Origin of the sequence: Lachnoanaerobaculum sp. Marseille-Q4761 (assembly GCF_017565785.1) — a bacterium.
Taxonomy (GTDB): Bacteria; Bacillota; Clostridia; order Lachnospirales; family Lachnospiraceae; genus Lachnoanaerobaculum.
The window spans coordinates 57,672-115,342 of record NZ_JAGEKB010000004.1 but is presented as its reverse complement, the minus strand read 5'-3'; the positions used below and the strand labels follow the sequence as shown (position 1 = coordinate 115,342).

The following is a 57,671-nucleotide window of genomic DNA, read 5'->3' as shown; positions in this document are numbered from 1 at the left end:
TTGACATATTATGCCTTGGGAAATGGTTCATATAAGTTGGTAAGGGAGTAATATGTACGGAATAGAAATTTTAGTAGATGAACATAAAAATATTGTAGAGTTTTGTAAGAGTATGAAATCAATGTGCTGCTCTATTATAGAGGGTGAAGATGCTGATGCAAATCTTGTAAGGGAATGTGTGTCTTTCGGTAAGACCTATGCCGATCATCTTCATCATGGTAAGGAAGAAAAGATACTTTTTAAAATAATGCTTGAAAAGTTGGGACCGGTTGCGGATAAACTTATCAGAAACGGTATGCTTGTAGAGCATGACCTTGGAAGACTGCATATGAATGAGCTATTGGAAGCTGCCGACAGATATGAGAAGGATCCTTCCACAGCAAATAAGCTTGATATTATAACAAATGCATCAGGCTATGCTACACTTTTAAACAGACATATAGGAAAAGAAGATGAGGTAGTATATACATTTGCCGAGAGAGCACTTTCTGCCGAGGATAAGGAGAGAGTGGATGTGGAAACAAAGGAATTTGACAATGATCCTGAGAATAAAGCAAATGTAGCTAAATACCTTGAGTGGTTTGAGGGATTCAGAAGAAAATATCCTGCAAGATAAAAAATATTAATAGAATTACTTATGGAATTAAGAAAAGCAATTAATCATTATTTTAGTGAGAAATGTTTTTCTTAATTCTTTTTTATTATTAAGAAGATAGAGGAATATTTACAAATATTTAGTTCTAAAATTTAATTATTTATACTATTTGTTAAGTTGGAATATTTAAATATCATTTATATTTTGCAATGTGGAAAAGAAAATTTTAAATAATAGGAAATGAATGAGGTAGGAGATGTTTAGGAGGTTAGAATGACATGATAAAAACATGAAATACGATATAAAATGCTAAAATAATAATATAATAGAATTTAAAAACAATTAAAAACGAAAATAATGTTTTTAATATTGACTAGTAACCGGATAGATGATATTATATCTATATGTTGAAGTAAGGTGGTTGATATGATGAGATTATTGAAAATTGTTGTAGATGGTTTGATGCTATTTAAAGAAAAAATAGATATTGATTTTTATGCAGAACAAAGGGTATCCGGCGATAATAATGAGATGGTTTCACCATGTTTTGGGAGCATTTACACCAATAATGTTATGTCTATTGTAGGTATCAATGCTTCAGGAAAAACGTCTTTATTAAAGGTAATTTCTTTTGTTATTGAATTCATTAACGGTGAGTCAATTAATAATATCGTTAATAAGGATATCTTGAAGGAAACAGATAAAGTAATTATTGAAGCTTATTTTTATGACACTAATAATGGAGTATGTAAGCTTGAATCAGAAATAATAAGGGTTTGGGATAATGAAATTGATAGCAGATATGTAGTCAGAGCTGAACACTTGTGGATAAAGAAAATATCAAAAGTAAAATCAAAGAAAGATCTATTAGTTTTTAAAGATGACCAAATCGTTAGAATAAGAGATAACAAAGCAGAGTTCTTAAAGGATGATACAAGCATTGTTTTGTCACTTAATAAGAATAAAAGTTTTTATTTAAAAGATTTAATAGGGCATACAAATGTTAATTTATTGAGAATGATAGGTAATTTTCCACATGAACTCATTTCTTTTCTTGACCCAAGTATTGAGAATATTTCATTTGATAGAAAAACCGGAGAATCTAAACTGAAATTTTATAATAGAGAAGAGATTATGGTAGCTAATCCCATGCTTTTTGAACAGTACCTGTCATCAGGAACAATCAAGGGTATTAATATTTTTATAAATGCAATGATGGTATTTGAAGAAGGTGGATACCTGATTGTTGACGAACTTGAAAATCATTTTAATAGAGAAATTGTTGCAACCCTTGTAAGGTTCTTTATGAATAAGAATGTTAATAAAAATGGTGCTACACTTATTTTTTCAACGCATTACTCTGAACTACTGGATGAATTTGAACGTAATGATGGTATTTTTATAATAAGAAATAGAGATGGTATTTCTGTGCAGAAACTTAGTGAAATACTTACAAGAAATGATATTAAGAAGAGTGAAGCATTTAAGAGTGATTTCCTTGGAGGGACTGTTCCGGCGTATGAGGCTTATATGGAGTTGAAAAAAGTAATTATTTCAAGTAAAGTAGAGGAGGAGTAGTTCGGATTGGTGAATGATAAAATAATAGCATGTATATGTGAAGGAAGTGCTGAAAGTGCTATTGTTAATAAGTTAATGGATGAAGGAAAACTTGTTTTCTCGAGGGATGATTTGCTGGATAATGAAGTTATAAGATGTAGAAGTGCCGGTAAGTTTCAGGAAAAATACTTGGGAAAAGGTTTTACGAAAAAGATAACTGTTTATCGTATTTTGGATTCACGCCGAGAAGATTTCAAGCTAAATAAGGCATATAAATCTAAAATTGATGTAATAAATATTATCACTGCTCCCGAAATAGAAATGCTTGTGATAATAAATGAAGGGAAATATTTGCAATACAGTAAAGTAAAAAGCAAGACTAAACCCAGTGAATTTTGCAAAAATACTCTTAAATTTTCAAAAGTAAAGTCTACCGAGTTTATTACCGATTATTTTTCAAATGTTGATGATTTGATTAATGCGATTTTTGAGTATAAAAGATTGTCAAATATTCCTAGTGGTGAGAAATGTTTAGCAGATCTGCTTGTGAAAAAAGAAGGTTGAAATATACCTTCTTTAATTTTGGACAAATTATTTAAACATTTAAAATCGTAGAAAATTGTTTGCCTTATTAAAATATAGGAGAAAAAGTATCGCTAATACTACTTTCAGCAAATTCCGCTATGAATTATTATCCTAAAATTAATTTTGAAAAAGCGGACAATGCATTTATAATTAAAATAAAATCATAATGGAGAAAGGATGGGCTTACAAATGGTATATTGTTTATATAAAACACAATGATTTAACTCAAAGCGCCAAATATTTTAAACCTGGAACTAAGGGAGCTGAACTTGTTGCGGATTTAAATGTGGTCTCGGATAATATATTTATTAAAAACAAAGGAAATGCACTAACATCGGAGGATTTTAAATCTTTCATTGATAAAAACGAAATTACCGAATTTTATATTACAGGAGCGGATTCATGAAGGGAGAGTATTTATTTATGTTTTCAATATTAGGGGCGGTATTATTTGGAGTTATAGCAATTATGACAGTTCTTGTTGCCTGCGGTTTACCTTTAGGTGAATTTACAATGGGTGGACAATATAAAATCTTACCAAAGAAACTTAGAGTTGTTGCAGTCGTTTCAGTGGCTATCCAAATTTTTGCAATGATAATTATTTTGCAAGCCGGAGGCTTTATTTCCTTGTTGTTGCCTTTTAAGGTTACTAAATATATTTGTTTCTTTTTTGCCGCTTACCTATCTCTTAATACTATTATGAATATGATTTCAAAAAGTAGGAAAGAAAAATATGTTATGACTCCGATTTCGCTTATAGCCGGGATATGCTTTTGGGTAACGGCATTTCAGATGTAGTATGCAAAATGAGGATAATCTATAATTTTTAAAATAATGTGGTTTAGAGTTGTTAGAATATAAGCCAAGAATGAAATTATGACTGTGTTTTAAAGAAAGAAGGAAAAATATGATAACTTACGAGATTGCAAGAAACTATGATATAGAAAAAATAATTGAAGTATTTGAAAGCTCGGGTATAATAAGACCTACAAAAGAAAAAGAGCGTATAAGGTCTATGTTTGAAAATGCAAATCTTATCTACTTTGCTTACAATAATGGGGAACTTATAGGACTTGCAAGATGTGTTACAGACTTCAGCTACTGCTGTTATCTTTCAGATTTGGCAGTAAAAAAAGAGTATCAAAAACAAGGTGTTGGAAAAAAACTCATAGAAAAGGTGAGAGAGCATATAGGAGAAAAAGTATCGCTAATACTACTTGCAGCAAATTCCGCTATGAATTATTATCCTAAAATAGATTTTGAAAAAGCAGATAATGCGTTTATAATTAAAAGAAAATCATAACAGGAACAAGTATAGTCCGGTTAAATGAAGAATTTGAGGGAATTGAAGATGGGAATTAGAATTGAGAAAGGAATCAATAAAAATAATATTGAACTTTTATGTAGTTGGTCCAATGAACTGAGTTCTGTGTTTCAGGAGCAATGGATGGGTACACAAGTTTCATATCCGTTGACCTATGAAAAAATTGAAAAATTGGAAAATAAATTTTCTATCTTCAATGAAGAAGAGTTCATCGGAATGATACAAGAGGTGCGAATCAAAGAAGATAATATTCATATAGGTAGATTTGTATTAAATCCTCAAAAAACAGGATTGGGTTTTGGAACAGAGGCATTGAAAGAATTTATAGATTTTATTTTTAAAGATAAAAATATTAGAAGTATTTCTTTAACTGTTTTTGATTTTAATAAAAATGCAAAGCAGCTTTATGATAAGCTTGGATTTGTGGTTGACGAAGTGATTGAAACTCCAAAATTGAAATATATTATGAAAAAATACAGATAAATCTGAGTTTATCGTACCAAAAGGAAGTATAAAAATTGTTATATTTTACTACTGCGATTCATTGTCCCATATGGGAGACACGAGCCGATGATTCTCGTAGTGATTTTTTGAGGCGGATAAAACCGCTAGTGTAGGAGGATCATGAAAAGAGTATTGAGGATGATGCCATCAATCTATCGAGAGATTTTTGAAATTGCAGGACGCAATCCGGACGACTATATTCCTATGTCCAAATTGAACCCGATGTATCATGTTTATTTTAATTCGTCACCTTTAAGATTCTATTCACTTTCCAACGATTTAGAAGAACTGTATAATATGAACCCATTATTAGTGATAAAAGTTTGATAGATATTTAAGTGTTTATATATTTTTAAAAGAGGTGTGGATATGAGATATAAAGATATAAGAAAAGAATGTGAAGAGTTATGGGCAAAAAATAAATATTATGTACTAAGCAAATCTCATAAAGCATATCTGGAGATAAGGACGTATTTGAGGGAAAAAGAACCGGATGTTTTATGGGTAAATAAAAAAATACAGGAAGCAAGAGATATGAAGGATAGTAAAAAAGATTTTAGTAATGCCGTTCTTCATATATGGGGATATTTCAAAAAAGAAGCAAGCACAATGGAAAAGCGGATATTATTTGATATATTAAATGAATATATGAAAGGGGAAAATAACAGGGAAGTTGTAATTGATTACCTTAATACTTTACTGAAAAAATACCCCAATGAATATTTAGAGAAATCCACTTTCTTAACAGGAGAATAATATGAGACTATGGCATGAAGAACTTATCCGCTTATTACCAAAAAATCAGCTTCTTGGACAACATAGGGAATGTTGTGCTCTAAGGGGCAACGGATGGAAAAAGAAACATAAAACTGTGGACTATGTGTTTTCATATTCCCCCTATCATTTATTCATATATCATGCATTGGTTATGGACGAAATGGAGAAAAGAGGATATAATGTTTCTGCGGAATGGAAGGATAAAAATTATAGAGGAAAAACAGCAGAAAAGTATGATAATCTTAAAGAGGAAATTATAGACCCCCCGATTTATAAGGAGCATAATAGTGAATATCTGGCTGAATGTATAGAAAATTTAGAAAAGAAAGGTATACATTTAAAAGTATAGTTGTTTAGAGGAGATGATTAGTTGAAATATTATAAAAAAATAAGACTTGCAAACAATATGCTTTGTATTATAAGAAATGCTACAATTGACGATGCTAAAAGAGTACTTGAGAATACAAAGATTATCCGTGAGGAAACAGACTTCCTTCTTTCTTATCCGGATGAAATAAATTTTAGTGTTGAGGAAGAAGAGGAATTACTTGACGATAAAGAAAACAGCCCCTGTGAGATACAAATTTGTGCACTTGTTGATGATAGAATTATCGGTTTAGCCAAAATTTCTGCGGTTGGCTCAAAAGACAAGGTAAAGCATCGTGCAGAGTTCGGGATAAGTATTGAAAAAGCATATTATGGAAAAGGTATAGGCACTGCATTAACAAAGGCATGTATTGATTGTGCAAAAACTGCCGGATATCGACAATTGGAACTTGAGGTGGTTGCCGAAAATAAAAATGCGATTACACTTTATAAAAAATTTGGATTTGTGGAAAGTGGTCGTAATCCAAGAGGCTTTTGTTCTCGTTATACCGGATGGCAGGAACTTATATCTATGCTGTTAGAATTAGATTGAAAATATTTTGTACTATAGATAAGTGACAGCTTAGATTGACATAGTAATGCTTTTTTTCAGGAGGAAATTAAAGCAAGGACTTATCTCTGATTGTTACAGTTTTAAAGAATAACTTAGGAGAACGCTCATGTGATATTTTTGAATTTGAGGCAGGGTTATTGTAAGAGAATATGAATTTATAATTTTTGGAGATAATTTGAATGAATGATAAAGTAAAAGATTTTTGGATTAAATTTTGTAATGAAAAGAAATTACCGACAGATATAAAATATCAGGCATGGAGTTTCGGCAATACAAAAGAGATGGCTGATGAATTGGCAGAATTGGTTAATTGTAATATTAAGACGGCTACGACTTCAGCATTTGAACTATGTGAAGCAGGTGATGATATACCGGAGGTTGGAGAGTATAATATTATTCTAGGCGGTTCTAAAGAGCCGGTATGTATTATACAAACAAAAGTAGTGTATATAATGCCTTATAATTTAATTACACCGGAACATGCATGGCATGAAGGTGAAGGCGATAGGAGCTATAAGTATTGGAGAGAGGTTCATGACAGATTCTTTGTGGAAGAATATAAATCGGTAGGGAAAAAATTCTATGAACAGGCTCCAATGCTATGTGAAGTATTTGAAAAGATTTATTAGATAACTATAAAAAGAGGATGTCGCCCTGCGACATCCTCAAAATTTTTATCTGCTCTGTGTCCAAACACCGCTGCCGTCTACATAGTAGCGATTGTTATCAACCCACTGATTTGTAAGCATCTTACCAAGATTGCTGTTGTTCTCTGTGCTGAGCCAATACCACTTACCTGAATATGGGCTCTTAAGCCAACCGGTTACCATATAACCTCTGTTATCAAAATAGTACCAGTTACCGTTTATCTGCTGCCAGTTATTTGTTGTATATGTTCTGTCAGCATTGATATACCACCAGCCTACATTGTCCTTTAACCAAGCACCTGTGCCTGAACCTGAACCGCTTGGTGAACCGCCTGAACCTGTCTGACCGCCTAAGTTTGCCAAAACATCTTCATCTACATCAAATTCATCAGATTCTGTCCATTTACCCTTAGAACCGTTGCTTGCTATAGCACGAATCTTTACAGTATAGTTACCCTTACCGTTCTCACGAATCTTGCTACGGAAATCATAGCTTGTAGCTGTAGTTGAGATAGTGTCCTTGATTACATTGTTACGATAAAGCTTTACTTCATATTGCTTTGCATAACTTGCACCGTCCCATGTAATAATAGGACTGTCATCATCGCCCCAAGAGATATCACTTACTTCAAGACCGCCCTCGTCACCTGAACTGGTCTTTGGAAGAGTTACTGTGATAGACATATTACCGCTGCTTGATGAAACTTTGGTAATAGTAGCACCCTTGCCGGTCTTATCCTCAAGTGTAACATTACCTGCCGGTGTTCCCTTAAAAGTAAAATCACTATCAGGTTTTACCTTTAATGTAACCTTAGGCTTTTTGCCGTAATCGGTGTTTGTAACAGATGAGACTGTAACACCGTCAACACCTGTGCTATCACTGTCTACATCAATATTACTTGTACTCATATTAGGTGCAAGATCATAATTTATACTGATCTTTACATTCTGTACAACTGTCTTTGTGTTCTTCGCAAAAGCTATACCAGCCATTCCAAGTATCATGGAAGCTGTTAAAACTACGGAAGCCATTTTCTTTAAATGTTTTCGTATCATTAGTTCCTCCATTCCGCAGGTCTCCCTGCTGAAAAAAATTATTTTGTATTTGTTATGCTTATATTCTAAAATACTTTTCAAATAAAATATAGTCCTTTAGACTTAAGTTTATCTTACTATATTGTAACTAATTTTGAATTTCCGTGAAAATAAAGGAATAAAAATTGAAGAATAACAGAATATTATTTTGAGTAATATTTTGTACTGTTTTTTATAAGAATTATGTAATTATTATAGATATAGTACAAGAAAATTTGTGCGAATTTATGGAGGCATAAAACATACTCTACTACAAAATAAATGCCTATTCTTTAAAATAAGCTACTTGATTTATTTTACAAAATGAGGTATAACTATAAATATAGTTAGGTTAACCTAACTAAATAAATTAAATTACCTTTTATCAGGGGGAGAGATTATGTTTAAAAAAAGATTAAGTATACTTATGGCAGCCATGGGTGTGGCATTTTCACTTGTTGCATGTTCAGGAGCTAAAACTGCCGATACAAAGAGTGCCGATACAAGCAGTGAAGAAACCAAGGCTGTGGAGGAAACTACAAAATCCGAGGCAAAGTCTGAAAGTACAGATAAAAAGAATGTGGTGGTAACTACTTCATTTTTGCAGGATATGGTGGAACAGCTCGCAGGAGATACTGTAAATGTGGAACTTATAATACCTGCCGGAGAGGATCCGCATCTTTATGTGGCAAAGCCTGAGGATTATACAAAGTTAAGTTCTGCGGATCTTACTCTTTATCATGGTCTGCATTTTGAGGGCAAGATAGTGGATGCACTGGAAGCCGGAGGAGAGTCGGTAAGCAGGGATTTTCCTAAAGATCGTATAGGTACAATGGATGAAGACGGAGAGATTATCACCGATCCTCATTTTTGGTTTGATATAGATTTGTACAAAATGGCAGTGGAGGCTGCAGGTACATCTCTTGAAAATCTAAATCCCGAATACAAAGATAAATATGAGGAGAATAAGGTCAAATACCTGGATGAGCTTACAAAGCTTGATGAGTATGTAAAGGAAAATATATCTTCCATACCTAAGGAGAGCAGATATCTTATAACACCTCATGATGCCTTTAATTATTTTTCAAGGGCATATGATATAGAGGTTAAGGCTCCTCAGGGTGTGAGCACAGAGTCGGAGGTGGCAAATCAGGATATACAAGAGACTATTGATTTTATAGTGGAGCATAAGATCAAGGCGATATTTGCCGAGTCTACCACAGATCCTGCGCGTATGGAAAAGCTGAAAGAGGGCGCGGCAGCCAAGGGAGCGGATGTAAAGATAGTAAGCGGTGAAGGAAATGAATTATTCTCAGATTCATTGGCTCCAAAGGGGCAGGATGGAGATACATATATTGATATGTATAAGCATAATGTAAAGCTTATTACCGAGAATTTAAAATAGTAATTAAAGTAGACTTAAATAGACTTTTAACGGTTCAGGTATGCAGGCATGATATTTAAAATTTACATACGATTTGTAATTTCTGTAAGCTTGCAGAATGTTACAGGCTGTATTTCTGCACACCTGAACCATAGTTTATTACCGTTACATCGCAGATGCAAAATGGAGATAATATGGAAAAAGTATTGATACATGTGGAAGATTTTACAATGGCATATACCGATATTCCTGTAATATGGGATATGGACCTGGATATATATGAGGGAAGTATTACCGCCATAATAGGACCTAACGGTGCCGGAAAATCTACTCTTATGAAGGGGATACTCGGGCTTATGAAGCCTATTTCCGGTAAGGTAAGTATTATGGGTAAGTCTTATAAGGAGGTATACAAGCAGATTGCTTATATACCACAGACCACCACAGTAAATTGGAATTTTCCCACTACAGTTATTGATGTGGTGACTATGGGAAGATATGCAAGTCTTGGCCCTTTTAAAAGGGTAAACTCGTCTGAAAAGGAAAAAGCTTTAGAAGCATTAAAAAAAATGAAGATGGAGGAATTTGCAAACAGGCAGATTTCCGAACTCTCAGGGGGGCAGAAACAAAGGGTATTCATAGCAAGGGCGATTGCTCAGAATGCCCTTATTTACTTTATGGATGAACCTTTGGCAGGAGTTGATAAAAAAACCGAGAATATAATTATAGAAACCATGAGGGAGTTTAAAAGAGAGGGAAGGACAATAATTGCCGTACACCATGACTTAAACACCCTATGTGAGTACTTTGACCATGTGGTAATGGTCAATAAACAACTTATAGCAAGCGGAAAGACCGTGGAAACCTTTACAAATGAAAATATAGCGGCAACATATGGGGAGTAGACTATGAATATAAGTATGATTACACAGTACTCATTTATTGTGGTTGCAATAGGAACAATGCTGCTTGCCATGGCAACCGGGATAGTTGGAACCATAAGTATATTAAAGGGGCAAAGTTTGATTGGAGATGCGGTAGGTCATGCATCATTGCCGGGAATTATTCTGGCTTTTATGATATCCGGCAGGAAAAGTTCAATTATTTTAATGCTTGGGGCAATAGCCGCAGGAGTAATCGCCTTTATTCTTATACAGATTATTGCTGAAGGTTCAAAGATAGAGGCGGATACTGCAATGGCGGTTATTTTATCCGCAATGTTCGGACTTGGAATGGTATTAAAGAGTCATATTCAGGGAAACCCGAAGTATCAGGGGGCATCACAATCCGGACTTGCAAGTTATATATTCGGGCAGGCGGCATATATACTAAGGGAAGACGTTTATATAATATTGACGGTGTCTATTATATCGCTGGTTTTATTTGTGATTTTTTACAAGGAAATAAAGGTATATGTATTTGACACGGTATATGCCTATACGATAGGAATAAATTCAAGGCTTATATCACTTCTTATAATGATAATCACTATGATACTTATAGCAGCCGGTCTAAAGGCGGTGGGAGCTATTTTAATAAGCAGTATGCTTATAACTCCGGCGGTTACCGGCTTACAGTGGAGTAAAAGTTATGAGAAGGTGCTGTTTATAGCAGCCTTTACGGGAGCTGTGTCGGCATTTCTTGGAACATTTATAAGCAGTGCGGTAAAGGGATTTTCTACAGGACCAAGCATTATACTTATCATGTCAATCATTGCACTTTTATCGGTGCTGTTTGCTCCGAGGGGTATTGTAAGAATGATTTTAAATATAAGAAGGATGAGGGGTGGAAAATGATCGAATCTTTATATATACTTATAATAACCTCTCTTGCCTGTGCCGTTTTGGGCGTATTTTTGGTACTTAGGAGACTTTCTATGGTATCGGATGCCATTTCACATTCGGTGCTGCTTGGAATAGTAATAGGATATTTTGTTACAAAGGATATAGGCAGTGTTTTTTTAATAATAGGTGCAAGTCTTTTCGGTGTTCTGACAACGTTTTGTATAGAGCTTCTTATAAAAAGTAAAAGGGTTACCGAGGATGCTTCAGTTGGAATAATTTTCCCGTTATTTTTTTCGGTAGCGGTTATACTTATTACAAGATATGCAAGAAATGTACATCTTGACACTGAGGTGGTTTTAATAGGTGAGATTATACTTGCTCCGCTTCATAGGATAAATTTTTTAGGACTCAGCCTTCCGAAGACTTTGGTACAGATGAGCATTGTGCTTTTGATAAATACAGCATTTATAACCGTGTTTTTCAGAAAATTAAAAATCAGCTCATTTGATCCGGTGTATGCGACTGTTGCAGGAATTGCAGGAGCAGTTTTACATTACAGCTTTATGGCATTGGTATCATTTACCGCCGTATCCGCATTTGAATCTGTGGGAGCAATACTTGCAATTGCATTTTTTATATCACCGGCTGCAAGTGCCTATCTGATATCAAAGGATTTAAAAATAACAATACTTCTGGCATGTGTATATGCGGTTTTTAATTCATTTATAGGATATTTTCTTGCAGTAAAATTTAATGTATCCATGTCAGGAATGTGTGCAGTGGTTTCAGGTATAACCTTTTTGATAACCATGACGGTGTATCCGGGAGGGATATTTACAAGAATAATTAGGTATATAAATAATCGAAACCGTTTCAGCAGGGAACTTTTGATTTTACATATAGACAATCATTCAGGTAAGCAGGAAGCGCTTGGAGAGCTTGGCTACAGCACTATAAGGCAGCATATCGGCTGGTCCGACAGAAAACTGAAATATTTTTTGGACAGGCTTATAAAAAAGGGCTATGTTTACAGGGCAAAAGAAAGGGGGGTATACAGTCTAACAGAAACGGGAAAGAAATTAAGTGATGAGATAAAGCTTCATTACGGACTTATGGCAGGGGAAAATGATATGGCTAAGATAGACACCGGTAGAGATGATTATATATTGGCGATTTATGAGCTTATTGAAAAGCAGGAAAATGCAACAAATAAAAAGATTGCGGACATTTTGGGCATTAAGGCCGCATCTGTAAGCGAGATGTTAAAAAAGCTTGTTGAGGAAGGTGATGTATACACCGAAAATAAAAGTATTTGTTTAACCGAAAGCGGAAAAAAAAGAGCCAGGGCATTACTTACCAAGCATAGACTATGGGAGCTGTTTTTGGTGGAGTATCTGGGATATTCATGGAAAAATGTACATGAGGATGCCAAGGCATTGGAATATGTCACTTCAAACGGGTTGAAGGACAGATTGAATGAATTTTTAAATAAGCCCAAACATTGTCCGCATGGAAATGAAATATATGAGAATCATCCGGATGTGGATAAGCTGAAAAAACTTTCTGAACTTTCAAAAGGAGCAAAGTGCAGGCTTCATAAGGTTGAGGATGACAGGGATTTACTTGAATATCTTGTAGAAAAGAAGATAAATTTGGGGGATGAGTTTATTATAAAGGATATTGATAATTTTGACGATTCGGTGCTTGTAAGCTCTGAAAGAGAAGATAAGCATATTGCGGGAAAGGCTGCAGTAAGGATGATGGTGGAGATTATTTTGTAAGACCACAAACAATGTATTGGCAAAATATGCTTCCGGAAGTTCAAGAGAACCTATTGGAATTTCAGAATATACAAGAGAAAATCTTACATGTGTTAAAGATTTTCACATAAGAAAAAGGCGTTGCAGCTTTGCTGCAGCGCCTTAAAGTTTATAAATATTTTAAAGTATCAGTCTACCTTTGGTCCGGCAGCTACTAAAGCCTTACCTGCCTCGTTTGTCTCATACTTCTTAAAGTTCTTTGCAAATCTTGAAGCAAGATCCTTTGCCTTGATTTCCCAATCTGCAACATTTGCATATGTATCTCTAGGATCAAGAATCTTTGTATCCACACCTTCAAGCTCTGTAGGAATCTCAAAATCAAAGTAAGGAAGCTTCTTTGTAGGAGCATTCTTTATAGCACCGCTAAGGATTCCGTCGATAATACCACGGGTATCCTTGATGGAGATTCTCTTACCTGTACCATTCCATCCTGTGTTTACAAGATAAGCCTTTGAACCGTTCTTTTCCATTCTCTTTACAAGTTCCTCGGCATACTTTGTAGGATGAAGCTCAAGGAATGCCTGTCCGAAGCAAGCTGAGAATGTTGGTGTAGGCTCTGTGATACCACGCTCTGTACCCGCAAGCTTAGCTGTAAATCCGCTGAGGAAATAGTACTGAGTCTGCTCAGGTGTAAGGATTGATACCGGAGGAAGCACTCCAAATGCATCTGCTGAAAGGAAGATTACATTCTCTGCTGCAGGACCGTGTGATATAGGCTTAACTATATTGTCGATATGGTTTATAGGATATGAAACTCTGGTGTTTTCTGTCTTGCTTCCGTCATTAAAGTCAATCTTTCCGTTTTCATCAAGAGTAACATTCTCTAAAAGAGCATCTCTTCTGATGGCATTGTAGATATCCGGCTCTGATTCCTTATCAAGGTTTATAACCTTGGCATAGCATCCGCCCTCATAGTTAAATACACCATTGTCATCCCAACCATGCTCATCATCACCGATAAGAAGTCTCTTAGGATCTGTTGAAAGAGTTGTCTTACCTGTTCCTGAAAGACCGAAGAAAATAGCTGTATTCTCACCTTTTAAATCTGTATTTGCTGAACAGTGCATTGAAGCAATGCCCTTAAGCGGAAGATAGTAGTTCATCATTGAGAACATACCCTTCTTCATCTCGCCGCCATACCAGGTATTGAGGATAACCTGCTCACGACTTGTGATATTGAAAGCAACAGCTGTTTCTGAATTAAGTCCAAGCTCCTTGTAATTAGTAACCTTTGCCTTTGAAGCATTGTAAACTACGAAATCAGGTTTGAAATCCTTTAATTCCTCAGCAGTTGGCTGAATAAACATATTTGTAACAAAATGTGCCTGCCAAGCAACTTCCACGATGAAACGAACTGACATTCTTGTGTCCTTGTTTGCACCGCAAAAAGCATCCACTACATAAAGCTTCTTGTTTGAAAGCTCATTTTTTGCAAGGTCTTTTAATACTTTCCATGAATCCTCCGATAAAGGATGGTTGTCATTTGCATAATCTGCAGATGTCCACCATACAGTATCTTTAGAATTCTCATCCATTACTATAAATTTATCTTTAGGGGAACGACCTGTATAGATACCTGTTAATACGTTAACGGCACCAAGCTCACTTACCTGTCCTTTTTCATAGCCGGTTAATGAAGAATCTGTCTCGGCTGTAAATAATTCATCATAAGATGGATTGTGTACTATCTCTGTAGTGCCTGTGATGCCATACTGAGTTAAATCAATATTTGCCATAATAATCCTCTTTTCTATAATTCATTTATTTTGATATTATGAACCCCCGGGTGAAAAGGCATTTTTCCCCTTGATACACAATATAAAAGTTATGTACTTATTAAAGTACAAGAACCTTATTAGAATATACATAACTATTTGGAAAAAAGCAATAATATTTTGAACTTTGTTAAAAAAATAATAAAGTACAAGAGCATCGTATAAACCGATGCCCTTAAAATTGTCAAATATTATATTTTTGCCATTTGATTTATAGCATTTTCTTTTACCAAAACTTTAAAATGTTCTTTATAATAATCCTCGCTAAAGGATGTGGCAGATAATTTATTTCCATATTCGGAAAGAATATTTGCAGCAGATGCAAAATCCTTATTATTATCATTCTTTTTAAGAACAAGTATAAAGCGTTTGTTTATTTCATCCTTGTACAAAGTATTTTCACCGGAATAAATCTGAACAGCTTTGGCGGCTTCTATAAACTCATCCAGAGTGTTAAATGAATATGCTCTTAAATAAGGTTCTTTTTTAGAATCATCTTCCCTGTCTTCGGTATCCAAGTCAAGTGCACCCTCAAGCAAATTATTAAACTTTAAATCAAAGGCTGCAAATAAACTGTCAAATATTGAAGGAGAGAACTTGGCAAATCTTGTATCAAGTTCCTCAGGATCATCAACCTTTGTTACATATATAATAATACTTTCATTGGACAGTGGAACAGCCTCTATCATAAGTGCCGAATCATCCGCATCAAATCCTACTTCATAAGAAGCTTTATTTAACATCTCCTGAAACAGGGCTTTGGCATTCTCACTGCCATAGGATAATTCCACAACATTTAAATTTCTGTTTTCCAAATCTACACTGGATAATGTACATCTTATCTGATTGGTACTAACCCTTTCAATTCTCAAGGTATCACCCCTTTCTATCCTTTTGGTCTGTACAAATATATTGTACTTATATTTTCTCAGTATGTAAAGAGAGTAAGTGCCTAAAGAAGTGCACAAAAAAAGCAGGTGATGGGAATCGAACCCACGTATTCAGCTTGGAAGGCTGATGTTCTACCATTGAACTACACCTGCAAAAGTTACTGTGTAATAATACCAAACCGGAGAAGTTTTGTCAACAGAAAAATAATAAAATAAAGCTTGTTTTGTGTATATTTTTTAATACATAGCTGTTTCTCTTAAAATATTTTTGAAATATTAAAATATAATTAGATAAGTCTTGAAAAGCTTATAGAAAAATGTTAAAATACAAGCTACATTATTAGGTTTTTGTAATTAAAACTGCATAATTCAGAGAGGAGATTTACAATGCTACTAATTGGTAATGGAAGGGTAGTTACTGGAAATCAGGAACAGCCATTGATTGAGGATGGGTCTGTAGTACTGGATGGCAACACAGTTTTAGAGGTTGGAAACTACCGTAATTTGAAGGAAAAATATGCGGATGCAACTTTTGTGGATGCAAAAGGCGGGCTCATAATGCCGGCATTCATAAACACACATGAGCATATCTATTCCGCAATGGCAAGAGGTTTAAGTATCAATGGTTACAACCCACATGGATTCTTAGAGATCTTAGATGGTTTGTGGTGGACCATAGACAGAAATTTAGACAATGAGCTCACATATCTGTCTGCTATGACTACCTACATTGATTGTATCAAGAACGGTGTTACTACTATTTTTGATCATCATGCAAGTTTCGGCGAGATTGAGGGAAGCCTTTTTGCTATTGAGAAGGCTGCAAAGCAGACAGGAGTTAGAAGCTGTCTTTGCTACGAGATATCAGATCGTGATGGCGAAGACAAGATGAAGGCTGCCGTTAAGGAAAATGTCGATTTTGCAAACTATGCAAAAAAAGATGATTCCGATATGATTGCAGGTATGATGGGAATGCATGCAAGCTTCACTATTTCCGACAAGTCAATGGAGTATATCATGGCTAGAAAGCCTGAGGATATCGGATGTCATATCCATGTGGCAGAGGGTATTGAAGATTTACATTCATGTTTGAAGGAGCATAGCCAGAGAATTGTTGACAGATTATATGACTGGAAGGTTCTTGGAGAGAAGTCATTGCTTGCACACTGCATTTATGTTAACCCACATGAGATGGATTTGATCAAGTATACAAATACTTGTGTAGTACATAATCCTGAGTCAAATATGGGTAATGCATGCGGATGCCCTCCAACAATGGAACTTGTTCACAGAGGAATAGTATGTGGACTTGGAAGTGACGGATATACACATGATGTTATGGAATCATGGAAGGTAGCAAATGTGCTTCATAAGCACCATTTATGCGATCCTAATACAGCTTGGGGCGAAGTTCCTAAGATGCTTTTTGAGTATAATGCAAATATTGCAAACAGATATTTCAAGAAGCCGCTTGGAGTATTAAAGCCGGGAGCTGCAGCAGATGTTATAATAGTTGATTATACACCTAATACACCTATGACAGCTTCAAATATAAACAGTCATTTATTATTTGGAGTATGTGGAAAAGATGTAAGAACTACAATTGCAAACGGGAATATCTTGATGAAAGATAGAGAACTTCTTCACATTGATGAAAAAGAAGTACTTGCTAAGGTAAGAGAAGGCGCTATGAGACTTGCAAATAAGATCAATGGAAGGGGAAATGCATAATGGGCGATATAATGACACCGATTCCTTTTAATAGGATCATGGACAGACTCCTTGAGGAGATGGATAAGGAAGGCTCCTGTTACGGAGTGAAGAAAGCATATAAGGCTGATAAGAATAAGTTTTACACAATTTTTGGAAGAAAATTGGAAACACAGATAGGTCCTGCGGCAGGTCCTCATACACAGCTTGCACAGAACATCATTGCAGGATATTATGCGGGTGCAAGATTCTTCGAGCTTAAGACAGTTCAGAAGATGGATGGTAGAGAGCTTGCTGCATGCGTTGCAAAGCCATGTATCACAGCCGAGGATGAGTGCTACAACTGTGAGTGGTCAACAGAGCTTACAGTTCAGGAAGCTTTTGATGAGTATATCAAGGGATGGTTTGCACTGAAGGTTATCTCAAAGGAATGGGATCTTGGAGGAAGCGACGGCTTCCAGTTCAATATCTCTGTAGGTTATGACCTTGCAGGTATCAAACTTCCTAAGGTGGACAATTTCATCAATGGAATGATGGATGCATCAGAAACACCTATATATAAAGAGTGTAAGGAATATCTTGAGAAGAATTTAAGCAAGTTCAAGAAGTTTACAAAGGCTGATCTTGATGCTATCACTCCTGATATTGTAAATTCTGTAACAGTATCCACATTGCACGGATGTCCTCCACAGGAGATCGAGGCTATTGCATCATATCTTATCACTGATAAGAATTTGAATACATTTGTAAAATGTAACCCTACTCTTCTTGGATATGAAGTTGCAAGAGAGATGCTTGACAGCATGGGATATGATTACATTGCATTTACAGATCTTCACTTTAAAGAGGATTTACAGTATTCAGATGCGGTTCCTATGTTGGAAAGACTTATGGCACTTGCTTCTTCAAAGGGCTTGGAGTTCGGTGTTAAAATCACCAACACATTCCCTGTTGATGTTAAGAATAATGAACTTCCATCACAGGAAATGTATATGTCAGGAAAGTCATTGTACCCGTTATCACTCTTAGTTGCCAGAAATCTTTCAAGAAGCTTTAACGGCAAGTTAAGAATTGCATACTCAGGCGGATGTGATTACTTTAATATAGATAAGGTTGTAGGCAGTGGAATTTGGCCTGTAACAGTGGCAACCACCATCTTAAAACCGGGCGGATATCAGAGATTTAATCAGATGGCTAAGAAACTTGAAAAGCCTGAAATTAAGCCTTGGTCAGGAATAAATGTAGAAGGCCTTGAGAAGCTTGTAGAAGATGTCAGAACCGATAAGCACCATGTTAAGCCTGTAAAGCCGCTACCAAACAGAAAATGTGATAAGAAGGTACCATACCTTGATTGCTATATGGCACCATGTGTAAACAGATGTCCAATCAATCAGGATATTACAGCTTACGGAATACTTGTTAATGAAGGAAAGTATGAGGATGCACTCAATGTAATCCTTGAAAAGAATCCGCTTCCGTTTATGACAGGTCATATCTGTACACATACTTGTCAGAGTGCTTGTACAAGAAATCACTATGAGACTGATGTACAGATCAGAAGAAATAAGCTTATTGCAGCACAGAACGCATTTGACAAAGTTGTACCTACTTTAAAGAGCGCTGATAAGAAGAACTTAAAGGTTGCGGTAGTAGGTGGCGGTCCTGCAGGTATCTCGGCAGCATTCTTCCTTGCAAGAGAAGGCGTGGATGTTACTGTATTTGATGAAAGAGATACCATGGGTGGTGTTGTTGCAAACATTATCCCGGGATTTAGAATTCCTGCTGACGATATCCAAAGAGATGTGGAGCTTGCTAAGGCTTACGGAGCAAAGTTTGTTACAAACAAGAGAATTGATGATATCAAAGCACTTATGGCTGAGGGCTATGACAAGGTTATACTTGCAATAGGTGCACATAAGGAACTTCCGCTTGAACTTGAAGAAGGAAAGGCAATCAATGCACTTCACTTCTTAGAGGATTTCAAGAAGACAGACGGTAAGATGGATCTTGGTGAGAATGTTATTGTTGTAGGTGGTGGAAACACTGCTATGGACGTTGCAAGAGCCGCTAAGAGAGTTCCGGGTGTTAAGAATGTATACCTTGCATACAGAAGAAATGCAAGATATATGCCTGCTGATGAGGAAGAACTTCACGAGGCAATTGAAGACGGAGTAGAGTTTGTTACACTTGTATCTCCAAAATCATTCAAGAATGGAAAACTTATATGTGCAAAGAATGTACTTGGTGAGCCTGATGCAAGCGGTAGAAGAGGTGTTAAGGAAACAGATGAGCTTGTTGAATTGCCATGTGATACACTTATCGCATCAATCGGTGAGAGTGTAAGAGGTGATTTCTACACAAGCAACGGTATCGAGATTGACAAGAAGAATCTTCCTATACTTGATCCTGTTACTTTCGAGACAAATGTTAAGGGAGTATATGCGGCAGGTGACGGTGCAAAGGGTGCATCTGTTATTGTAAAGGCTATTGCTGACAGTAAGAAAGCTTGTGAGGCTATTGTAAATCACGCAATAGGTGAGCTTAAGATTTCTGATACTACTGATGAGAAGGTATACTCATACAGAGGAATCCTTGAAGAGGTAGAGGAGAAGAAGGCGGACAACAGATGTTTAGCTTGTGACTATATTTGTGAGAATTGTACAGAGGTTTGTCCAAACAGAGCTAATGTATATGTTAATGTAAAGGGTAGCCATCAGATAGTTCATGTGGATTATATGTGCAATGAGTGCGGTAACTGTGAGACATTCTGTCCATACGCTTCTGCACCATATAAGGATAAGCTTACATTATTTGCAAATGAAGCTGATATGCTTGATTCAGAGAATGACGGTTTTGTAATCATTAAGGGAAGCAAGGATGTTAAGGTTAGAATTGACGGTCAGGAACTTGTATATAGAATCGGTGAAGCAAATGATAAGTTGAATTACAGATATGCTGAAATTATAGATACAATCTATAATGAGTATGAGTATTTGCTTCTGTAATATCTATAATATATTTGGTTTTAATATGATATAGTGAGATATGCCACCCTAAAAAGTGGCATATTTTGCTATGTAAGGAGAAAATATGAAGAGGATTTTTATAAAGGGCGGAACAATAGTAAATTCCAAAGAATGCTATGTCGGAGATATACTTATAGAAGATGAAAAAATAAGTAAAATTCTTAAATCCGGTGAAACAGTAAAGCTTGATGCCGATACAAAGATAATAGATGCCGGCGGAAAGCTTGTTTTTCCGGGATTTATAGATGCACATACACATTTTGATTTGCATGTGGCAGGTACTGTGACCTGTGATAATTTTTATTCCGGAACGAGAGCGGCTATAAGCGGCGGAACTACTGTTATTATAGATTTCGGTACACAGTATAAGGGTGAAACCCTTAATGAAGGAATGGATAATTGGCTTGCAAAGGCTAAAGACGGTGTGTTCTGTGACTATGGTATACATATGTCCATCAGTGATTGGAATGAAGAGGCAAAAAAGGAATGTCAGGATATGATGGACAGGGGTGTGACCACTTTTAAAATCTATCTTACATACGATATTCTCTTAAAGGATAATGAGGCTTTTGAGGTAATACAAAGACTTAAGGAAGTTGGTGCTATTACCGGAGTACATTGTGAGAATGCCGGACTTATCTTTGCAATGCAACAGGAATATGTAGAAGCGGGATTAAAGAATAAAGTTTCCTCTCATTATAAAACCAGACCGGCTGCAGCCGAGGCTGAGGCTATTGACAGAATACTTCATCTTGCAGAGGTGGCAGGCAGTGATATCATTGATGTGCATTTGACCTGCAAGGAAGGTTTGGATGAGATAAGAGCTGCCAGAAAGCGTGGGCAAAAGGTATATGCCGAGACTTGTCCGCAATACCTCACTATGACAAATGCTCTGTATGAGCTTCCGGGATTTGAGGGAGCAAAGTATGTTATAGCGCCTCCGCTCAGAGAGCAGTCAGATATTGATGAGCTTTGGAAGGCGATTGCAGACGGAGAAATCCAGACTGTAGCAACGGATCATTGTTCTTTCACATCTGAGCAAAAGAAACTTGGAACGGAAGATTTCAGAAAGATTCCCGGAGGTATGCCTGGAGTTGAAACAAGGGGTATTGTGATGTACTCCGAGGGTGTTGCAGCCGGTAGAATCAGTGCAGAGAAGATGTGTGAGGTACTTTGTGAAAATCCGGCAAAACTCTACGGGCTCTATGACAGAAAGGGCTTTATAGAGGAAGGCTTTGATGCGGATATCGTTATACTGGATCCGAAGGCGCAGACTAAGATTACAGCAGCTACTCAGGTTTCAAAATGTGACTATGCTCCGCTTGAGGGCAGAATTCTTAGCGGACATATCGAGAAGGTGTTCTTAAGAGGAAGCGAGATAGTGGACAACGGTAAGATCAAAGATATTCCTGAGGGTAAGTTCTTAGAGAGAAAGCCATATCAGAAGTTTTTATAGTGAATATATTTTATATACGCCATGATTTATTTAAATACAAAATAAATCATGGCGTTTTTATCGACTTTATAGTATAATGTTTTGATATAAGTGTAAAAGTAGATGTAATAGCGGATGGAATGCTCGGTATTAAATTTCTGATTATTACATAGAAGGGGAAATATGCGACTGATTGATACAAAAGATGCCGTAGGGCATATGCTCTGTCATGATATAACTCAGATAATAAAGGGTGAGAAAAAAGGTCCTGTATTCAGAAAGGGACATATCATAAGGGAAGAAGATGTGGAAGTTCTTCTCTCAGTGGGTAAGGATCATATATATATCTGGGAAGTAAATGAAAATATGCTGCATGAAAATGATGCGGCACTGATGCTTTATGATATGTGCAAGAATGAACATCTTACAAGAGATCCGGATATAAAAGAGGGTAAGGTGGAGTTGATTGCAGAATGTGACGGACTTTTAAAAATAGATAAGGAAAGGATCAATAAGCTCAATTCAATTGGTGAGATGATGATTGCCACCATACATGATAATTTTCCTGTTAAAGCCGGTCAACATCTGGCAGGTATGAGAGTTATACCTCTTATAATAGAAAAAGAAAAAATGGAAAAGGCTAAGGAAGTTGTAGGCAGTGAGCCGCTCTTTAAGCTTTTACCGTACAGACAAAAGAAAGTCGGAATAGTTACTACAGGTAATGAGGTGTATTACGGTAGAATAAAGGACACATTTACACCTGTGGTTATAAACAAGATGAAGCAATACGGTGCAGAAATTATAGCACATGAGATAAGCAGTGATGATGTGGAGATGGAAATTGAGTGCATCAAAAAGGTCATGGCGGCAGGAGCAGATATAGTACTTTGTACAGGCGGAATGAGCGTGGATCCTGATGATAAGACACCTTATGCTATAGGGCAGAATGCAAGCAGAGTTATTACTTATGGTGCACCGGTGCTTCCCGGTGCAATGTTTATGCTTGCCTATGGCGGTGAGAATGAAAATATTACCTTTATGGGACTTCCGGGCTGTGTAATGTATGAAAAGAAAACAATATTTGATATTGTATTGCCAAGAATTATGGCAGGAGAAAAGGTGGAAAAATCCGATATAGATTGTTTGGGAGTAGGCGGATATTGCATGCATTGCCCTGTATGTATATTCCCGAATTGTTCATTTGGTGTGTCATAAATTATAAAGGAGCGAGAATATGGACAAGGAATTATACAAAATAATACAAGAGTCAAAGAAAAAAGGGTTAAGAACATTTGTATTTACAGCATTAGGTGACAAGGACTATGGCAGCAAGGCTGTGATAAGAGAGGGCGAACCGGTATGGATAAGTCCTGATACAAGTTTTTTTAATGAAAATCTTGCACAGATAAAGGAAATAAATAAATCAGGTATGATTGAGATATCCGGTAATAAAGTATATGTAGAGCGTATATGCAATACCGGTAAGATAGTAATCTGCGGTGCAGGTCATACAAGTATAGCCATGATTAAGATGGGGCAGATGCTTGGCTTTGAGATGGTGGTTGTAGAGGACAGGGAAGAGTTTGCAGCTAAGGCAAAGAATGCAGGTGCAGACAGAGTTTGCTGTGAGGACTTTTCATCGGCGCTTGCAAAATTCGAGTCGGATTATGATACATATTTTGTAGTAGTTACCAGAGGGCATCAGTGGGATAAGGAATGTATCAGAGAAATATTAAAGAAGCCATATGCTTATATAGGTTTGATGGGTGCCAAGAGAAGAGTGGGCTTTGTGTTGGATGCCATCAGAAGTGAGGGCTTTGATGAGAAGAAAATTGATGAGATTTACTCTCCGATTGGTCTTGATATAAACTCTGAGACTCCGGTAGAGATAGCAATCTCCATTTTTGCCGAAATAATCTCCGTAAAGAATGCAAAGAATAAGAATGTTGGCTATGTAGACGGAATGCTTGAAAGAATAGAGGAGAGCAATGAGAGAATGGTCATGGCTACAATAGTAGGCAAAAAAGGTTCCGCACCGAGAGGTGTAGGATCAAAGGCATTATTCTTAAGAGACGGAAGCTTTGTCGGAACTATAGGTGGCGGAAAAGCGGAACATGATATTATGGTTAAGGTGGAAGAGATACTTAAAAATAATGACGATATGCAGCCATATTTATTGCATGTTGATCTCACAGATGATGAAGCAAGCATTGAAGGTATGGTTTGCGGCGGAAGAATAGAAGTATTGCTTGAGCTTGTTTAAGATTAAATATGAGAGATAGTTATAATAGAAAAATAGATTATATGCGAATCTCTGTTACCAATAAATGCAATTTCCGGTGTACGTATTGTATGCCGGAAGCCAAGAAGGTGGAGGAAACTTTAAGCCTTGATGAAATATATCAGGTTGCATTTGCGGCAAGTGAATGTGGTATAAGCAAGTTTAAAATAACCGGAGGTGAGCCTCTTGTAAGAGAAGGCATAGTTGATTTTATAAAAAGACTTAATGATTTGGACAATGTAAAAGATATTACTATGACAAGTAACGGTTTTTATCTTTTAAAATATGCCGATGCTCTAAAATCCGCCGGGATTTCAAGTATAAATGTAAGCCTGGACTCTCTTGACAGAGAGAAATTTAAAAAAATTGCAGGTGTGGACGCTTTGGAAGATGTGATGGCAGGTATAGAAGCATCAATAAAAGCGGGAATCGCTACAAAGATAAATACGGTTATTCAAAAGGGTGTCAATGATGATGAACTCTTTGATATCATAGAACTTGCAAAAAATGACAGAGTAAATATAAGATTTATAGAAATGATGCCGATAGGGCATGGTAAGGAGTCAAAGGGCGTAAGCAATTTTGAAATCCTTGAAAGAATGAAAGAAAAGTATATCATTACAGAAGATACAAGACGCCATGGCAACGGACCTGCAAAGTATATGAAACTTGAGGGTTTTACAGGTTCAATAGGATTTATCAGTGCAATACATGGCAAATTTTGTGATGCCTGTAACAGAATCAGATTTACATCTACAGGCAAATTAAAGCCATGCCTTTGTTATGACTCAAATATTGACTTAAAAGATATTTTAAAAGATGATTCACTTAGCATAGATGAAAAAAATACTATATTAAGAGAAAAAATAAATGAATGTATAGTGTCAAAACCTTTGGCACATTCTTTTGAGGATATATCTAAAATCAGCGAGTTAAAGGGCATGTCGGAAATAGGTGGATAAATAAATGGATATAAAAGCAGAGGTTTTAGCAGTCTGTATCAGTGAGAAAAAGGGAACTGAAAAAAAGGAAGTAGAAAAGATTGCTTTAAAGAAGGATTGGGGTATTGAAGGAGATGCACATGCAGGCAAATGGCATAGACAGGTAAGTCTTTTGGCATTTGAAAAGATAGACGCCTTTAGAAAAAAGGGTGCGGAGGTTGATTTCGGTGCATTTGGAGAGAATATCATTGTAGGCGGCATAGATTTAAGAAATCTGCCTGTGGGAACTGTCCTTGAAATAGGAGAGGCAAAACTTAGAGTTACACAGATAGGTAAGGAATGCCACAGCCATTGCAATATATATAAAAAGATGGGAGACTGCATTATGCCGAGAGAAGGTATTTTTGCAGAGGTACTAAAGGAGGGATGTGTACAAAAAGGAGATATTATAAAAATAATTGAAAAAGAAAACGGACCGTACAGAGTGGGCATAATTACCGTTTCAGACAGGGCTTCAAAGGGAGAATATGAGGACAAATCAGGTCCTATGATAAAGGAACTTGTGGAAGCTGCCGGGATGGAAGTGGTTGATTATATTATAGTTCCTGATGAAAAAAGTCAGATAGTGAAAAAATTACTGCATTTTAGCGATCAAAGACAGGCGGATTTAGTATTTACTACAGGTGGAACAGGATTTTCCAAAAGAGATGTCACACCTGAGGCGACAAAGCAGGTTGTGGAAAGAGAAGTTCCGGGCATTGGAGAGGCGCTTAGAAGCTATTCACTTACTATTACACCAAAGGCAATGCTGAGCCGTCAAACAGCCGGGATAAGGGGAAATACTCTGATAATAAATTTGCCGGGAAGTCCGAAAGCATGTAAAGAAAATATTGATTATATAATGGGACCGCTAAAACATGGCTTGGGAATTTTAAGCGGCAGAGAAAGTGATTGATAAATTTTATTTAAAGGGAGAAAATTATGAGATTAAAAAATATGTTTAAAGTTTTGGGAGTAGTTACAGCATTGACATTAGTAGGCTGTGGCGGACAAAAGGCGGCAACAGAGAGTACCTCAGCCGAGAGCACAACCGCCACAGAAACAACAAAAGAAGAAACCGCAACAAGTGAGGAAACAACAAAGGCAGAGAGCATGGGTGATGCTTCAGGTATAAATGTATTTGCGGCCGCATCATTAAAGGGCGCAATGGAAGAGATTATCACCGAGTATAATAAGGCAAATCCTGATGTTAAAATCAATTTGAATACAGATTCTTCAGGTAAGCTTCAAACACAGATAGAAGAGGGCTTTGCATGCGACATCTTCTTTAGCGCCGGTAAGAAGCAGATGGAGAAGTTAAAAGAAGGCGGATTTATCAAGGAAGGAACAGATGTAGACCTGCTTCACAATAAGCTTTGTATAGTAGCACCGAAGGAATCGGACACAAAGGTTACAGGCATTGCAAATATAAAGGATGCAAAGTCAATCTCTATAGGAGAGACAACAGTACCTGCAGGTGCTTATGCAAGAGAGGCTCTTTCAAAGTCTTATCCAGACCTTGGAATCAGCAAGGAGAGCACAGGTGCCGAACTTCAGGAAAAGCTTGGTCTTGAAGTAATAGAAAACTCAAATGTTACAAAAACACTTTTATCGGTTGTAGAGGGATTCGGTGAAGTAGGCTTTGTATATATTACAGATACTTACGGAAAAGATGATGTAAAGATTATCGAGAAGGTGGACGAAAACCTTACCGGAAAGATTACATATCCTTTAGCAAGAGTAAACAATGATGAAGCAGATGACAAAATAAGTGCAGAGGCTGACAAGTTCTATGACTATTTAAAGTCGGAAGATGCTAAGAAGGTATTTGAAAAATATTTATATGAGTAATGTTTTAGTACATTTAGACTGGAGCCCTTTTTTTATAACTCTAAAAATAGGGCTTCTTTCTACAATAATATGTTTTTTTCTGGGCGTGGGGCTTGCCTATATGAGCCTGTATATGAATAAAAGAGTAATGGCTGTGTTTGACAGTATACTTACATTGCCGATGGTGCTTCCTCCTACGGTAGTGGGATTTTTTTTACTTCTTATATTCAGTAGAAGAAGACCTGTAGGTATATTTTTATACAGCAATTTTCAGATAAAGATAGTGCAAAGTTTTGCAGGTTGTGTAATTGCGGCTTTTATCATTGCATTTCCGCTGATGTATAAAAACGCAAAATCGGCATTTTTACAGCTTGATAAAAATCTTATATATGCAGGCAGAACACTTGGACTTTCTGAGTTTAAGATATTTTTTAAGATAGTATGTCCTATAGCATCTCCCTCACTTTTTTCGGGAGCGATTCTAAGTTTTGCCAGAGCCATAGGAGAATACGGTGCCACATCCATGCTTGCAGGCAATATATCCGGGAAAACCGCTACCATATCACAGCAGATAGCGATACTTGTGCAAAATCAGAAATATTTGGAAGCCGGAATATGGGTAAGCATTGTGCTTTTTATAGCATTCCTTATAATGCTTTTGATGGAGTATATACAGAGATAGTATGCTTGATATAAATATAAAAAAGAAACTTAATAATTTTACTTTAAATATAGAATGTAAATTAGACAGCAACAGAATAGGAATACTTGGCGGTTCGGGTGCAGGAAAAAGCATGATTTTAAAGATGCTTGCAGGTATAGAAAAACCTGACAGCGGTTATATAAAACTGGACGACGTGCTGTTATTTGATTCGAATAAAAAGATTGATATAAAGCCTCAAGACAGACATATAGGGTACTGTTTTCAAAATTACGCTCTCTTTCCCCACTTGAGTGTATATGAAAATATTGTTATAGGGCTTGATAAAAATAACAGAACAGAGGTGGATGGGTTTTTGGAAAAATTTGAACTTACAAAAATCAGGGACTCAAAGCCGAATAAAATAAGCGGAGGTCAGGCTGCCCGAGTCGCAATGGCAAGGATACTTATAAGAAAACCGGATATTTTACTATTTGATGAGGCATTTTCCGCATTGGATATTTATTTAAGAGACCATATTCAGGAAGAGATAGCCGATGTTTTATCTGATTTTAAAGGAAGTGCAATCTTTGTATCACATTCCAGAGATGAAATATACAGACTTTGTGACAGTATGATGGTAATTGATTCGGGTAAAATATCAAATCTCGGGAAGACAAAGGATATTTTTAAAAATCCCGGGACAAAGAATGCAGCCATACTTACAGGTTGTAAAAACATCTCGGATATAAGATATATTTCCGAAAATATAATAGAGGCGACAGATTGGGGAGTACAGTTTGAGTTTTCATACAAGCTGCCAAAGGATGTAACTGCCATAGGGATAAGGGCACATGAATTTAAGCCTGTGTGGGGTGAAGAAAAGGGCAATATAATTAAGTTTAATTTAAAGAGTACCGCCAAGCTGCCTTTTGAGGATAATTATTATCTGAATACAGATGGTGACGGCGATATTACCTGGCTTGTACAAAAGGATATCAAGGAAAAGATTGATAAAAAGGGTTTGCCCGACTTACTGAAAATAGATGAAGAAAATATATTACTGTTAAGATAGATTGGAGAATATATGGAATTTACACATTTTGATGATAATAAAAATGCGGTGATGGTGGATGTTTCAGATAAGGAAGCTACCGACAGAGTTGCCATTGCTACAGGGAGAATCACCCTTTGTGATGAGGCTATGGAAGCCATAAGAGGCAGAAAAATAAAAAAAGGTGATGTACTTACAGTGGCACAGGTGGCAGGTATTATGGGACAAAAAAGAACCTCCGAACTTATACCTATGTGCCATAATATAAATCTTACAAGTTCAAAGATAACTTTTGAAATAGAGGGAAATGATATAGCGGTATTTTCTATGGCAAAGACCACAGGTCAAACAGGAGTTGAGATGGAGGCTCTGATGGGAGTTAATATAGCACTTCTTACCATATATGATATGTGTAAAGCCATAGATAAAAGGATGTTGATAAGCGATATTCACCTTGTGGAAAAGACAGGTGGTAAGAGCGGAGATTTTCATTTTTAATTTTAAAAAGACTATAGCATTTTGAGCCGGGCTCATATGCTATAGTCTTTATTATTTATTGTGCCGGTTTAATATATGCGGTGGCTACATAAGCCTGTCCGCCATTATAATTGATTATAGACCATGTGGAATCATGCTCGCCGGCATAGTCCACAGTAACGCCCACATTTAAAGTAGCAAGTATATCACCGTCACGGCTTGGAGCGGAACGAACATTCAACTTTGCCGTAGTGACATATTTTGTACTTGCAGCGGCAGCGGCTTCTGTGGAAGTTTCAGAATTAGTCTCTGAACTGTCGGAACTTTCTCCGGAAGTGGCTGCGGTGGTGGTAGTAGTTGTTGTTGTCTTTTTATTATTCTTAAAAGGATTAAGCGATCTGAAAAGGAAAATCAGAATAAGCAATATAACAAAGCCTACAGCAACCTTTGCAAGATCGGAGGTGTTTACGGTAGGTCTTTTCTTATTCTTGGAAGTTTTTCTGACAACCTTTCTTTTTGGTGTACTTTCTGTAGCTGAAACACTTTGTCTTCTTTGAATATTGTCATTTCTGACAGGTGTTATAACAGGACTTATTCTGGTCTTTTTAGGAGAATAATCATGTATAAAGGTCTGTACCTCTTCTGAGAGTAACTGATATGCAATAGTTGCATTATATCCGTCATCATTATTTTCATGTACAGCCTTATTCCCTATGGCACGAATTTTATGATAATGCTCACATGATGTTTTTGAAATAATATTGTTTGTATATAAAGAGTCTATAATATCAGCCAGACTTTGATCTTCTTCATCCTCTCTTCCGCTGAGTTGCTTTATTATTATCTCCAGGGTTTGTCTGGCTTTAATCATGGATAAATTATATTCCTGATTGGTTAAAAGCTTCTCTGTATCATAAACCCCTGCTTGAATCTGCTGCCAAGCACTGCGAGTAGCTGAGTTTGCCATTAGGTAAACCTCCTCTAAAATCATTTATATATCTGTGAATAAAAGTGTAAATACAAAGCTCACAGAAACCTAGCTTTATTATACAATATAATCCATATAAAAGACAATATTTAGTGAGAATTATTCGTAAAAAAGGGAATAAAATTTGTTACAGTTCAGTTAATTACTGTACAGATTTTGTTTAATAATCCGTAAAGAATGAATATAGGGGCAAAAAAGGACTGTTACAATCAATGCCGGCAGATTAATCTACTGCATATCTTAAAGAAACAGTCCTTTTAATTATTAAATTATTTGATTATGCTTCAGCGATGCACTCGATTTCGCAAAGAACTCCCTTTGGGAGATCTCTAACAGCGAAACAGCTTCTTGCAGGCTTTGAAATAAAATACTTTGCATATACTTCATTGAATGCGGCAAAATCGGCAATATCTGCAAGGAAGCAGGTTGTCTTAACTACCTTATCCATTCCTGAACCTGCAGCTTCAAGTATAGCGGCTACATTCTTACAGCTTTGCTCTGTCTGTGCTGTGATACCCTCAGGAACCTCACCGTTTTCAGGATTAACAGGAATCTGTCCTGATGTAAAAACAAGTCCGTTTGTAATAAATCCCTGTGAATATGGTCCGATAGCACCCGGTGCATTTTTTGTATCAATTACTTTCATGTAACTCTCCTTTTCTTTTTATTATATATATTTTATAACAAATTTTAGATTTGTACAGCCTCTTTTTTATATTAGATATAAATTTATTTGTGGAAATAAAACATTTACTAAAATCACCGTACTTTTTAAAACAGATAATATATTTCATATTATATAAAACTTTAATAATTAACCCTCAAACCCCTTGAAATACAAGGATATTTGCAAGAGAACAGATTGAATTTACTACCAATTTACTACTTTTGAGGAAAAAGCCTTGATGTGCTGTAAAAACTCTTGCGAATAAAGGTATTTTACCACAGATGCCGTAAGGTATGTTGCAGGGATCAAAATTAAATAGGAAATCGTAAAAGCGGTGATCTTTCGCTTCTGTAAAGGAAGTATAAGAACACCGCTTTTTTTATGCCCATGTTACGAAGTAGAAGCCAATCAGGGCTTGAAATACAAGGCTTTCAGAGGACGGTTTTGACAAAGTAAAGGGAATATACCTTTTCCCTCAAAATCGCCCTTTCACTGCGTAACAAATAAAAAATGAAAGGAGCTAAGATCATGGCAGTTTTCAGAGTAGAGAAAAACAAGGGCTATACCGTCATGAGCAACCATCATCTGCGAAATAAGGAACTGACCCTAAAGGCAAAGGGCCTGCTTTCTCAAATGCTTTCACTTCCTGAAAACTGGGACTATACCCTTGCGGGACTATCCCATATCAACAAGGAAAGCATTGATGCCATTCGTACCGCAGTCTTGGAGCTTGAAAAAGCGGGATATATCGAAAGGTCGCAAGGCAGAGATGAAAAAGGAAAAATGACAGCCATTACCTACACCATTTATGAGCAGCCGATTAGTCCGGTATTGGAAAATCCAACATCGGATAAGCCGATATTGGAAAAACCGAAAGCGGATAATCCGATATCGGAAAATCCAACGCAATTAAATAAAGATATACAAAATACAGATCTATCAAAAAAAGAAGAAAGAAATAAAGATGGATTGAATACCGATTCCATTCCTATCCTTTCCCCTGACCCCTCTCCTTTGGAGAAGTCCTTACCGGAACAGGACGGAAAGGAAGAGAAAGACGCATACAAAATCTATGAAGAAATTATCAAGGACAATATCGAGTATGAACACCTCATAAATGCAAAACGCCTTGACCGTGATCGTATTGATGAAATCCTTGACCTCATTCTTGAAACAGTATGCAGCAAAAGAAAGAAAATCTTAATTGCAGGTGATGAGTACCCTGCGGAGCTTGTAAAGGCAAAATTCATGAAGCTTAACAGCAGCCACATTGAATTTGTTCTTGACTGTATGCAGGAGAACACCACAAAGGTAAGAAACATCAAGCAGTATCTAAAGGCAGTGCTTTTCAACGCCCCGTCAACAATAGGAAACTATTACACCGCGCTTGTTAATCACGATATGTACGGAAGAAATGACTTCTAAAGGAGAAAATTTATGAAACAGGGAACCCTTATCTTTGATGAATACCGCGACCGCTATGACATTCGTTTTGACTTAACCGAATATTACGGAGGGCTGCACTGCGGGGACTGTCTTGAGGTATTCACCCGCGGCAAGTGGAAGCCCGCTCGAATGGAGTACGGCAATAACTGGTATCTTACGGGCATACGCACCGAGGACTTAAACGGACTTTTGGTACGAATTTAATTCATATAGCCGCGTAGGAAGCGGAGAAAGGAGGAGGAAATTTGCAGGAAGAAATAAATGAAAAAGTAATCGCCCTGTATATCAAGGGCGGAAAAATAACGGCAAGGCTATTACAAAAGGCAATGAAGATATTTCTTGCCGAAATAAAAAAACAGGAAGCAAGGCGGCAGCTTCCTCACGGAAAGCAAAGCCTAAAGCAGCTTATGAAACAGAATGCCGGCGTTTCCAACATTGAAATCACAGATGAGAATATCAAAGCCTTTGAAGCGACCGCAAAGAAATACGGAATCGACTTTGCCCTAAAAAAAGACAGAAGCACTTCGCCGCCCCGCCACCTTGTATTTTTCAAGGGACGGGATGCGGATGTTCTAAAGGCGGCATTTGACGAGTTTTCAAAAAAGAAACTCACAAAAGAAAAGCTCCCCTCTGTAAGAAAAGTGCTTTCCACCTTTAAGGAGCAGGCAAAGGCAATAAACAAAGGACGGGAGGTTGTAAAAAATAAGGACATGGGGATTGAACGATGACGGAAGAAACAAAGAAACAAATTTTACTGCATCTGCCGTATCTGGTCTTTGTCTATCTCTTTGACAAAATAGCACAGGGCTTTCGCTTATCCTACGGAATGGATATGGGAACAAAGCTTCTGCATTTTCCAAAGGGTTTAACAGAAGCCTTCTCTTTTCCCCTTATCAGCTTTCATTTATCCGATCTTTTGATAGGGATCATAGCGGCGGCACTTATTCGTTTTGCTGTCTATGTAAAAGGCAAAAATGCAAAGAAATATAGGAAAGGAACAGAGTACGGATCCGCCCGTTTTGGAAATAAAAAAGACATTAAACCATACGTCGATCCGGTCTTTAGAAATAACATTCCTCTTACTAAAACGGAGTGCATTACCATGAATAGCCGTCCGAAAAATCCGAAGTACGCAAGAAACAAAAACATCCTTGTTGTCGGAGGATCAGGCAGCGGAAAGACGCGGTTTTTTGTAAAGCCGTCCCTTATGCAGATGCACAGCTCTTATGTAGTTACCGACCCGAAAGGCGAGCTTCTTCTCTCCTGCGGAAAGCTTCTGCAGCGAGGCGGATATAAGATTAAGGTGCTGAATACCATCAATTTCAAAAAGTCTATGAGGTATAACCCTTTCTCATATATCCGAAGCGAAAAGGATATTTTGAAGCTGGTAAATACAATCATTATGAACACCAAAGGCGACGGCGAAAAAGCCGCCGAGGACTTCTGGACCAAATCGGAACGTCTTTTCTACTCTGCACTGATCGGATATATCTTCTATGAAGCACCGGAGGAAGAAAAGAATTTCACCACGCTTCTTGAAATGATAAACGCATCGGAGGCAAGAGAGGACGATCCGGAATTTCAAAGCCCTGTTGACCTTATGTTTCAGAGATTAGAGGAAAAAGATCCGGAGCATTTTGCGGTAAGGCAGTATAAGAAATTTCTGCTTTCCACCGGAAAAACAAGATCCTCAATCTTAATTTCCTGCGGCGCCCGACTTGCCCCCTTTGACATTAGAGAGCTTAGAGAGCTATTTGAAAAGGACGAAATGGAGCTTGATACCATAGGAGATCGAAAAACCGCACTCTTTGTTATCATAAGCGACACCGATGATACCTTTAACTTTGTTGTAAGTATTCTATACACCCAGCTATTTAATCTTCTCTGCGACAAAGCCGATGATGTGTACGACGGAAGGCTGCCTGTTCATGTTCGCTGTCTGCTTGATGAGTTTGCAAATATCGGGCAGATTCCAAAGTTTGAAAAGCTCATTGCCACCATCCGAAGCCGTGAAATATCGGCTTCTATTATTTTACAGTCCCAGTCCCAGCTTAAAGCCATATATAAGGAAAATGCAGACACCATTGTCGGAAACTGCGACAGCTTCCTCTTTCTTGGAGGCAAGGAAAAAACAACGTTAAAGGACGTATCTGAAATACTCGGTAAAGAAACCATCGACAGCTTTAACACCTCTGAAACAAGAGGACGGGAATTATCTCACGGACTGAACTATCAAAAGCTCGGTAAAGAACTTATGACGCAGGATGAAATCGCGGTAATGGACGGCGGAAAGTGCATCCTGCAAATAAGAGGTGTAAGACCGTTCTTTTCGGATAAGTACGATATTACAGCCCATCCCAATTACAAATACCTTTCCGACTATGACAAGAAAAACTCTTTTGATGCGGAAAGGTATATCAAACGCCGCCCCGCAGTCGTAAGACAAAATGAAGTCTTTGACTACTATGAAATCGATGCGGAGAAATTGACGGAAGAATAAAAGAAGGAGGAAAAACTTGATCTATAAGACAGCAGTATATAGAGCGCGGGCGCCTGACGCCTAAACACCGATCCGCTAAAAAAAGCGGATTTTTTTATGAAGAAAAAAAGAAAACAAAACTATGTTTAGCCGATGTATCGGCAGAAAGGATGAATCTATGGGATTTTTTAATTCAGCAGTCGGAGTATTACAGACACTTGTTATCGCACTTGGCGCAGGTCTTGGAATTTGGGGCATTGTAAACCTTTTGGAAGGATATGGGAACGACAATCGTGCGACACGTTCATAAGTGAAAAGCTTATGCACTAAGTCGAAGGACTAAAAGTTCAAAACTTAGGAGAACTGACAATCTAATAGGTAGAATGACGGGGTAACGCCCTGAAATGCCTACACTGATACTCCGATTGGCAATGAATATTAGACTATTTCATTGTCAAAAGCTCGGTAAAGTCGGCAGAGAGTAGCCGTAAGACTGATATTAACATCAGACACGAAAGCTGTTCAGAGGTGGACGGTGCTACCTATATGCCGGGTGTCGAATACGCATGGTGAGAATGTGTATACCAAAGCACTGACGTACTTCCGAATGTACAAGTCTAAACGTTTGAATTTGCCTAACGGCAATTCCCATCAAAGATGGGGTGTTTGTGGATGAGTAAGAATGGTTGTTATGAAAATCCATATATCGTTACAGGCGATATGGTGAAAACTAAACACAGGCTTAGAGGAAGAACCTAAACGTATTCAATGATAAGATTGTCGGAACGTGGTAAGCCAGGAACACGGAAGCAGTCTAATGCTAATGAAGTGTTGAATGGGAAAATGACTGAAAAAACAGCATATAACCGTTCTTTATCTTGGTGAAAGCGGTGGCACAGTACCTATGAAGCGAAAATAATAAGTTCGTGGAGGGATAGCCACCAGTCACAGGAAAGTACAAGAACTGAAATTAAGACAAACACAGCTTCGAGTATGACAAAGAAAATCAATAGGTAATTGCGAAACTCGCTGAGCTCGTTCGCAATCCTTATTGTATACAAGGATAAATTTGTGCAAAGCACAAATTTTAAGCTAAAAAGTTGATAACTACAAGATTTAGACGCACTTTAATAAGCATAGTGCTTATATAAAGTTGATAAGTCCTAAGCAATTAAAGATTTTAAACTTCTGATATGTTGTCGTTGGTTGATTTTATCGGCAACAACTACAGTTAATAACTGTGATATACCGGCTAGCAGTAAATCGGAATGCAGTGTTTTTTCATTTGTTGTTTTCCGTTTAGCAATGCAGAAACTATCCTTAAAGTGATTGATTGATTTTTCAACATTTACCCTGATCTTATATGTTTCATCCCACTCTTTAGAACCTCGTTCTACTCCGGGATAAGCTCTGAGATTCTTTTCAGGATAAATATAAATCATTCTACCGCAGGAAGAAGTTGTACAGGGATTGTCACAGTGACAGACACGTCTTTTGGACTTGTCTTGTCGGTTGTATTCCCATTTCATTTTTGGACAAACGAACTTTATTGTAGACAGCTTGCTCCTTAAATGGGATTTACTTCCTTCACGTTTCATTGGAAGTGAAGGATCATGAGGGCAACAAGGAATACCATTTTCATTGAATGTATATTTAACATTATCCATTGAGAGATTAACTTTTAAAGGAATAAATGCTTTTTTGAAATTGAAATCTTCAAAAAGTGATTTGTAAATCTCAATGGTATCAAAGGCTGCATCACCAAGGAATATAGATGGTTTAATGTGAGGATGCCTTGTTTTAAAGTCCTTTAAGGTAGGCAGTAAAGCCTTGGAATCAGCAAGCGATTTGTCTTCATCCGGAGACTTTGCTTTCTTTTCAACTACAATGTCAGGATGAGAAGAAAGATAACTCTTGTTGTAGAAATCAATGGAACGAACAATTCCAAGTCCATTGGTAATAATACCGAACTTGTAAGCGTAGCAGAAATGTCCGTTAATGTACTGCTGTTTAACCTCATGATTTGACGAAGCCGATGTAGGCATAGAAGCATATGCCACCTTATAAGGGTCATAAGAACTATCAAAATTCATAGATTTTGCATAGGATTTGAGCTGCCTGATAATGCGGTTGGCGTATTTAGGATTATTTTCGGTTACATAAGCTTCAATACCTGAAGTGTCAAACAAGAGCATAGAAGCAAGGTTGTTATCAATATCCCTACATATCGGTTCAGTTAAATCAACAAGCTTATCAAAAACAGCTTGTAAGTCCGATAAAAAATCCTGTTTAAAACGAGTGATTTTAGAAGCATCAGGAACTTTGGTGAAGCCACAGAATTCTCTCAGATGTCTGGAATAATGAAGAAAGACAAGCAAAAGAGAATCTGTCGGAATAGAAAACAGACGTTGAATAATCAAAGCCCAAAGCATAGCAGTCAAAGGATATTTGCGATTTCTGCCGGTGGCTGCATAGTAATGATTGTAAAAAGAAAACGGAATAATTTCATCAAGGTCAATATGATTTTCCAGCAGAGTAAGAAACTGAGGTTTGTCAGATTCAAAAATATCTTTACAATCTTCAAAAATATCTGCCAAAGAGAGTTGTTTTTGTGATATCATAGTAATGTCTCCTTTCGGGATGTGGTTTATGGTTTTGTGCAACTCCATTATATCACAGACCTAGAGGAGATTTTTATATTTAGTAACAAAAAAGTGTCGTATTTATATGGCTTTTGGCGTTTCGCAAACGCCTAAAAGAAAATCAAATCCGAAAGGAGATGGTGACTGTGTCCGCTTCGAAACAAACACTGAAACAAAGCAAAATCCGTTATACGGAATATTATGACTTGCAGAAAGTCCTTGATGATTTATATGAAGATAGCAGTAAGAATAAAGTATTTTCAAATTTAATGGAGCTAATAACTTCAAGAGAAAATATCAAACTTGCCTATCGGAGTATCAAAGGGAACAAAGGAAGTCATACGGCTGGGGTAGATGGCAGAACAATAAAACATTTATCAAGGCTAAATGAAGAAGAATACATTTCTCTCATACAAAAACAGTTCCATTGGTATAAACCACGCCCTGTAAAGAGAGTGGAAATGCGAAAGCCTAACGGGAAAATCAGACCTTTAGGAATACCGACTATTGTAGACAGAATTGTACAACAATGTATCTTGCAAATATTAGAGCCGATATGTGAAGCCAAGTTTCATGACAGCTCCTATGGGTTTCGACCCAACAGGAGTACGGAACACGCTATAGCAGAATGTGCAAGACTAATGCAGATACAGCACTTACATTATGTGGTTGATATTGATATACAGGGATTTTTCGACAATGTATATCATGCAAAGCTCATAAGGCAGCTTTGGAATTTGGGAATCCAAGACAAAAAGTTACTTTGTATCATTAAGGAAATGCTGAAAGCAGATATAGTTATGCCTGATAAAGAGGTAATTACACCAACAAAGGGAACACCACAAGGCGGAATATTATCACCGCTACTATCTAATGTAGTCTTGAACGAATTAGATTGGTGGGTTTCTTCTCAATGGCTGACAATGCCCACGCATTATCCATATAAACAGAGAACGAACAGTCAAGGAACAGAGATAAAAAGCAATACCTACAGAGCTTTAAGAACAAGCAACCTAAAAGAAATATACATTGTAAGGTATGCCGATGATTTCAAGATATTTTGCCGTAATTACTACGATGCAAAAAGAACCTATCAGGCAGTTACAAAATGGTTGCAAGACAGATTAAAACTAAATGTAAGTGAAGAAAAATCTAAAATAACAAATCTAAAACAAAGGTACTCGGAGTTCTTAGGCTTCAAGCTTAAGGTTAAACCAAAAGGCAAAAAGTTTGTTGTACAGTCGCATATAAGTGATAAGGCACTGAAAAATGCAAAAGAAAATATTTCTAAAAGTGTTGCAGATATAAAAAGACCTGCAAACGAAAAGGAACAGTACAAAGCAATAGCCAAGTATAATGCCACTGTTTCAGGCTTGCACAATTATTACCAAATAGCAACAAATGTGAGTTTGGACTTTGCTAAAATAGCCTTTCACATTAAAAAGCAGATGAACAACAGGCTTGATATTAAAACCAGTGGAACACTAAACAAAGGATTTATCAAAGAAAAATATGGAAAAAGTAAACAGCTTCGCTTCCTTAATGGACATCCGCTAATTCCGGTGGGATATGTAAGGACAAAGGACGCAAAACATAAGAAAAAGGCTGTAAATAAATACACTGTAAAGGGCAGAGTTCTCATTCATAAAAATTTACAGATTGATGTAGACACTCTTATCTGGCTGATGAAACACCCAGTGCTTGATAAAAGCATAGAGTTTGCGGACAACAGAATCTCGCTTTTTGCAGCTCAATATGGCAGATGTGGAGTGACAGGTGTAAAACTTATACCAAACGACATACATTGCCATCACAAGATACCGCTTGAACAAGGTGGTACAGACAGTTACAGCAACTTAATTCTTGTTACAGAAGCAGTTCATATACTCATCCATGCAACAAAAGAAGATACAATCCAAAAATATATAAAAGAGCTTGGGTTAACAGTCAAGCAGATTGAGAAATGTAATAAGCTTAGAAAAATGGCAGAATTGCCACTAATTTAGAGAAAAAATAATTTGTTACGAAGTGTGTAAGTCTTAGTTAAAACGTGAAAATCTTTCTTGTGATGGAACGCCGTGTGCGGTGAAAGTCGCATGCACGGTGTGAAGTGGGGGAAAATCTGGAGATAACATCAAAGGATTACCTATCACTATCCGGCGCAAAATCACAGGGAATAAAGCAGCTTATGGCGGGCGGAGGCGTTGCCCTTATCGGTACAACCCTTGTTCCGCTTCTTCGCGGACTGTTCGGATAAGGAGGTAACACGTGCAGAGCATACTTGATGCAATCAATGAATGGATCAAAGATATTTTAATCGGATCCATTCAGGGAAATCTTGAAGCTCTGTTCGGAGATGTCAACGAAAAGGTAGGAACCATAGCGGCAGAGGTAGGCAAAACCCCGCAGAGCTGGAACGGCAGCGTATTTTCCATGATAAAAACCTTGTCGGAAAATGTGATCGTCCCATTGCGGGGCTTGTCATTGCCTATGTTCTTTGCTACGAGCTGATCAGCATGATTATTGATAAAAATAACCTGCACGAGCTGGACACCTTTATGTTTTTTAAGTGGTTTTTCAAGGCATGGGTAGCGGTATTTATCGTTACCCATACCTTTGATATTACTATGGCGGTATTTGATGTGGCGCAGCACGTCGTATCGGGCGCAGCCGGTGTAATCAGCTCGGACACAAGCATGGATATTTCTTCAACCATAACATCTATGGGCGATAAATTAAAGGACATGGAGATACCGGAGCTTCTGCTCCTTTCCATAGAAACGGGACTTGTAAGCCTTTCTATGAAAATCATGTCCATTTTTATTACCGTTGTCATCTACGGCAGAATGATAGAGATCTATTTAGTCTGCTCCGTCGCCCCGATTCCTTTTGCCACTATGACAAATAAGGAATGGGGATCGATCGGAAACAATTACCTTAAAAGTTTATTCGCACTTGGTTTTCAGGGCTTTTTAATCATGGTATGCGTCGGAATTTATGCCGTCTTGGTAAAGGGCATGACTATATCGGATAACCTGCATACCGCGATATTTTCCCTTGCGGCATATACCGTGCTGCTTTGCTTTATGCTTCTAAAATCAAGTGCTATTTCAAAATCAATTTTCGGGGCACATTAGCCCTTAATGGAAAGGAGGAATCAGAACAATCAGTAAAAAATACAGCATTATCTATGCCGATCCGCCGTGGAAGTACGAAAGAAGTAAGGTACAGGGCGCAGCAGAAAATCACTACCCCACCATGAGCATAGAGGAACTTTGTGTGCTTCCCGTTTCTGAAATTGCGGAAAAGGACTGCGTACTTTTTTTATGGGCTACTTTCCCGCAGCTAAAAGAAGCCCTGCAGCTTATCAAGGCATGGGGCTTTCAGTATAAGACGGTTGCTTTCGTATGGCTGAAAACGAACAGGAAAGCAGACACATGGTTTTACGGGCTTTGCTTTTGGACAAGAGGAAACGCGGAAATCTGCCTGCTTGCAACGAAAGGTCATCCCAAAAGGAAGGCTGCAAATATCCACCAGCTTATCATAAGCCCCGTTGAAGCACACAGCAAAAAGCCGGATGCGGCAAGAGAAAAAATCACAGCCCTTATGGGAGATCTTCCTAAAATAGAACTTTTTGCAAGGAAAGAAAGTCCCGGCTGGGATATATGGGGAAATGAAGTAAAAAGCAGTATAACGCTTTAGCGGAAAGGAGGTTTTTATGGCGTATGTACCCGTACCGAATGACTTAACAAAGGTTAAGACAAAGGTTGCCTTTAACCTGACAAAAAGGCAGATCATTTGCTTTACGGCAGCCTTAATTTTAGGGCTGCCTGTTTTCTTTCTCCTGAAGGGAAGCACAGGAACAAGCCTTGCAGCTTTTTTCATGATTTTAATCATGCTTCCCTTTTTCCTCTTTGCCATGTACGAAAAGCACGGACAGTCCCTTGAGGTCATCCTGAAACACATCGTGCAGACAAAGTTTATCAGAAAGAAAGAGCGTCCATACAGGACGAGAAACTATTATGCCCTGTTAATAAAGCAGAGAAAACTTGAAAAGGAGGTATTTCATATTGTTAAAGGACAAAACAAAGGAAAAAAACAGCGTAAAAAATAAAAGGAAGCTCACAAGAAGCGAAAAGAAACAGATTGCGGAGCTGATCAGAAAAGCAAAGCCGGATAAAAAGGCTTCTTCTGCGCAGGAGAGCATACCCTACATTTCAATGCACCCGGACGGGATCTGCAAGGTAACGGAAAACCGCTACAGCAAATGCATTGCTTTTTCCGACATAAACTACCAGCTTGCAGGAGCGGACGAGAAAACCGCTATCTTTGAAAACTGGTGCGACTTTCTAAACTATTTTGATTCCTCTGTGGATGTACAGCTTTCCTTTATCAATCAGGGAAGCCGCGGAGAAGCAAAGACCGCAATTGAAATTCCGATGCGTGATGATGGCTTTCAGTCCATAAGAAGCGAGTATCAAAAAATGCTTTCCGAGCAGCTTTCCAAAGGAAACAACGGTCTTGTAAAGCTGAAATTCGTAACATTCAGCGTGGAAGCGGAAAATATGAATGCGGCAAAGGCAAGGCTTAACCGCATTGAAACGGATATGTTAAACAATTTTAAGGTGCTTGGTGTAAGTGCCCACTCTATGAACAGCTACGAAAGATTAAAAACCATGCACGGCATTTTTCATCCGGAGGGAGAGCCTTTCTTCTTTTCTTGGGACTATCTTGTGCCGTCAGGATTATCGACAAAGGACTTTATCGCACCATCCTCTTTTTACTTTGGAGAAGGCAGAACCTTTCGCATGGGAAAAAAGCTTGGTGCAGTAAGCTTTCTTGAAATCTTAGCTCCGGAATTAAACGACCGCATCCTGTCCGACCTTTTGGATTTGGAAACGGGAATGATTGTAAACCTGCATATTAAAAGCATCGATCAGGCGGAGGCGATTAAGACGATAAAAAGGAAAATCACCGACCTTGACAAGATGAAAATTGACGAGCAGAAAAAAGCGGTACGCTCCGGCTATGATATGGATATTATCCCGTCCGATCTTGCCACTTACGGAGGGGAAGCGAAAAACCTGTTGCAGGATTTACAAAGCAGAAACGAAAGAATGTTTTTTGTTACCTTTTTAGTGGTGAACATGGCGGGCAGCAAAAGAAAGCTGGATAACGATATTTTTGCCGCCGCAGGAATCGCACAGAAATATAACTGTGCCTTAACCCGCCTTGAATTTCAGCAGGAGGAAGGCCTGATGTCAAGCATCCCGCTTGGAAGAAATGAAATTGAAATTCAAAGAGGACTTACCACTTCAAGCACCGCCGTATTCATTCCCTTTATCACGCAGGAGCTTTTTCAAGGCGGAGAAGCGCTTTACTACGGGCTTAACGCACTTTCAAGCAACATGATTTTATGCGACAGAAAGCAGCTTAAAAACCCGAACGGCTTGATACTGGGGACGCCCGGTTCCGGTAAATCCTTTGCGGCAAAGCGTGAAATTACAAACGCCTTTTTAATCACGGACGATGACATCTATATATCCGATCCCGAAGCCGAGTACGCTCCTTTGGTAAACAGCCTTTCAGGGCAGGTAATCCGCATTTCTCCTACAAGTAAAGAATATATCAACCCTATGGATATAAACCTTAATTACAGCGATGATGATAATCCCCTTGCACTAAAATCGGATTTTATCCTTTCCCTTTGCGAGCTTGTAGTCGGAGGAAAGGAAGGACTTGCTCCTGTGGAAAAAACAGTCATCGACCGTGCGGTCAGAAATATTTACAGAGAGTTTCTTGCAGATCCTGTGCCTGAAAGGATGCCGATTTTAGGAGATCTTTATGAGGAGCTTTTAAGACAGCCGGAGCCGGAAGCTGCAAGAGTTGCGGCTGCACTTGAGCTTTATGTAACGGGTTCTCTTAATGTCTTTAACCACAGAACCAATGTAGAGCTTTCTAACCGCCTTGTGTGCTTTGATATAAAGAGCCTTGGAAAGCAGTTAAAAAAGCTTGGAATGTTAATCGTGCAGGATCAGATATGGAACCGCGTTACCATAAACAGAGCAAAAAAGAAAGCAACCCGCTACTACATGGACGAATTTCACCTTTTGCTTCGTGAGGAACAGACAGCGGCATACAGCGTTGAAATCTGGAAGCGTTTCAGAAAATGGTCGGGAATCCCCACAGGGATCACGCAGAATGTCAAGGATTTGCTTTCAAGCCGCGAGGTAGAAAACATCTTTGAAAACAGCGACTTTGTACTGATGCTGAATCAAGCGGTAAGCGACAGAAATATCCTTGCAAAGCAGCTTAATATTTCTCCACAGCAGATGAAATATGTAACCCATACGGAATCCGGCGAAGGACTTCTCTTTTACGGAAATGTGATTCTGCCCTTTGTAGATCACTTCCCGAAAGATACGAAGCTTTACAAGGTCATGACGACAAAGCCGGAGGAAGTGAGCAGAGAATGAAGAAACTGACGCATTTCAGCCTGTTTACCGGAATCGGAGGAATCGACCTTGCGGCAGAAGCCGCAGGCTTTTCTACCATTTGTCAATGCGAATGGGCGGACTTTCCGACCGCTGTATTAAAAAAGCATTGGCCAAAGGTTCCGCGTTTTCAGGATATTACCACAGTTACAAAGGAGGCATTTATTGAAAAAACAGGACAAGAAAGCGTCACACTCATATCCGGAGGCTTCCCGTGTCAGCCTTTCTCCGCCATCGGAGCAAAAAAGGGCTTTACAGACCCCCGTTATCTCTGGCCGGAAATGTGCAGAGTTATTAAAGAGCTGCGCCCCCATTTCGTGCTTGGCGAAAATGTTGCTAACTTCGTCAATATGGGGCTCAACAAAACGATCATTGACTTGGAGAAAGCGGGATATGCCGTTTGGACATTCGTACTTCCTGCTTGCAGCGTCGGCGCATGGCATGAACGCAAGCGAACTTTTATCGTGGGGGCAGATGTTTCCTACGCCCCTTGCTTCCGACACCGGAACGCGTCCGAGAGTGCCGCAGGTAATCCTATCTCCTGCGGGCTCCTTTCGCAGAAAGAAGAAAACGGGGCACTGGTCGGCGAATCTTTCGGAGGCAATCTATTATCTGGAAAAGGATGCGGCACCCGATCTTCGCTTCAATCCGGAGTGGGTAGAGTGGCTGATGGGATTCCCGCGGGCATGGACGGAAATCTCCTCTGGATAACAGAGCCTACGGATATTCCGAGGCTTACAAGAGATAAAAAAGACAGGGTAAAACGCTTAAAGGCACTGGGTAATGCCGTTGTTCCCGCACAGGTTTATCCGATACTCAAATACATTGCGGATATTGAGCTTGGGCGCTGCAAAAGCGCTTGCGTCTTTTCAGGAAAGGAAGGTGATGCACTTTGAAAGAACCGCTAAAGCCCCGCGATAAGTACAGGCAAAAAATGAGCCGGGACGGGCTTATAAGAGAAAATATGACAACCGGAGAAACAGAAAATATATCAAAAAGGATGCAGGAAAATCCCGAAAATGATATTCCCAAAAGTCCTATATCGGATAAGGAAATCCCGAAAAGAAAATCCTCAAGGCTTACCTTTACCGAGGAAGAAAGAGCTATCCCGGAGCTTCAAAGGTATATCAAAAAATCCGATCAGGCGGCGGACCGTCTTGATAAAGCAAGAGATAAAATCCCAAAGAAAAAGAGCCTTTCCTTTGAGCGTGAGTTTGATGAAAGATCCGGCAAAGGAAAAACGAGGCTTCACTTTGAAGAAAAGGAAAAGCCCATAGGCTCCGGTAAGTCTGCAAATCCTCTTTCGCCTGCCCTTGATGAAGCAGGCGCCTTTGTGCACAAGAAAATTCATGAAACGGAGCATGACAATGCAGGAATTGAAGCAGCCCACAAAACCGAAAAAGCCGCAGAAACACTTGGTCGTTACAGCGTAAGAAAGGCAAGAGAAAATTACAGAAATCAGAAGCTAAAGCCCTACCGCAAGGCAAGAAAAGCAAAGAAAGCCGCAGAGAAAGCAAATGCAAAATACTTTTACAAAAAAGCCATGTATGAAAATCCGAATCTGTCATCTGCAAACCCCGTTAGTCGTATTTGGCAGAAAAGGAAGATAAAAAAGAAGTATGCGGCGGAGCTTCGCAAGAAAGGTCAGAGCGCGGCAAAGGCGGCAAGGACATCCGCAGAGAAAACAAAACAGGCAGGCTCCTTTATCATACGCCACAGACGAGGGCTTGCCCTTATTATTTCTCTGCTTCTAATCTTCATTCTGATTTTTACCGGCTTATCGTCCTGCTCCTCTCTTTTATCGGGAGGCTTTAACGGCATTTTAGGCACAAGCTATACATCCGAGGACAGCGATCTTGTGGAAGTGGAAAATGCCTATGCCGCTATGGAAAGTGCGCTTCAGGGGAAAATAGATAGTGTAGAAAAGGATCATCCCGGCTATGACGAGTACAAATATGAGCTTGACGGTATCGGGCATAATCCCCATGAGCTTGCGTCTATCCTTACGGCAAAGCACCAAAGCTACACCCTTTCCAAAGTGCAGGCGGACTTACAGAAGATGTTCACAAAGCAGTATTCTTTTACCCTGCAGGAAGAAATTGAAGTGCGCTATAAAACGGAAACCCATACCGATCCGGACACCGGAGAAACCACAGAGGAAGAAGTCCCGTACAACTATTACATTCTTCATGTAAAGCTGAAAACGACACCGCTTTCTGATATTGCAAGAGAAATCTTAAATGAAGAACAGCTTAAAATGTATGGCGTCTATCTTGAAACCAGCGGAAACAAACCCCTTGTATTCGGCGGAGGCTCCCCTGATGGCAGCGCGTCGGAGGATTTAAGCGGCGTTCATTTTGTAAACGGCACCCGCCCCGGAAATCCGGAGCTTGTAAGCCTTGCAAAGAAGCAGGTCGGAAATGTGGGCGGCTATCCTTACTGGAGCTGGTACGGCTTTAACGGACGCGTGGAATGGTGCGCCTGCTTTGTATCTTGGTGCTACAACAAGGCGGGAAAAAATGAGCCGCGCTTTGCAGGCTGTCAGTCGCAGGGCGTTCCTTGGTTTACCTCACGCGGACAATGGGGAGCAAGAGGCTATAAAAATATTGCACCGGGCGATGCCATTTTCTTTGACTGGGACGGTGACGGCGGAGCCGATCATGTGGGAATCGTTATCGGAACGGATGGAAGCCGTGTTTATACCGTTGAAGGAAATTCAGGCAATGCCTGCAAGATAAAAAGCTATGACTTAAATTCAGGCTACATCAAAGGCTACGGTCTTATGAACTGGGATTAAAAAACGAAAGGAGAACAACATTTATGGCAAACAAAAAAATCCTGAAAATCGAAAACGAGATCCAAAAGACCCGTGAGAAAATCACGGAGCAGCAAGGCAAGCTAAAAGACCTTGAAATGCAGAAAACGGAGGCGGAAAATCTTGAAATTGTGCAGATGGTAAGGTCGCTTCACATGACCCCTGCCGAGCTTTCCGTATTTTTAGCAAAGGGCGTCATTCCTGATGTACCCGCAAATAAAAATGAAGATATGGAGGATATGGAAAATGAAAAATAAAATTTTGATGAGAATAACGACAGCTCTCTTTGCCGCCCTGATCCTTATGGGCGGCTTTTCTATTCCCGCTTATGCAAATGGCGGTGAAGCTACCGATGACAGCAATGTAAAAACAGAGGAAAAGAAAGAAGAAAAAACGCCCCTTACTCCTGACGGCAACATGAGCCTTGTGGATAATGTCAAGGGAGATGCCGCAAAGGACAAGGAATTTATCATTGTAAAAAGCAAGGGCGGAAATTACTTCTATATCGTAATCGACCATGCGGCGCAGGGAGAAAACACGGTTCATTTCTTAAATCAGGTGGATGAAAAAGACTTACTTTCCATTATTGATGAAAAAGACAGTCTGAGTGCAAAGCTGGAGCTTCCAAAAGAGGAGGAGAAGAAAGAGCCGGAGGCGGAAAAAGAAAAGCCGGAAGAAAAACAGGAGAAAAAGAACCCTGCCGGAATAATTGCCTTATCACTCATCTTGATTCTTGGACTTGCAGGCGGCGTCTTCTACTATTTCAAGATTCTAAAGCCGAAGCAGAATGTAAAGGGTACGACAGAGCTTGACGAATTTGACTTTGAGGACTATGAGGACGAGTTCACAGATGAAGATAACGAGGACGGCGAGGAAGCTTTAGAAGAAGCAGAGCCGGATGAAACAGTATGACATAGTTTACAGACAGTATCTATGAAAGGCTGATGAGTGAAAAACCGAAATGCGGGCGGCACGAAAAAGAGCCACCTGCTTCTTTTTCTTCAAAATGTGAGGGCTGTCCTTACAGGAGAAAGTCCCCATGCATCGGGTACTGTATCAGGAAAATAAAAGAAAAAAGCGAACCGGAGCTTTAGATATTATATGAGAAAGGATCAGATATGAAACTTGTTATATGTGAGAAACCGAGTGTGGCAGCATCGATTGCTGCCGCCCTTGGAATAGAAATGAAAAAGGACGGATATATGGAAGTTGCGGACTTTCTTGTGTCTTGGTGCATAGGACACCTTGCAGAGCTTTCCGAGCCGTCCTGTTACGGAAAATGCTATGAAAAGTGGAGCCTTGAAGCCTTACCCATCCTGCCTGAAACATGGCAGCTTACTGTATCAAAGGATAAGGAAAAGCAGTTTTCTGTATTAAAGACACTTCTTTTTAGAAAGGATGTTACCGAGGTTATAAACGCCTGCGATGCCGGACGCGAGGGAGAACTCATTTTCCGTTTCGTTATGGAAAAAGCAGGCTGCAAGAAGCCTGTAAAAAGACTTTGGATTTCCTCAATGGAAGAAAGCGCAATCCGAAAAGGCTTTGAAAATCTGAAAGACGGAGCGGACTATGACAGCCTTTATCAGTCCGCCCTGTGCAGAGCAAAAGCGGACTGGCTTGTCGGAATCAATGCAACCCGCCTCTTTTCCCTGTTATATAACCGTACCTTGAATGTAGGACGGGTGCAGAGCCCGACCTTAAAAATGCTTGCGGATCGAAGCGAGGCGATTATGAGTTTCAAGAAAGAAAAGTATTACCATGTGCGCCTTATTTTAGACGGTACGGAAGCTGTAAGCGAAAAGTTTTCAGAGAAAGAAGCGGCAGAAAAAATCGCAACATCCCGCAAAGGAAAAACGGCAGTCTGCACTTCTGTTACCTCTGAAAAAAAGGAAGTGCTGCCGCCTAAGCTCTTTGATCTTACCGCACTTCAAAAGGAAGCAAACCGCATTTTCGGTTACACCGCAAAGCAGACCCTTGACCTTGCACAGAGCCTTTATGAAAAGAAGCTTCTGACCTATCCGAGAACGGACAGCAACTACCTGACAGACGATATGAAAGAAACAGCGGATAAGGTTATTCTCATGCTTCTTTCAAAGCTTTCTTTTATGAAAAGCATAGAATTTACACCAGAGATTACAAGGCTTCTTAACAGCAAAAAGATATCGGATCACCATGCCGTGATTCCTACAATGGAGCTTGAAAAAACGGAACTTTCCCTGCTTCCCGAAAGCGAGCGAAACATTCTCTTTCTTGCAGGTGCAAGGCTTCTTATGGCTTCCGCATCCTCTCATGTCTATGAAACGGTTACGGCTACATTTAGCTGCGAGGATCATACCTTTACAGCAAAGGGAAAGACTGTGTTATCTTCCGGCTGGAAAGAAATAGAAAGATTCTTTCTTATGAGTTTAAAAGAAAAACCGGATAAAGAAAATGAAAAAGAGCTTCCGGCATTTTGTAAGGGAGAAAGCTTTGACAGCTTCCCGATAAAAGTTACGGAGCATGACACACTTCCCCCAAAGGCATACACGGAAAGTACGCTTCTATCTTCCATGGAGCGCGCAGGAAACAAGGAAACCACAGAGGATGCAGAGCGTAAAGGTTTAGGTACTCCCGCAACCCGTGCAGCCATCATTGAAAAAATCATCAAGGCAGGCTTTGTTACAAGGAAAGGGAAACAGCTTATCCCGACCAAAGACGGAATGAACCTTATCTCCGTACTTCCTGAAACCCTGACCTCTCCGCTTCTTACGGCAGAATGGGAAAACGAGCTTTCAAGGATTGCAAAGGGAGAAGCGGATGCTGACAGCTTTATGGAAAAGATAGAAGCCATGACAAAAGAGCTTGTAGAAAATGCGGACGCTGAAAAAGCAAAAGCAGAACTTTTCAAAGAGGAAAAAACCGTAATCGGCTTATGCCCGCGCTGTAAAAATCCCGTTTACGAGGGAAAGAAGAACTACTATTGCAGTAACAGGGATTGCCGCTTTTCCATGTGGAAGAATGACCGCTTCTTTGAGGATAGGGAAATCACCTTTACACCAAAGATAGCAAAAGCACTGCTCAAAGATAAGACGGTAAAAGTAAAGGACATCTACTCTCACAAAACAGGCAAAACCTATGACGGAAATGTGGTTCTTTGCGATACCAAAGATAAGTATGTGAACTATCGTATTGAAATAGAGAGGAAGAAAAAAGAAGAATAGCAAGCATAGGAAAGGGGTACCCTTTCCGTGAAAAATCTCCGTTTTCCGCACCTGCGGCGGCGGAGATTTATATTTTCCGGGATAGTCCCGGACCCTTAAAAAACGAAAGGAGAAAAATTCATGCCATATATGGAAAAAGCAGAAGAAATAAAAGAGGTTACGCCCATTGTCCTAAGCTCTGAAAATCAAAAGGACAGACTAAAGGAAATTACGGATCGTTTGGAGCAAGGGATTTTAGAAGTCTTTGAAAGCGAAAGGTACAAGGAGTATCTTCGCGTCATGTCAAAGTTTCATCATTACAGCTTTAACAATACCATGCTGATTGCCCTGCAAAAGCCTGACGCTTCCCTGATTGCAGGCTTTAGTGCATGGAAAAACAGCCACGGAAGAACGGTCAAAAAAGGAGAAAAAGGAATCCGTATTATCGCTCCTGCACCCTTTAAGGTAAGGCAGAAAATGGAAAAGCTTGATCCGAAAACAAATATGCCCCTTGTCGGAGCAGACGGAAAGGCAGTTACCGAAGAAAAGGAAATTACCATTCCTGCCTACAAGGTGGTATCCGTCTTTGATGTATCACAGACAGAAGGAAAAGAACTTCCCTCTATCGGAGTAAATGAGCTGACCGGCGATGTGTCGCAGTATGAGGACTTTTTTACGGCGCTGAAAAAGGCATCCCCTGTTCCGATTGCCCTTGAGCATATCGAGGGAAGCGCTCACGGCTACTATCACCTTGCGGAAAAAAGAATTGCCATTGACGATAACATGAGCGAGCTGCAAACACTAAAGACCGCCATTCACGAAATCGCCCATGCAAAACTTCATGATATTGACCTAAATGCACCGAAAGAGAAACAGGAAAATCGCCCGAACCAGCGTACCCGCGAGGTTGAAGCGGAAAGCGTCGCCTATACCATATGTCAGCACTACGGGCTTGATACCTCCGATTATTCTTTCGGATATGTTGCAGGCTGGAGCAGCGGTAAGGAACTGTCAGAACTCAAAGGCTCTCTTGAAACCATCCGCCTTGCTGCATCGGATCTGATCGACAATATAGACGGGCATTTCAAGGAGCTTCAAAGGACAAGAGAAAATGAGCTTTCAGAAACGGAAGCGGAACCAGCTTTGCAGGAAGAAAAACATGAAGCAGCTTACCAACTTGAAAACGGAAGCTATCTCTATATTCAGACCTGCGAAACAGGCTATGACTATACTCTGTATCAGCCTGACTTTACAGACCTTGATGGCGGACAGCTTGATAATCCGGAAATCTCTATTGAAAAAGCCCGTGATGAAATCCTAAAAATGCACGAGCTTTCAGGGCAAGACTTAAAGGAAATCTCCATAGATGATTTTGAAAAGATGCAGGAAGAAGCTTCACAGGAAAAGAAAGCCGGAATACAGGTAAAGTATTATCCTATCAATGAAGCTGCGGCAAAAAGAGCAAAGGAAATGAACAGCTTTTCGGACTACACGCCGAGAAGTGCAACTCTTGAATACAAAAGCCTTGTGGATCAGGCGACGGAAATTGCTGAAAATCAAAAAAAGAGAGTTGATCCGTCCTTTCATACCAAAATCGACGCCCTGCTTGATACCTACTCTAAAAGACTTGCGGCAAATATGAATAACGGATTTGCGATTGATGTCCGCGTTCCCTCTGTACTGATTGCGGGAGGATCCAATTTCCCTATGCGAAAAAAGGAAAAGCAAAACACCGCCCGTGATAAAAACTATGGAGAGTGGAAAGATATTCAGGGACTTCTTGAAAAAATCAGAAGCACCGGAATGGGCGGAATCAGCGCAGATGATCCGGATGCAGTAAAGAAATTAACTGCAAAGCTTGAGAAGCTGACAAAGACGCAGGAAACCATGAAGGCGGTCAATGCCTACTACCGAAAGCATAAAAGCCTTGAGGGCTGCCCGGAGCTTGACAGTGAGGCAATCGAAAAGCTAAAGAAAAGAATGGAAATCAGAGGCATTCAGGACAAGCCCTATCCGTCATGGGCACTTTCCAATAACAATGCAGAAATCAGAAGAATTAAAGAGCGTATTCAAAGCCTTTCCGTAAATAAGGATAAGCTTTACACAGGCTGGGAGTTTACCGGAGGCAGAGCCGAAATAAATGTAAAGGATAACCGCTTGCAGCTTTTCTTTGACGATAAGCCGGACGGCAAAAAAATCAGAGATGAATTAAAGGCAAACGGCTTTCGCTGGTCGCCGAAAGCTTCCGCGTGGCAAAGACAGCTTAATTCCAATGCAATCTATGCGGCGGATGCTATCAGCAGCATAAAACCCCTTACGGGAGAACGCGTAATAGAGCTTCAAAGAAATTTCAGAAAGAAAGGCAGCATTGAAGCTACCCCGGAATATATCTACAAGGTACTGGAGGATCCCTCTGAAAAAGACAGCACGAAAAACTTTCGCCTTGAGGCCTATATCGTAAAGGAAAACGGCAAGGCGCAGTCCGAGCTTTTATATGCCGGAACAAAGGAGAAATGCAAGCAGCTTTTAGATGAGGTGCGTTCCGGAAAACTCACAAACGGACAGATCAAAGAGCTTTACGCAAAGGCTGAAAACACTACCCCTGAAAAAGATACCTTTCGGATCTATCAGCTAAAGCGCGGCGAGGACACAAGAGAGCTTCAATTTGAATCCTACGACCGCTTAAAAGAATCGGGGCAGATACTTAACTCGGATAACTATGTCAAGGTATATGAGGCGGAGCTTTCAAAGGGACTTTCCCTTGAGGATATTTATACCCGCTTTAATATCGATCATCCAAAGGACTTTTATGGACACAGCCTGTCTGTTTCCGATGTGGTTGTACTTCATAAGGACGGAAAGGACACGGCTCACTATGTAGACCGACTTGGTTACAAGGAAGCCCCGGAATTTCTGAAACCGGATAATTACCTGAAAACTGCCGAGATTTCTACAGAGCAAAATTACAACATGGTTGACGGAATTATGAATAACACACCGCCTGCACCTACCGTAGACGAGCTTGAACAGAAAGTAAAGGCGGGAGAATCTATTTCTCTTACCGAGCTTGCAAAAGCGGTTAAAGCGGAGGAACACCATTCCACTGATTCGGAGAAAAAGCCGTCTATCAGAGCACAGCTAAAGGAAGCAAAGAAACAGTCTGAACACAAAAAACATAACACGAAAACAAAAAATTATGAATTGGAGGTATGAGCATGAATCCTTTTACAGTAGAAGAAATGAATTTGTTAAGCATTTACAGAGGCGAAAGCAAAGAGGAAGTAACGGAGAAAATCGCATTTGCTCTATCCTTTATGGATAAGGATATGCGGAAGCTTGCAAAGCGTACGGTAAAAAAGGTAAACAGCCTGTCCGATCAGGAATTTGCCACGCTTTCCATTGATCCCGCCGATGAAATATGAGGAAATCAAAAACGCTTTCACCCAAACAGGTAAAGCTTGTCAATCGCCTTGTGAGAAAAGAATGCTGTAACTATGATAATGGAAACTGCATTTTACTTGACGATGGGGAAGCCTGTCCTTGTCCGTAGCTTATATCCTGTTCGCTTCTTTGCCATTGGTTTTCCGATGCGGTGCTTCCTCTTGATAGAGAGCTTTTTTCAGAGCTTTACGCACCGGAGGGAAAACGCCGTTGCACTGTATACGGAGCGCCCTTTGCATCAAAGTCCAACAATGCAAAATATTGCCCCGGCTGCAGAAAGAAAATCACAAGAAAGCAAGCGGCGGAAAGGATGAGAAAAAAGAGAAGCCTTGTTACGAAATAGAAGGCGTAAACGCCTTGTAAAACCTTGCTTTTTAGGAGCGTTTCAGCTTGTGGCAAGGGTTTATATCTATATCCTTGAAATCAAGGTTTAACTGCGTAACATAGGGAGGCAAAAAAAACGGATGCGGCAGTCATGAATTTGTGGCTGCTGCGTCCGCTGTTTTTTTGCTATTAGAACCATAAGGATTTTTCATTTCTGAATACAGGATTTTCGCCATTCGCATAAGGATCGTATCTTTCTATATTACAGCCGTATTCCTGAAGCTTTACTATTTTTTTGTTCATACCCCATGTTATGTCAGATATTCCGTCAAAGCTCTGTTTTATACCGTCTTTCATTTCACATTCAAAAAACCAAAAGACAATCGTTTGATTTTCATTATGAAAAATCTGTTTAATATCCCATTTTAGAACTTCTCCGCGAGTATTCCATTCATAAAACCAATGCTTGATTTTCTCTGCTCCGTGATATTCCGGTCCCCAGCTTTCTATATACACGGCATTTTCTTCAAACAAATCTTGAATATCCGTATCTTCTTTATGAAGCCACATTTCAAACCAGCTTCGGATAATTCTTTCTTTTTCCCTTTTCATAAAAACACTTCTTTCTGTACATTATTCTTTTACAAGCCTATATATCGTAAGCGGAATATACCATGCCGCAACCAGAAGCTGCCATATAATCACAATGCAGCCGATCAATCCGCCGACAATGATATTTACAGCAAATATTCCTACCGTTGCAGTAAAGTCATGATTTACCGGAATCAGCCATAAAAACATTCTTCTGATACCGAAAGGAACACCGCAAAACAACCATACATAAAAATAGTTTGTTGCCCCGTTTTGCGTAAATATTTTCGTTCCCCAATAAAAGAGAAAGGCTGTAAGTAAAACCGGCACTATTACTTTCTTAAAAAAATCTTTCCATATTTCCCCGCGTGTCATAATATCAGCTCCTTTTCTTCCGGAAACTGTTTTCTGTCCTTAATATTTTTTCTTTCCCGTTTCTTTAGTTAGCCATATCATACCATGGATTTTACTCATCATCCACAAGAGGAATTATTCAAGGGCTTTTGTATGCTCCTTGCCTGATTTTTCCTTTTGTAAAATCGTATCAACGTTCTGCTTGATCTTTTGATATTCCTTGACTTTCTTTTTCAGCTTTCCGTAGTCGGAATATATGGCTTCTTTCTTCTTTTGCAGGGCGGTATATTCTTTCTGCAAAGCTGCCAATTCCGGAAGCTTTTTAATGCCTGCATCCTTTAGTGCCTTTCCGGAAGCTTCATAAAGGATCAGGCTGCTTTCATATTTACGCCTGTATGCTTCCTTATCCTTTGCCTTGATATATCCTCTGTGAATATCCTTTGTCTTTTGATAGGTTGAGATATTTTTTATAAGAACAGCCATATCGGAAAGTTTCTTTTCGTTCTGCTTTAAGCTGTCTGCCGTCTGTTCACTGTCAAGGATAATTTCATCTATTTTCTTTATCAGATCTTCATACTGCAGGATGTTATTTTCCGTAAGGAAATTCATTGTCTTTGCAGCCTGTTTCAGATTATGGATCTTCGCCCAATGTTCATAGCCTACCGATTGCTGTGCCTTGATATTATTTTCAATATCAATCAATAGGGATATTCCTTGTTCCTGCTTCGGTATCTTAACATTACGACTTCTTATTCCTGCAATGCGCTTTCGGATTGCTTCTTCCGTATAATCAATACCGAGAGTTTTCAGCCTTGTAAATCGCTCTTGTCCGGGAACTCTGCAGGAAACATATTTGCCGAGTTTGATTTCATATCCGGAAGCTTGCAGCTTCTCTAAAAGCTCTTCAAAATCCTTTATCTGAGGAATCAGAAGATCAACCGCTTCTTTCAGTTTCCCTTTCCAGCTTGTACCTGTCTTTGCTGTCTGATACTCAATATAGCTTTTTCCTTTTCGCCCTTTTTCCGGAGTGATAACCGACAAGCCGTTTTCATAGCATAAACGGTCGTTGATATTTCTGATTCCGTAATAGCTTCTTTTGTTGGAATTATATTTGTGATAATCCACGAAATTAACGGCACAAAAAATGATGTGATTATGGACGTGCTCTTTATCAATATGAGTGGTTAGGACATATTCATACTGTCCTTTTGTTACGGCATCTGCAAGCTGCTTTCCAATCTCATGGGCTTTTTCAAAGCTGACCTCTCCCGGTTCAAAGGACTGTATCAGGTGATGGGCTAAATTGTTTCCTTTATCAAGTGCCTGTGAAAGCGTAAAGGCAAATTCTATATCTGCGGTTTCATAGCTGCATCCGAAAGAGGAAACGAGCATTTTGTCATCGGTTTTATCGGGATTTTGGATATATTCAAGAGCTTTTTTTAATGTGCTTTTAATAGGTTTAATCTTTGTAACCGCCATATCTCTTTTAAGGCTCCTTTGATTTCTTCTATATCTTCCTGATACACATTTCCCGTCGCGTTCGCTCTTTTTGCAATCTGATTGATGTTGACCCCGATTTTTTGAAGCTCTGCCGTCATTTTCTTTATATCGCTGTGATCTACCTGAATGATATATCCGTCTATCGCCATTTTCCGAAGGTACGCTTCCACATTTCTTGTAGGCACCTGTTTCATTTTTTCTTCAATCAAAATGCGTTCTTCTTCCGTAACACGAAATTTAATTTGCACATTTCTTTTTCTGTTATTCATAGGTGAATTTCCTTTCCGTTTTCATAGAGGGTTTGGGACACTTCCCAACAAGCAATTTTCAACCTATGCACTAATAGTGCAAGGAGTTGAAAATACGGAAAGGGTACCCCTTTCCTATGCTTGCTATTCCACTTATCCCTTAATCTCTACAACAACGGGAATTCACATTTTGCCAAAAGAGCGGGAGGAAAATTGCTTATTTCAAGGAGTTTTTCTGTTCGGTATCTGCGCTTTCTTTAGCGGCGGGGTGATGATCCACAGATTGTTTTCGCTGATACAGTCAATTAGGGCGTCGAGCTGACGTCGTTGTATGGTCTTTGTGGTGCCCTTCTACGAGAAAAAATTGATCGACGGATATATCCAAGTGAGTAACGAGTCGATAGAAAACTTACAGGAGGGGGGTTGCTCGCTGTTTTTAATAGAAGCTATGTAACGGTGAGAAAGATGTATATGCGCTGCAAGCTCTTTTCGCGTTAATATTTCATCAAGTGGAGACAGACACTTCTGGCAGAAAATAAAATAGGAGAAAGATTTCTGTTGTCGAGTTTCAGGACAACAAGGTCCTTATCCTTTTATCAGATAACTTATTCCAGCAACAAAAAACACACACAATTTATCAATGTAAAAGCGAGCCTCACACCGATTCTTACCGTGACGCAATGGTTCAAACATAGAAGAATAAAAAGAGTTTGTCAGCATGTGAAGGACACCTCGCATCAAATCTTCGTCAGTACCGGACATGCTTGCAATATTGCTCTGTGTATAGACATAAGAAAGATTTATTTCTGTTAGCTTATCAATCAGAGTTGTTTGCCGTGTGCCATCCAAAGAACATTGAAGCAATAAAAATTCATCTCTATGATCATAAATATAATCAATCATATCAAGATAGATTGCTGTATCATCAATAGAGGCGAATGCAGCACTGCGGTTTTCTTTGTTTTTTAACCAGAATTGGTCTGCGTAATTCTGATATAACTCTACGAGTCCATCTGAAATCGGTAAAACAATCGCATCAAACAGACCTTCTTTGTTAGGAAAACGCGTATAAACAGCGCGAGCGCTAGTATTCGCTTTTTTTGCAATATCACGTATGGAGGCAGATTGAAAACCTTTATCTAAAAATTCATCTCTTGCGCATTCCAATAGGCGCTCTGAAACACCGGTAATTCTTTTCATATGATTCTTCTCTCCTTGACTGAAACGTTGTTTTCATTTTATGAATCAAAATAAAATGTGTCAAGGAAAATTGTCTTGACAGCATCTGATAGAAGTTGTATATTTTTATTGAAACATCGTTTCAATGCCGCCGAAGCGGCATATATTTTTCGCCTGTGGTTAGCAAGATCTAACTTAATGGCAGTAAGGGGCTGATATTATGAAAGAAAACAAG

At 38.9% G+C, this 57,671-nt stretch carries 53 protein-coding genes, 1 tRNA gene and 5 pseudogenes (2 of these 59 cut by a window edge); 47 read left to right on the top strand and 12 right to left on the bottom strand.

Going from position 1 to position 57,671, the window contains the following annotated elements:
- The 12 genes from J4O15_RS15265 to J4O15_RS15210 all read left to right on the top strand — a co-directional run.
- On the top strand, positions 1–51 hold the 3' portion of the coding sequence (locus J4O15_RS15265) for a hypothetical protein (RefSeq protein ID WP_009220320.1). The gene continues 558 nt to the left of window position 1, outside the view; only the last 51 of its 609 coding nucleotides appear in the window; its start codon lies beyond the left edge, outside the window; the stop codon is at positions 49–51.
- Between the two features lies 1 nt (position 52).
- Positions 53–616, top strand: coding sequence for a hemerythrin domain-containing protein (locus J4O15_RS15260; protein WP_009220321.1), 564 nt, complete (start codon positions 53–55; stop codon positions 614–616).
- Positions 617–1,021: 405 nt separating this feature from the next.
- On the top strand, positions 1,022–2,173 hold the full coding sequence (locus tag J4O15_RS15255) for an AAA family ATPase (RefSeq protein ID WP_009220322.1): 1,152 nt from the start codon (positions 1,022–1,024) through the stop codon (positions 2,171–2,173).
- Between the two features lie 9 nt (positions 2,174–2,182).
- Entirely contained in the window at positions 2,183–2,716 is a 534-nt protein-coding gene (locus tag J4O15_RS15250; RefSeq protein ID WP_243762103.1) for a hypothetical protein, read from the top strand.
- 187 nt (positions 2,717–2,903) lie between these two features.
- On the top strand, positions 2,904–3,143 hold the full coding sequence (locus J4O15_RS15245; RefSeq protein ID WP_009220324.1) for an isochorismatase family protein: 240 nt from the start codon (positions 2,904–2,906) through the stop codon (positions 3,141–3,143).
- Positions 3,144–3,160: 17 nt separating this feature from the next.
- Positions 3,161–3,535, top strand: coding sequence for a hypothetical protein (locus J4O15_RS15240; RefSeq protein ID WP_040457686.1), 375 nt, complete (start codon positions 3,161–3,163; stop codon positions 3,533–3,535).
- A gap of 109 nt (positions 3,536–3,644) precedes the next feature.
- Positions 3,645–4,040: a GNAT family N-acetyltransferase gene (locus J4O15_RS15235; protein ID WP_009220326.1), complete on the top strand. Its 396-nt coding sequence runs from the start codon at positions 3,645–3,647 to the stop codon at positions 4,038–4,040.
- Positions 4,041–4,088: 48 nt separating this feature from the next.
- Positions 4,089–4,544, top strand: coding sequence for a GNAT family N-acetyltransferase (locus J4O15_RS15230; RefSeq protein ID WP_009220327.1), 456 nt, complete (start codon positions 4,089–4,091; stop codon positions 4,542–4,544).
- A 390-nt stretch (positions 4,545–4,934) separates the two neighbouring features.
- Complete coding sequence (locus tag J4O15_RS15225; protein ID WP_208101414.1) at positions 4,935–5,321, top strand: YbgA family protein; 387 nt, start codon at positions 4,935–4,937, stop codon at positions 5,319–5,321.
- Between the two features lies 1 nt (position 5,322).
- Complete coding sequence (locus J4O15_RS15220; RefSeq protein ID WP_208101413.1) at positions 5,323–5,691, top strand: TIGR02328 family protein; 369 nt, start codon at positions 5,323–5,325, stop codon at positions 5,689–5,691.
- Between the two features lie 21 nt (positions 5,692–5,712).
- Complete coding sequence (locus J4O15_RS15215; protein WP_208101412.1) at positions 5,713–6,261, top strand: GNAT family N-acetyltransferase; 549 nt, start codon at positions 5,713–5,715, stop codon at positions 6,259–6,261.
- 200 nt (positions 6,262–6,461) lie between these two features.
- A complete protein-coding gene (locus tag J4O15_RS15210) occupies positions 6,462–6,911 on the top strand; it encodes an ASCH domain-containing protein (RefSeq protein WP_208101410.1) in 450 nt (149 codons plus the stop codon).
- 45 nt (positions 6,912–6,956) lie between these two features.
- Here the strand turns inward: J4O15_RS15210 and J4O15_RS15205 are convergent, their stop codons facing one another.
- Positions 6,957–7,985, bottom strand: a complete 1,029-nt coding sequence (locus J4O15_RS15205) for a cell wall-binding protein (protein ID WP_009220332.1) — start codon at positions 7,983–7,985, stop codon at positions 6,957–6,959.
- Between the two features lie 418 nt (positions 7,986–8,403).
- Here J4O15_RS15205 and J4O15_RS15200 point away from each other — a divergent pair, with 418 nt between their 5' ends.
- The 4 genes from J4O15_RS15200 to J4O15_RS15185 all read left to right on the top strand — a co-directional run bounded on the left by J4O15_RS15200 (position 8,404) and on the right by J4O15_RS15185 (position 12,952).
- Complete coding sequence (locus J4O15_RS15200) at positions 8,404–9,408, top strand: metal ABC transporter solute-binding protein, Zn/Mn family (protein ID WP_208101407.1); 1,005 nt, start codon at positions 8,404–8,406, stop codon at positions 9,406–9,408.
- A gap of 173 nt (positions 9,409–9,581) precedes the next feature.
- Entirely contained in the window at positions 9,582–10,292 is a 711-nt protein-coding gene (locus tag J4O15_RS15195) for a metal ABC transporter ATP-binding protein (protein ID WP_208101405.1), read from the top strand.
- A 3-nt stretch (positions 10,293–10,295) separates the two neighbouring features.
- Positions 10,296–11,183, top strand: a complete 888-nt coding sequence (locus tag J4O15_RS15190) for a metal ABC transporter permease (protein ID WP_009220335.1) — start codon at positions 10,296–10,298, stop codon at positions 11,181–11,183.
- Complete coding sequence (locus tag J4O15_RS15185; RefSeq protein ID WP_208101404.1) at positions 11,180–12,952, top strand: metal ABC transporter permease; 1,773 nt, start codon at positions 11,180–11,182, stop codon at positions 12,950–12,952. The genes J4O15_RS15190 and J4O15_RS15185 overlap by 4 nt, the downstream gene beginning before the upstream one ends.
- 167 nt (positions 12,953–13,119) lie before the next feature.
- Here J4O15_RS15185 and pckA read toward each other — a convergent pair whose 3' ends face one another.
- The 3 genes from pckA to J4O15_RS15170 all read right to left on the bottom strand — a co-directional run bounded on the left by pckA (position 13,120) and on the right by J4O15_RS15170 (position 15,809).
- Positions 13,120–14,727, bottom strand: coding sequence for a phosphoenolpyruvate carboxykinase (ATP) (gene pckA / locus J4O15_RS15180; protein ID WP_208101402.1), 1,608 nt, complete (start codon positions 14,725–14,727; stop codon positions 13,120–13,122).
- A 230-nt stretch (positions 14,728–14,957) separates the two neighbouring features.
- A complete protein-coding gene (locus tag J4O15_RS15175; RefSeq protein ID WP_208101400.1) occupies positions 14,958–15,638 on the bottom strand; it encodes an adaptor protein MecA in 681 nt (226 codons plus the stop codon).
- A gap of 100 nt (positions 15,639–15,738) precedes the next feature.
- Positions 15,739–15,809 (bottom strand) — tRNA-Gly (locus J4O15_RS15170).
- Between the two features lie 234 nt (positions 15,810–16,043).
- Here J4O15_RS15170 and ssnA point away from each other — a divergent pair.
- The 11 genes from ssnA (at position 16,044) to moaC (ending at position 29,110) form a co-directional block, all read left to right on the top strand.
- Positions 16,044–17,387 (top strand): putative aminohydrolase SsnA, encoded by a 1,344-nt coding sequence (ssnA, locus tag J4O15_RS15165; RefSeq protein WP_208101398.1) that lies wholly within the window; start codon positions 16,044–16,046, stop codon positions 17,385–17,387.
- Positions 17,387–20,371 (top strand): putative selenate reductase subunit YgfK, encoded by a 2,985-nt coding sequence (gene ygfK, locus J4O15_RS15160; protein WP_208101396.1) that lies wholly within the window; start codon positions 17,387–17,389, stop codon positions 20,369–20,371. Before ssnA ends, ygfK begins: the two co-directional genes overlap by 1 nt.
- Before the next feature lie 85 nt (positions 20,372–20,456).
- Positions 20,457–21,848, top strand: a complete 1,392-nt coding sequence (gene hydA / locus J4O15_RS15155) for a dihydropyrimidinase (RefSeq protein WP_208101394.1) — start codon at positions 20,457–20,459, stop codon at positions 21,846–21,848.
- A gap of 162 nt (positions 21,849–22,010) precedes the next feature.
- Positions 22,011–23,042 carry a molybdopterin-binding protein gene (locus tag J4O15_RS15150; RefSeq protein WP_208101391.1) on the top strand — a complete coding sequence of 344 codons (1,032 nt, stop codon included), beginning with the start codon at positions 22,011–22,013 and terminating at the stop codon, positions 23,040–23,042.
- 19 nt (positions 23,043–23,061) lie between these two features.
- Positions 23,062–24,090, top strand: a complete 1,029-nt coding sequence (locus J4O15_RS15145; RefSeq protein WP_208101389.1) for an XdhC family protein — start codon at positions 23,062–23,064, stop codon at positions 24,088–24,090.
- An 8-nt stretch (positions 24,091–24,098) separates the two neighbouring features.
- Complete coding sequence (gene moaA, locus J4O15_RS15140; RefSeq protein ID WP_208101387.1) at positions 24,099–25,070, top strand: GTP 3',8-cyclase MoaA; 972 nt, start codon at positions 24,099–24,101, stop codon at positions 25,068–25,070.
- A gap of 4 nt (positions 25,071–25,074) precedes the next feature.
- Positions 25,075–26,004 carry a molybdopterin adenylyltransferase gene (gene mog / locus J4O15_RS15135; RefSeq protein ID WP_208101385.1) on the top strand — a complete coding sequence of 310 codons (930 nt, stop codon included), beginning with the start codon at positions 25,075–25,077 and terminating at the stop codon, positions 26,002–26,004.
- A 26-nt stretch (positions 26,005–26,030) separates the two neighbouring features.
- Positions 26,031–26,939 (top strand): molybdate ABC transporter substrate-binding protein, encoded by a 909-nt coding sequence (modA, locus tag J4O15_RS15130; protein WP_208101383.1) that lies wholly within the window; start codon positions 26,031–26,033, stop codon positions 26,937–26,939.
- Positions 26,932–27,600 (top strand): molybdate ABC transporter permease subunit, encoded by a 669-nt coding sequence (gene modB / locus J4O15_RS15125; protein ID WP_208101430.1) that lies wholly within the window; start codon positions 26,932–26,934, stop codon positions 27,598–27,600. Before modA ends, modB begins: the two co-directional genes overlap by 8 nt.
- A gap of 1 nt (position 27,601) precedes the next feature.
- Positions 27,602–28,633, top strand: a complete 1,032-nt coding sequence (locus J4O15_RS15120; RefSeq protein ID WP_208101381.1) for a sulfate/molybdate ABC transporter ATP-binding protein — start codon at positions 27,602–27,604, stop codon at positions 28,631–28,633.
- A 12-nt stretch (positions 28,634–28,645) separates the two neighbouring features.
- On the top strand, positions 28,646–29,110 hold the full coding sequence (gene moaC / locus J4O15_RS15115; protein WP_208101379.1) for a cyclic pyranopterin monophosphate synthase MoaC: 465 nt from the start codon (positions 28,646–28,648) through the stop codon (positions 29,108–29,110).
- Positions 29,111–29,165: 55 nt separating this feature from the next.
- Here the strand turns inward: moaC and J4O15_RS15110 are convergent, their stop codons facing one another.
- Together J4O15_RS15110 and J4O15_RS15105 are read right to left on the bottom strand one after the other, a co-directional pair.
- Positions 29,166–30,056, bottom strand: a complete 891-nt coding sequence (locus tag J4O15_RS15110; RefSeq protein ID WP_208101377.1) for an SH3 domain-containing protein — start codon at positions 30,054–30,056, stop codon at positions 29,166–29,168.
- Between the two features lie 298 nt (positions 30,057–30,354).
- Positions 30,355–30,723, bottom strand: a complete 369-nt coding sequence (locus J4O15_RS15105; protein WP_009220352.1) for a RidA family protein — start codon at positions 30,721–30,723, stop codon at positions 30,355–30,357.
- 549 nt (positions 30,724–31,272) lie between these two features.
- Between J4O15_RS15105 and J4O15_RS15100 the strand changes: the two genes are divergently transcribed.
- From J4O15_RS15100 to J4O15_RS15080, 5 genes and pseudogenes are all read left to right on the top strand, one after another.
- Positions 31,273–32,169 (top strand): DUF6017 domain-containing protein, encoded by an 897-nt coding sequence (locus tag J4O15_RS15100; protein WP_009220353.1) that lies wholly within the window; start codon positions 31,273–31,275, stop codon positions 32,167–32,169.
- A 12-nt stretch (positions 32,170–32,181) separates the two neighbouring features.
- Positions 32,182–32,394, top strand: a complete 213-nt coding sequence (locus J4O15_RS15095) for a DUF5348 domain-containing protein (protein WP_009220354.1) — start codon at positions 32,182–32,184, stop codon at positions 32,392–32,394.
- Between the two features lie 41 nt (positions 32,395–32,435).
- Positions 32,436–32,918 (top strand): PcfB family protein, encoded by a 483-nt coding sequence (locus J4O15_RS15090; RefSeq protein WP_009220355.1) that lies wholly within the window; start codon positions 32,436–32,438, stop codon positions 32,916–32,918.
- Positions 32,915–34,690, top strand: coding sequence for a VirD4-like conjugal transfer protein, CD1115 family (locus tag J4O15_RS15085; protein WP_009220356.1), 1,776 nt, complete (start codon positions 32,915–32,917; stop codon positions 34,688–34,690). The genes J4O15_RS15090 and J4O15_RS15085 overlap by 4 nt, the downstream gene beginning before the upstream one ends.
- 157 nt (positions 34,691–34,847) lie before the next feature.
- Positions 34,848–34,976, top strand: a pseudogene (locus tag J4O15_RS15080) (Maff2 family mobile element protein); the annotation flags it as partial.
- A 945-nt stretch (positions 34,977–35,921) separates the two neighbouring features.
- On the opposite strand, the pseudogene J4O15_RS15075 reads toward J4O15_RS15080, so the two are convergent.
- A pseudogene (locus J4O15_RS15075) lies at positions 35,922–37,290 on the bottom strand (transposase).
- Positions 37,291–37,448: 158 nt separating this feature from the next.
- On the opposite strand from J4O15_RS15075, the gene ltrA reads away from it, so the two are divergent.
- The 14 genes and pseudogenes from ltrA to J4O15_RS16590 all read left to right on the top strand — a co-directional run bounded on the left by ltrA (position 37,449) and on the right by J4O15_RS16590 (position 53,349).
- Positions 37,449–39,317, top strand: a complete 1,869-nt coding sequence (gene ltrA, locus J4O15_RS15070; RefSeq protein ID WP_243762108.1) for a group II intron reverse transcriptase/maturase — start codon at positions 37,449–37,451, stop codon at positions 39,315–39,317.
- A gap of 152 nt (positions 39,318–39,469) precedes the next feature.
- A pseudogene (locus tag J4O15_RS15065) lies at positions 39,470–39,568 on the top strand (Maff2 family mobile element protein); the annotation flags it as partial.
- Positions 39,569–39,579: 11 nt separating this feature from the next.
- Positions 39,580–40,448, top strand: a pseudogene (locus J4O15_RS15060) (VirB6/TrbL-like conjugal transfer protein, CD1112 family).
- 28 nt (positions 40,449–40,476) lie between these two features.
- Positions 40,477–41,013: an MT-A70 family methyltransferase gene (locus tag J4O15_RS15055; protein ID WP_208101428.1), complete on the top strand. Its 537-nt coding sequence runs from the start codon at positions 40,477–40,479 to the stop codon at positions 41,011–41,013.
- A 16-nt stretch (positions 41,014–41,029) separates the two neighbouring features.
- Positions 41,030–41,425: a PrgI family protein gene (locus J4O15_RS15050; RefSeq protein WP_208101370.1), complete on the top strand. Its 396-nt coding sequence runs from the start codon at positions 41,030–41,032 to the stop codon at positions 41,423–41,425.
- Positions 41,382–43,787, top strand: a complete 2,406-nt coding sequence (locus J4O15_RS15045) for a VirB4-like conjugal transfer ATPase, CD1110 family (protein WP_208101369.1) — start codon at positions 41,382–41,384, stop codon at positions 43,785–43,787. Before J4O15_RS15050 ends, J4O15_RS15045 begins: the two co-directional genes overlap by 44 nt.
- Positions 43,784–44,701 (top strand): DNA (cytosine-5-)-methyltransferase, encoded by a 918-nt coding sequence (dcm, locus tag J4O15_RS15040; RefSeq protein WP_009220362.1) that lies wholly within the window; start codon positions 43,784–43,786, stop codon positions 44,699–44,701. Before J4O15_RS15045 ends, dcm begins: the two co-directional genes overlap by 4 nt.
- Before the next feature lie 104 nt (positions 44,702–44,805).
- Positions 44,806–46,602, top strand: a complete 1,797-nt coding sequence (locus J4O15_RS15035; RefSeq protein ID WP_330638885.1) for a CHAP domain-containing protein — start codon at positions 44,806–44,808, stop codon at positions 46,600–46,602.
- A gap of 23 nt (positions 46,603–46,625) precedes the next feature.
- A complete protein-coding gene (locus tag J4O15_RS15030; protein WP_009220364.1) occupies positions 46,626–46,877 on the top strand; it encodes a DUF4315 family protein in 252 nt (83 codons plus the stop codon).
- Complete coding sequence (locus tag J4O15_RS15025; protein ID WP_023353352.1) at positions 46,867–47,532, top strand: CD1107 family mobile element protein; 666 nt, start codon at positions 46,867–46,869, stop codon at positions 47,530–47,532. Before J4O15_RS15030 ends, J4O15_RS15025 begins: the two co-directional genes overlap by 11 nt.
- 206 nt (positions 47,533–47,738) lie before the next feature.
- Positions 47,739–49,820 (top strand): DNA topoisomerase 3, encoded by a 2,082-nt coding sequence (locus J4O15_RS15020; protein ID WP_208101367.1) that lies wholly within the window; start codon positions 47,739–47,741, stop codon positions 49,818–49,820.
- A 132-nt stretch (positions 49,821–49,952) separates the two neighbouring features.
- Positions 49,953–53,012 (top strand): annotated as a pseudogene (locus J4O15_RS15015) (YodL domain-containing protein); the annotation flags it as partial.
- A 2-nt stretch (positions 53,013–53,014) separates the two neighbouring features.
- Complete coding sequence (locus tag J4O15_RS15010) at positions 53,015–53,221, top strand: transposon-transfer assisting family protein (RefSeq protein WP_009220368.1); 207 nt, start codon at positions 53,015–53,017, stop codon at positions 53,219–53,221.
- Positions 53,218–53,349, top strand: coding sequence for a cysteine-rich VLP protein (locus J4O15_RS16590; RefSeq protein WP_434954700.1), 132 nt, complete (start codon positions 53,218–53,220; stop codon positions 53,347–53,349). The genes J4O15_RS15010 and J4O15_RS16590 overlap by 4 nt, the downstream gene beginning before the upstream one ends.
- 404 nt (positions 53,350–53,753) lie before the next feature.
- On the opposite strand, the gene J4O15_RS15000 is transcribed toward J4O15_RS16590, so the two are convergent.
- The 5 genes from J4O15_RS15000 to J4O15_RS14980 all read right to left on the bottom strand — a co-directional run bounded on the left by J4O15_RS15000 (position 53,754) and on the right by J4O15_RS14980 (position 57,457).
- Complete coding sequence (locus J4O15_RS15000) at positions 53,754–54,176, bottom strand: nuclear transport factor 2 family protein (protein ID WP_009220369.1); 423 nt, start codon at positions 54,174–54,176, stop codon at positions 53,754–53,756.
- 21 nt (positions 54,177–54,197) lie between these two features.
- Positions 54,198–54,530, bottom strand: coding sequence for a DUF6050 family protein (locus J4O15_RS14995; protein ID WP_208101364.1), 333 nt, complete (start codon positions 54,528–54,530; stop codon positions 54,198–54,200).
- Positions 54,531–54,644: 114 nt separating this feature from the next.
- Positions 54,645–55,988, bottom strand: a complete 1,344-nt coding sequence (locus J4O15_RS14990; protein ID WP_208101363.1) for a relaxase/mobilization nuclease domain-containing protein — start codon at positions 55,986–55,988, stop codon at positions 54,645–54,647.
- Positions 55,949–56,278 carry a plasmid mobilization protein gene (locus tag J4O15_RS14985; RefSeq protein ID WP_009220372.1) on the bottom strand — a complete coding sequence of 110 codons (330 nt, stop codon included), beginning with the start codon at positions 56,276–56,278 and terminating at the stop codon, positions 55,949–55,951. The genes J4O15_RS14990 and J4O15_RS14985 overlap by 40 nt, the downstream gene beginning before the upstream one ends.
- Positions 56,279–56,842: 564 nt before the next feature.
- Entirely contained in the window at positions 56,843–57,457 is a 615-nt protein-coding gene (locus J4O15_RS14980) for a TetR/AcrR family transcriptional regulator (protein WP_002982989.1), read from the bottom strand.
- A gap of 199 nt (positions 57,458–57,656) precedes the next feature.
- On the opposite strand from J4O15_RS14980, the gene J4O15_RS14975 reads away from it, so the two are divergent.
- A protein-coding gene (locus J4O15_RS14975; protein WP_009220373.1) for an ABC transporter ATP-binding protein crosses the window boundary here: on the top strand, positions 57,657–57,671 show its 5' portion. 1,773 nt of this gene lie beyond the right edge of the window; 15 of the gene's 1,788 nt are visible here — the first part of the coding sequence; its start codon is at positions 57,657–57,659; the stop codon falls past the right edge of the window.

What these genes read in the sequence shown, in the direction of transcription:
- J4O15_RS15220 (WP_208101413.1), top strand. Translation starts at nt 5,323, where the DNA reads ATGAGACTATGGCATGAAGAACTTATCCGCTTATTACCAAAAAATCAG.
- J4O15_RS15010 (WP_009220368.1), top strand. Translation starts at nt 53,015, where the DNA reads ATGAATCCTTTTACAGTAGAAGAAATGAATTTGTTAAGCATTTACAGA.
- J4O15_RS15145 (WP_208101389.1), top strand. Translation starts at nt 23,062, where the DNA reads ATGGACAAGGAATTATACAAAATAATACAAGAGTCAAAGAAAAAAGGG.
- J4O15_RS16590 (WP_434954700.1), top strand. Translation starts at nt 53,218, where the DNA reads ATGAGGAAATCAAAAACGCTTTCACCCAAACAGGTAAAGCTTGTCAAT.
- J4O15_RS15200 (WP_208101407.1), top strand. Translation starts at nt 8,404, where the DNA reads ATGTTTAAAAAAAGATTAAGTATACTTATGGCAGCCATGGGTGTGGCA.
- J4O15_RS15205 (WP_009220332.1), bottom strand. Translation starts at nt 7,985, where the DNA reads ATGATACGAAAACATTTAAAGAAAATGGCTTCCGTAGTTTTAACAGCT.
- J4O15_RS15105 (WP_009220352.1), bottom strand. Translation starts at nt 30,723, where the DNA reads ATGAAAGTAATTGATACAAAAAATGCACCGGGTGCTATCGGACCATAT.
- J4O15_RS15050 (WP_208101370.1), top strand. Translation starts at nt 41,030, where the DNA reads ATGGCGTATGTACCCGTACCGAATGACTTAACAAAGGTTAAGACAAAG.
- J4O15_RS15150 (WP_208101391.1), top strand. Translation starts at nt 22,011, where the DNA reads ATGCGACTGATTGATACAAAAGATGCCGTAGGGCATATGCTCTGTCAT.
- J4O15_RS15095 (WP_009220354.1), top strand. Translation starts at nt 32,182, where the DNA reads ATGAAACAGGGAACCCTTATCTTTGATGAATACCGCGACCGCTATGAC.
- J4O15_RS15110 (WP_208101377.1), bottom strand. Translation starts at nt 30,056, where the DNA reads ATGGCAAACTCAGCTACTCGCAGTGCTTGGCAGCAGATTCAAGCAGGG.
- J4O15_RS15240 (WP_040457686.1), top strand. Translation starts at nt 3,161, where the DNA reads ATGTTTTCAATATTAGGGGCGGTATTATTTGGAGTTATAGCAATTATG.
- J4O15_RS15185 (WP_208101404.1), top strand. Translation starts at nt 11,180, where the DNA reads ATGATCGAATCTTTATATATACTTATAATAACCTCTCTTGCCTGTGCC.
- pckA (WP_208101402.1), bottom strand. Translation starts at nt 14,727, where the DNA reads ATGGCAAATATTGATTTAACTCAGTATGGCATCACAGGCACTACAGAG.
- J4O15_RS14985 (WP_009220372.1), bottom strand. Translation starts at nt 56,278, where the DNA reads ATGAATAACAGAAAAAGAAATGTGCAAATTAAATTTCGTGTTACGGAA.
- J4O15_RS15085 (WP_009220356.1), top strand. Translation starts at nt 32,915, where the DNA reads ATGACGGAAGAAACAAAGAAACAAATTTTACTGCATCTGCCGTATCTG.
- J4O15_RS15120 (WP_208101381.1), top strand. Translation starts at nt 27,602, where the DNA reads ATGCTTGATATAAATATAAAAAAGAAACTTAATAATTTTACTTTAAAT.
- hydA (WP_208101394.1), top strand. Translation starts at nt 20,457, where the DNA reads ATGAAGAGGATTTTTATAAAGGGCGGAACAATAGTAAATTCCAAAGAA.
- dcm (WP_009220362.1), top strand. Translation starts at nt 43,784, where the DNA reads ATGAAGAAACTGACGCATTTCAGCCTGTTTACCGGAATCGGAGGAATC.
- modB (WP_208101430.1), top strand. Translation starts at nt 26,932, where the DNA reads ATGAGTAATGTTTTAGTACATTTAGACTGGAGCCCTTTTTTTATAACT.
- J4O15_RS15035 (WP_330638885.1), top strand. Translation starts at nt 44,806, where the DNA reads ATGCAGGAAAATCCCGAAAATGATATTCCCAAAAGTCCTATATCGGAT.
- moaC (WP_208101379.1), top strand. Translation starts at nt 28,646, where the DNA reads ATGGAATTTACACATTTTGATGATAATAAAAATGCGGTGATGGTGGAT.
- J4O15_RS14990 (WP_208101363.1), bottom strand. Translation starts at nt 55,988, where the DNA reads ATGGCGGTTACAAAGATTAAACCTATTAAAAGCACATTAAAAAAAGCT.
- J4O15_RS15255 (WP_009220322.1), top strand. Translation starts at nt 1,022, where the DNA reads ATGATGAGATTATTGAAAATTGTTGTAGATGGTTTGATGCTATTTAAA.
- ygfK (WP_208101396.1), top strand. Translation starts at nt 17,387, where the DNA reads ATGGGCGATATAATGACACCGATTCCTTTTAATAGGATCATGGACAGA.
- J4O15_RS15195 (WP_208101405.1), top strand. Translation starts at nt 9,582, where the DNA reads ATGGAAAAAGTATTGATACATGTGGAAGATTTTACAATGGCATATACC.
- moaA (WP_208101387.1), top strand. Translation starts at nt 24,099, where the DNA reads ATGAGAGATAGTTATAATAGAAAAATAGATTATATGCGAATCTCTGTT.
- J4O15_RS15190 (WP_009220335.1), top strand. Translation starts at nt 10,296, where the DNA reads ATGAATATAAGTATGATTACACAGTACTCATTTATTGTGGTTGCAATA.
- J4O15_RS15030 (WP_009220364.1), top strand. Translation starts at nt 46,626, where the DNA reads ATGGCAAACAAAAAAATCCTGAAAATCGAAAACGAGATCCAAAAGACC.
- ssnA (WP_208101398.1), top strand. Translation starts at nt 16,044, where the DNA reads ATGCTACTAATTGGTAATGGAAGGGTAGTTACTGGAAATCAGGAACAG.
- J4O15_RS15025 (WP_023353352.1), top strand. Translation starts at nt 46,867, where the DNA reads ATGAAAAATAAAATTTTGATGAGAATAACGACAGCTCTCTTTGCCGCC.
- modA (WP_208101383.1), top strand. Translation starts at nt 26,031, where the DNA reads ATGAGATTAAAAAATATGTTTAAAGTTTTGGGAGTAGTTACAGCATTG.
- J4O15_RS15230 (WP_009220327.1), top strand. Translation starts at nt 4,089, where the DNA reads ATGGGAATTAGAATTGAGAAAGGAATCAATAAAAATAATATTGAACTT.
- J4O15_RS15000 (WP_009220369.1), bottom strand. Translation starts at nt 54,176, where the DNA reads ATGAAAAGGGAAAAAGAAAGAATTATCCGAAGCTGGTTTGAAATGTGG.
- J4O15_RS15225 (WP_208101414.1), top strand. Translation starts at nt 4,935, where the DNA reads ATGAGATATAAAGATATAAGAAAAGAATGTGAAGAGTTATGGGCAAAA.
- J4O15_RS15100 (WP_009220353.1), top strand. Translation starts at nt 31,273, where the DNA reads ATGGCAGTTTTCAGAGTAGAGAAAAACAAGGGCTATACCGTCATGAGC.
- J4O15_RS15020 (WP_208101367.1), top strand. Translation starts at nt 47,739, where the DNA reads ATGAAACTTGTTATATGTGAGAAACCGAGTGTGGCAGCATCGATTGCT.
- mog (WP_208101385.1), top strand. Translation starts at nt 25,075, where the DNA reads ATGGATATAAAAGCAGAGGTTTTAGCAGTCTGTATCAGTGAGAAAAAG.
- J4O15_RS15210 (WP_208101410.1), top strand. Translation starts at nt 6,462, where the DNA reads ATGAATGATAAAGTAAAAGATTTTTGGATTAAATTTTGTAATGAAAAG.
- J4O15_RS15235 (WP_009220326.1), top strand. Translation starts at nt 3,645, where the DNA reads ATGATAACTTACGAGATTGCAAGAAACTATGATATAGAAAAAATAATT.
- J4O15_RS15260 (WP_009220321.1), top strand. Translation starts at nt 53, where the DNA reads ATGTACGGAATAGAAATTTTAGTAGATGAACATAAAAATATTGTAGAG.
- J4O15_RS15245 (WP_009220324.1), top strand. Translation starts at nt 2,904, where the DNA reads ATGGAGAAAGGATGGGCTTACAAATGGTATATTGTTTATATAAAACAC.
- J4O15_RS14995 (WP_208101364.1), bottom strand. Translation starts at nt 54,530, where the DNA reads ATGACACGCGGGGAAATATGGAAAGATTTTTTTAAGAAAGTAATAGTG.
- J4O15_RS14980 (WP_002982989.1), bottom strand. Translation starts at nt 57,457, where the DNA reads ATGAAAAGAATTACCGGTGTTTCAGAGCGCCTATTGGAATGCGCAAGA.
- ltrA (WP_243762108.1), top strand. Translation starts at nt 37,449, where the DNA reads ATGGTGACTGTGTCCGCTTCGAAACAAACACTGAAACAAAGCAAAATC.